The 57,671-nt window shown below is 43.1% G+C and carries 51 protein-coding genes, 4 tRNA genes and 1 other annotated feature (1 of these 56 running past the window's edge); of the genes, 49 read left to right on the top strand and 6 right to left on the bottom strand.

The window, feature by feature from the left end:
• The 14 genes from ACYVD3_RS15895 to ACYVD3_RS15830 form a co-directional block, all read left to right on the top strand.
• On the top strand, positions 1-705 hold the 3' portion of the coding sequence (locus tag ACYVD3_RS15895; RefSeq protein WP_460643457.1) for a DEAD/DEAH box helicase. Its footprint begins 2,439 nt before the window's first position; the window shows 705 of its 3,144 coding nt (coding positions 2,440-3,144); its start codon lies beyond the left edge, outside the window; the stop codon is at positions 703-705.
• Positions 706-788: 83 nt separating this feature from the next.
• A complete protein-coding gene (locus ACYVD3_RS15890; RefSeq protein ID WP_460643456.1) occupies positions 789-1,409 on the top strand; it encodes a flavodoxin family protein in 621 nt (206 codons plus the stop codon).
• A gap of 115 nt (positions 1,410-1,524) precedes the next feature.
• Positions 1,525-3,654: an anaerobic ribonucleoside-triphosphate reductase gene (nrdD, locus tag ACYVD3_RS15885; protein ID WP_460643455.1), complete on the top strand. Its 2,130-nt coding sequence runs from the start codon at positions 1,525-1,527 to the stop codon at positions 3,652-3,654.
• Positions 3,655-3,665: 11 nt separating this feature from the next.
• Positions 3,666-4,184, top strand: coding sequence for an anaerobic ribonucleoside-triphosphate reductase activating protein (gene nrdG / locus ACYVD3_RS15880; protein ID WP_460643454.1), 519 nt, complete (start codon positions 3,666-3,668; stop codon positions 4,182-4,184).
• A gap of 177 nt (positions 4,185-4,361) precedes the next feature.
• Positions 4,362-4,820 carry a LytTR family DNA-binding domain-containing protein gene (locus ACYVD3_RS15875; RefSeq protein WP_460643453.1) on the top strand — a complete coding sequence of 153 codons (459 nt, stop codon included), beginning with the start codon at positions 4,362-4,364 and terminating at the stop codon, positions 4,818-4,820.
• Complete coding sequence (locus tag ACYVD3_RS15870) at positions 4,813-5,448, top strand: DUF4318 domain-containing protein (protein WP_460643452.1); 636 nt, start codon at positions 4,813-4,815, stop codon at positions 5,446-5,448. Before ACYVD3_RS15875 ends, ACYVD3_RS15870 begins: the two co-directional genes overlap by 8 nt.
• A gap of 96 nt (positions 5,449-5,544) precedes the next feature.
• Positions 5,545-6,114: a TetR/AcrR family transcriptional regulator C-terminal domain-containing protein gene (locus tag ACYVD3_RS15865; RefSeq protein WP_460643451.1), complete on the top strand. Its 570-nt coding sequence runs from the start codon at positions 5,545-5,547 to the stop codon at positions 6,112-6,114.
• 155 nt (positions 6,115-6,269) lie between these two features.
• On the top strand, positions 6,270-7,418 hold the full coding sequence (gene fucO, locus ACYVD3_RS15860; RefSeq protein ID WP_460643450.1) for a lactaldehyde reductase: 1,149 nt from the start codon (positions 6,270-6,272) through the stop codon (positions 7,416-7,418).
• A 232-nt stretch (positions 7,419-7,650) separates the two neighbouring features.
• Positions 7,651-9,015 carry an MATE family efflux transporter gene (locus ACYVD3_RS15855; RefSeq protein WP_460643449.1) on the top strand — a complete coding sequence of 455 codons (1,365 nt, stop codon included), beginning with the start codon at positions 7,651-7,653 and terminating at the stop codon, positions 9,013-9,015.
• A gap of 12 nt (positions 9,016-9,027) precedes the next feature.
• Complete coding sequence (locus tag ACYVD3_RS15850) at positions 9,028-9,939, top strand: acetamidase/formamidase family protein (RefSeq protein ID WP_460643448.1); 912 nt, start codon at positions 9,028-9,030, stop codon at positions 9,937-9,939.
• Between the two features lie 202 nt (positions 9,940-10,141).
• Entirely contained in the window at positions 10,142-11,212 is a 1,071-nt protein-coding gene (locus ACYVD3_RS15845; RefSeq protein WP_460643447.1) for a branched-chain amino acid aminotransferase, read from the top strand.
• Positions 11,213-11,298: 86 nt separating this feature from the next.
• The gene (locus ACYVD3_RS15840) at positions 11,299-12,210 is read left to right on the top strand and encodes an AEC family transporter (RefSeq protein ID WP_460643446.1); all 912 of its coding nucleotides are present in this window, start codon (positions 11,299-11,301) and stop codon (positions 12,208-12,210) included.
• A gap of 66 nt (positions 12,211-12,276) precedes the next feature.
• Positions 12,277-12,494: a binding site (T-box leader), on the top strand.
• Positions 12,495-12,609: 115 nt separating this feature from the next.
• A complete protein-coding gene (thrS, locus tag ACYVD3_RS15835) occupies positions 12,610-14,571 on the top strand; it encodes a threonine--tRNA ligase (RefSeq protein ID WP_460643445.1) in 1,962 nt (653 codons plus the stop codon).
• Positions 14,572-14,748: 177 nt separating this feature from the next.
• Positions 14,749-15,063 (top strand): DUF1540 domain-containing protein, encoded by a 315-nt coding sequence (locus ACYVD3_RS15830; protein WP_460643444.1) that lies wholly within the window; start codon positions 14,749-14,751, stop codon positions 15,061-15,063.
• A 62-nt stretch (positions 15,064-15,125) separates the two neighbouring features.
• Here the strand turns inward: ACYVD3_RS15830 and ACYVD3_RS15825 are convergent, their stop codons facing one another.
• Positions 15,126-15,539 carry an EamA family transporter gene (locus tag ACYVD3_RS15825; protein WP_460643443.1) on the bottom strand — a complete coding sequence of 138 codons (414 nt, stop codon included), beginning with the start codon at positions 15,537-15,539 and terminating at the stop codon, positions 15,126-15,128.
• A 365-nt stretch (positions 15,540-15,904) separates the two neighbouring features.
• Here ACYVD3_RS15825 and infC point away from each other — a divergent pair, with 365 nt between their 5' ends.
• The 16 genes from infC (at position 15,905) to ACYVD3_RS15745 (ending at position 28,551) form a co-directional block, all read left to right on the top strand.
• Positions 15,905-16,402: a translation initiation factor IF-3 gene (gene infC / locus ACYVD3_RS15820; RefSeq protein WP_460643442.1), complete on the top strand. Its 498-nt coding sequence runs from the start codon at positions 15,905-15,907 to the stop codon at positions 16,400-16,402.
• A gap of 24 nt (positions 16,403-16,426) precedes the next feature.
• The gene (rpmI, locus tag ACYVD3_RS15815; RefSeq protein WP_013272956.1) at positions 16,427-16,624 is read left to right on the top strand and encodes a 50S ribosomal protein L35; all 198 of its coding nucleotides are present in this window, start codon (positions 16,427-16,429) and stop codon (positions 16,622-16,624) included.
• A gap of 29 nt (positions 16,625-16,653) precedes the next feature.
• Positions 16,654-17,010: a 50S ribosomal protein L20 gene (rplT, locus tag ACYVD3_RS15810; protein ID WP_460643441.1), complete on the top strand. Its 357-nt coding sequence runs from the start codon at positions 16,654-16,656 to the stop codon at positions 17,008-17,010.
• Between the two features lie 251 nt (positions 17,011-17,261).
• Entirely contained in the window at positions 17,262-17,792 is a 531-nt protein-coding gene (locus tag ACYVD3_RS15805) for a GNAT family N-acetyltransferase (protein WP_460643440.1), read from the top strand.
• A 912-nt stretch (positions 17,793-18,704) separates the two neighbouring features.
• Positions 18,705-18,959, top strand: coding sequence for a hypothetical protein (locus ACYVD3_RS15800; protein ID WP_460643439.1), 255 nt, complete (start codon positions 18,705-18,707; stop codon positions 18,957-18,959).
• Positions 18,960-19,406: 447 nt separating this feature from the next.
• Positions 19,407-19,577 carry a hypothetical protein gene (locus ACYVD3_RS15795; protein WP_460643554.1) on the top strand — a complete coding sequence of 57 codons (171 nt, stop codon included), beginning with the start codon at positions 19,407-19,409 and terminating at the stop codon, positions 19,575-19,577.
• A gap of 90 nt (positions 19,578-19,667) precedes the next feature.
• The gene (locus ACYVD3_RS15790; protein WP_460643438.1) at positions 19,668-21,935 is read left to right on the top strand and encodes a pyruvate formate lyase family protein; all 2,268 of its coding nucleotides are present in this window, start codon (positions 19,668-19,670) and stop codon (positions 21,933-21,935) included.
• The gene (locus tag ACYVD3_RS15785) at positions 21,928-22,830 is read left to right on the top strand and encodes a glycyl-radical enzyme activating protein (RefSeq protein ID WP_460643437.1); all 903 of its coding nucleotides are present in this window, start codon (positions 21,928-21,930) and stop codon (positions 22,828-22,830) included. The genes ACYVD3_RS15790 and ACYVD3_RS15785 overlap by 8 nt, the downstream gene beginning before the upstream one ends.
• Positions 22,831-22,996: 166 nt before the next feature.
• A complete protein-coding gene (locus ACYVD3_RS15780) occupies positions 22,997-23,758 on the top strand; it encodes a DeoR/GlpR family DNA-binding transcription regulator (protein ID WP_460643436.1) in 762 nt (253 codons plus the stop codon).
• Between the two features lie 223 nt (positions 23,759-23,981).
• Positions 23,982-24,773 carry an N-acetylmannosamine-6-phosphate 2-epimerase gene (locus ACYVD3_RS15775; protein ID WP_460643435.1) on the top strand — a complete coding sequence of 264 codons (792 nt, stop codon included), beginning with the start codon at positions 23,982-23,984 and terminating at the stop codon, positions 24,771-24,773.
• Between the two features lie 104 nt (positions 24,774-24,877).
• A complete protein-coding gene (locus ACYVD3_RS15770) occupies positions 24,878-25,330 on the top strand; it encodes a PTS sugar transporter subunit IIB (protein WP_460643434.1) in 453 nt (150 codons plus the stop codon).
• Positions 25,331-25,348: 18 nt separating this feature from the next.
• Positions 25,349-26,116: a PTS mannose/fructose/sorbose/N-acetylgalactosamine transporter subunit IIC gene (locus ACYVD3_RS15765; RefSeq protein ID WP_460643433.1), complete on the top strand. Its 768-nt coding sequence runs from the start codon at positions 25,349-25,351 to the stop codon at positions 26,114-26,116.
• Positions 26,113-26,940: a PTS system mannose/fructose/sorbose family transporter subunit IID gene (locus ACYVD3_RS15760; protein WP_460643432.1), complete on the top strand. Its 828-nt coding sequence runs from the start codon at positions 26,113-26,115 to the stop codon at positions 26,938-26,940. Before ACYVD3_RS15765 ends, ACYVD3_RS15760 begins: the two co-directional genes overlap by 4 nt.
• 9 nt (positions 26,941-26,949) lie before the next feature.
• Positions 26,950-27,357, top strand: coding sequence for a PTS sugar transporter subunit IIA (locus ACYVD3_RS15755; protein ID WP_460643431.1), 408 nt, complete (start codon positions 26,950-26,952; stop codon positions 27,355-27,357).
• Between the two features lie 194 nt (positions 27,358-27,551).
• On the top strand, positions 27,552-28,373 hold the full coding sequence (locus tag ACYVD3_RS15750) for a Cof-type HAD-IIB family hydrolase (protein WP_460643430.1): 822 nt from the start codon (positions 27,552-27,554) through the stop codon (positions 28,371-28,373).
• Between the two features lie 46 nt (positions 28,374-28,419).
• Positions 28,420-28,551, top strand: a complete 132-nt coding sequence (locus tag ACYVD3_RS15745) for a hypothetical protein (protein WP_460643429.1) — start codon at positions 28,420-28,422, stop codon at positions 28,549-28,551.
• 121 nt (positions 28,552-28,672) lie between these two features.
• Here ACYVD3_RS15745 and ACYVD3_RS15740 read toward each other — a convergent pair.
• The 4 genes from ACYVD3_RS15740 to ACYVD3_RS15725 form a co-directional block, all read right to left on the bottom strand.
• Positions 28,673-28,745, bottom strand: a tRNA-Asn gene (locus tag ACYVD3_RS15740).
• A 160-nt stretch (positions 28,746-28,905) separates the two neighbouring features.
• Positions 28,906-29,154, bottom strand: coding sequence for a DUF3990 domain-containing protein (locus tag ACYVD3_RS15735; RefSeq protein WP_460643428.1), 249 nt, complete (start codon positions 29,152-29,154; stop codon positions 28,906-28,908).
• Complete coding sequence (locus tag ACYVD3_RS15730; RefSeq protein ID WP_460643427.1) at positions 29,144-29,359, bottom strand: hypothetical protein; 216 nt, start codon at positions 29,357-29,359, stop codon at positions 29,144-29,146. Before ACYVD3_RS15730 ends, ACYVD3_RS15735 begins: the two co-directional genes overlap by 11 nt.
• Before the next feature lie 155 nt (positions 29,360-29,514).
• The gene (locus ACYVD3_RS15725) at positions 29,515-29,769 is read right to left on the bottom strand and encodes a DUF5688 family protein (protein ID WP_460643426.1); all 255 of its coding nucleotides are present in this window, start codon (positions 29,767-29,769) and stop codon (positions 29,515-29,517) included.
• Between ACYVD3_RS15725 and ACYVD3_RS15720 the strand changes: the two genes are divergently transcribed.
• Positions 29,674-29,952: a hypothetical protein gene (locus ACYVD3_RS15720; protein WP_460643553.1), complete on the top strand. Its 279-nt coding sequence runs from the start codon at positions 29,674-29,676 to the stop codon at positions 29,950-29,952. The two genes, ACYVD3_RS15725 and ACYVD3_RS15720, sit on opposite strands and share 96 nt — an antisense overlap.
• A gap of 132 nt (positions 29,953-30,084) precedes the next feature.
• Here the strand turns inward: ACYVD3_RS15720 and ACYVD3_RS15715 are convergent.
• A tRNA-Leu gene (locus tag ACYVD3_RS15715) sits at positions 30,085-30,168 on the bottom strand.
• A 158-nt stretch (positions 30,169-30,326) separates the two neighbouring features.
• On the opposite strand from ACYVD3_RS15715, the gene ACYVD3_RS15710 reads away from it, so the two are divergent.
• From ACYVD3_RS15710 to ACYVD3_RS15625, 18 genes are all read left to right on the top strand, one after another.
• Positions 30,327-30,410, top strand: a tRNA-Leu gene (locus ACYVD3_RS15710).
• A 52-nt stretch (positions 30,411-30,462) separates the two neighbouring features.
• A tRNA-Leu gene (locus tag ACYVD3_RS15705) sits at positions 30,463-30,546 on the top strand.
• Between the two features lie 127 nt (positions 30,547-30,673).
• The gene (locus tag ACYVD3_RS15700; protein WP_460643425.1) at positions 30,674-31,816 is read left to right on the top strand and encodes a hypothetical protein; all 1,143 of its coding nucleotides are present in this window, start codon (positions 30,674-30,676) and stop codon (positions 31,814-31,816) included.
• An 880-nt stretch (positions 31,817-32,696) separates the two neighbouring features.
• Positions 32,697-33,422 carry a LytR/AlgR family response regulator transcription factor gene (locus ACYVD3_RS15695; protein ID WP_460643424.1) on the top strand — a complete coding sequence of 242 codons (726 nt, stop codon included), beginning with the start codon at positions 32,697-32,699 and terminating at the stop codon, positions 33,420-33,422.
• A 175-nt stretch (positions 33,423-33,597) separates the two neighbouring features.
• Positions 33,598-34,116 carry a hypothetical protein gene (locus ACYVD3_RS15690; protein ID WP_460643423.1) on the top strand — a complete coding sequence of 173 codons (519 nt, stop codon included), beginning with the start codon at positions 33,598-33,600 and terminating at the stop codon, positions 34,114-34,116.
• 191 nt (positions 34,117-34,307) lie between these two features.
• Complete coding sequence (locus ACYVD3_RS15685) at positions 34,308-35,939, top strand: hypothetical protein (RefSeq protein WP_460643422.1); 1,632 nt, start codon at positions 34,308-34,310, stop codon at positions 35,937-35,939.
• Positions 35,940-35,996: 57 nt separating this feature from the next.
• The gene (locus tag ACYVD3_RS15680; protein ID WP_460643421.1) at positions 35,997-36,824 is read left to right on the top strand and encodes a hypothetical protein; all 828 of its coding nucleotides are present in this window, start codon (positions 35,997-35,999) and stop codon (positions 36,822-36,824) included.
• Between the two features lie 168 nt (positions 36,825-36,992).
• Positions 36,993-37,847, top strand: coding sequence for a hypothetical protein (locus ACYVD3_RS15675; RefSeq protein WP_460643420.1), 855 nt, complete (start codon positions 36,993-36,995; stop codon positions 37,845-37,847).
• 38 nt (positions 37,848-37,885) lie between these two features.
• Complete coding sequence (locus ACYVD3_RS15670; protein ID WP_460643419.1) at positions 37,886-38,431, top strand: hypothetical protein; 546 nt, start codon at positions 37,886-37,888, stop codon at positions 38,429-38,431.
• Entirely contained in the window at positions 38,428-38,985 is a 558-nt protein-coding gene (locus ACYVD3_RS15665; protein WP_460643418.1) for a hypothetical protein, read from the top strand. The genes ACYVD3_RS15670 and ACYVD3_RS15665 overlap by 4 nt, the downstream gene beginning before the upstream one ends.
• A gap of 117 nt (positions 38,986-39,102) precedes the next feature.
• The gene (locus tag ACYVD3_RS15660) at positions 39,103-39,909 is read left to right on the top strand and encodes a hypothetical protein (RefSeq protein ID WP_460643417.1); all 807 of its coding nucleotides are present in this window, start codon (positions 39,103-39,105) and stop codon (positions 39,907-39,909) included.
• 1 nt (position 39,910) lies between these two features.
• Entirely contained in the window at positions 39,911-52,510 is a 12,600-nt protein-coding gene (locus tag ACYVD3_RS15655) for a hypothetical protein (RefSeq protein ID WP_460643416.1), read from the top strand.
• Between the two features lie 26 nt (positions 52,511-52,536).
• Positions 52,537-53,142 carry a hypothetical protein gene (locus ACYVD3_RS15650; RefSeq protein ID WP_460643415.1) on the top strand — a complete coding sequence of 202 codons (606 nt, stop codon included), beginning with the start codon at positions 52,537-52,539 and terminating at the stop codon, positions 53,140-53,142.
• A 9-nt stretch (positions 53,143-53,151) separates the two neighbouring features.
• Positions 53,152-53,937 carry a class B sortase gene (gene srtB / locus ACYVD3_RS15645; protein ID WP_460643414.1) on the top strand — a complete coding sequence of 262 codons (786 nt, stop codon included), beginning with the start codon at positions 53,152-53,154 and terminating at the stop codon, positions 53,935-53,937.
• On the top strand, positions 53,927-54,814 hold the full coding sequence (locus ACYVD3_RS15640; protein WP_460643413.1) for a peptidylprolyl isomerase: 888 nt from the start codon (positions 53,927-53,929) through the stop codon (positions 54,812-54,814). The genes srtB and ACYVD3_RS15640 overlap by 11 nt, the downstream gene beginning before the upstream one ends.
• Positions 54,798-55,301, top strand: a complete 504-nt coding sequence (locus tag ACYVD3_RS15635; RefSeq protein WP_460643412.1) for a hypothetical protein — start codon at positions 54,798-54,800, stop codon at positions 55,299-55,301. The genes ACYVD3_RS15640 and ACYVD3_RS15635 overlap by 17 nt, the downstream gene beginning before the upstream one ends.
• 329 nt (positions 55,302-55,630) lie before the next feature.
• On the top strand, positions 55,631-56,050 hold the full coding sequence (locus ACYVD3_RS15630; RefSeq protein WP_460643411.1) for an RrF2 family transcriptional regulator: 420 nt from the start codon (positions 55,631-55,633) through the stop codon (positions 56,048-56,050).
• A 96-nt stretch (positions 56,051-56,146) separates the two neighbouring features.
• On the top strand, positions 56,147-57,671 hold a 1,525-nt coding region (locus ACYVD3_RS15625; protein ID WP_460643410.1), incomplete at its 3' end, for an InlB B-repeat-containing protein.

The following is a 57,671-nucleotide window of genomic DNA, read 5'->3' as shown; positions in this document are numbered from 1 at the left end:
ACCATTGTCTACTCCGCCTTTGACCAGGAACAAAAGGAACTGTATGCGGCAAATGCATTCCGCTTAAAGCAGGAGCTGCAGCATCTGGAGGACAGAAGGGGAAGGGATAACATCCAGATCCTTGCGGCCCTTACCAGGCTCCGGCAGATCTGCTGCGATCCTCATTTATGCTATGAGAATTACAAGGGAGAATCGGCAAAGCTGGAAACCTGCATGGACTTAATTCGGAACGGGGTGGAAGGCGGACATAAGATCCTGCTCTTTTCCCAGTTTACTTCCATGCTGGAGATCATTGAACAAAGGATAAAAAAAGAGGCTTTTCCCTACTACATGCTGACAGGGGCAACTCCCAAAGAAGAGCGGCTCCATATGGTGAATTCCTTTAAAGATGATGAAATTCCCCTGTTTCTCATTTCCCTGAAGGCCGGGGGCACAGGTCTTAACCTGACGGCGGCGGATGTTGTCATACACTTTGATCCATGGTGGAACGTAGCGGCTCAGAACCAGGCAACGGACCGGGCCCACCGGATCGGCCAGGAAAAGCAGGTAAGCGTATTCAAGCTGATCACAAAGGGCACCATTGAGGAAAATATTTTAAAGCTTCAGGAATCCAAGAAGGATCTGGCGGAACAGATTATAACGGAAGGAACCGTATCCTTAAGTAATCTGACCAAAGAGGATCTGCTGGGGCTTTTGGATATTTAGAGAAACTTATTTCCCTGCTGTAAAAGAGACAGCAAAAAAGAAACATCTTCAATAAGTGATTTGAATGAAAGGATGGATGAGTGATGAAAGTGTTAATGTTAAATGGAAGCCCTCATGAGAGAGGCTGTACCAACCGCGCCCTCCTTGAGGTGGAAAGGGCTTTGAATGAGGAAGGCATTGAGACAGAAATTCTTCACGTAGGGAGCCAGTCTGTCCATGGCTGTATTGCCTGTCAGAAGTGTTCAGAAACAGGAAGGTGCGTATTTACTTATGATATGGTTAATCAGGTGCTGGAGAAAATGGAAACAGCGGCAGGGCTTGTGATCGGTTCCCCTGTTTACTATGCTTCTCCCAACGGCACCGTGCTTTCTTTCCTGGACCGTTTGTTTTATGCGGGAAGAAACTTTGCCTATAAGCCGGGAGCAGCCGTTGTTTCCGCCCGGAGAGCAGGAACCACCACTTCTCTTGATGTTTTAAACAAATATTTTACCATTGCCCAGATGCCGGTGGTTTCCTCCTCTTACTGGAACATGGTTCACGGATTTACGCCTCAGGAGGTGGAACAGGATTTGGAGGGACTTCACACCATGAAAACTCTCGGAAAAAATATGGCATGGCTGTTAAAATGTCTGGAGGTGGGAAAGGCCGCAGGAATCTGCCTTCCTGCCAGGGAAGAAATTCCCAGAACTAATTTTATCCGGTAAAAGATATAAAAATCCCCTTTACTTTTTCTTTGTGTAGTGTATAATTAGAAAAGCACTAGATGTAGTGTAAATAAAACAAAAGACACAAAATATAGAAGAGGTTAAGGTGACAGGAATGATTAAGGTTCAAAAGCGGGACGGCAGGATTGTAGAGTATGACAGAGAAAAGATCGTTATGGCCATTCGGAAGGCGAATTCGGAAGTTGAAGCCTGTGAGCAGGCCGGAGAAGAAATGATCGATGGGATACTGGATTATGTGGAGAGCCGCGGGGAGGATGTGGTCAGCGTTGAGACCATCCAGGACATGATTGAGAGCGGTCTTGTGAATAAGAATAAGTATACCCTTTCCAAGAAGTATATCATATACCGTTACCAGAGGGCACTTCTCAGGAAAGCGAATACAACGGACGAGTCCATTCTAAAGCTGATCAAGAACGAGAACAAGGAATTGGCTGAGGAAAATTCCAATAAGAATACCATTCTGGCTTCCACCCAGAGGGATTACATCGCAGGAGAGGTGTCCAGGGATTTGACGAAACGGATGCTCCTTCCTGAGCGGATTTCCCTTGCCCATGAGCAGGGATCCATTCATTTCCACGATGCAGACTATTTCGTACAGCCGATTTTCAACTGCTGTCTGATCAATATCGGTGATATGCTGGATAACGGCACCGTAATGAACGAGAAAATGATCGAAAGCCCAAAAAGCTTTCAGGTGGCGTGTACCGTCATGACCCAGATCATCGCGGCTGTTGCCAGCAACCAGTACGGCGGCCAGTCTGTGGATATCCGGCATTTGGGAAAATACTTAAGAAAAAGCAACAATAAATTCCATAACCAGATCCTTGAAGAGTTCGGAAATACGGTTACTGATGAAATGGTGGAGAAGATGGCGGCCGTTCGTCTGAGGGATGAACTGAAATCCGGCGTCCAGACCATTCAGTACCAGATCAATACCTTAATGACTACCAACGGGCAGGCACCTTTTGTCACCCTGTTTTTATACCTTGATGAAAACGATGAATACATCAGGGAAAATGCCATGATCGTGGAGGAGGTCCTCCGCCAGAGACTTGAAGGGATCAAGAACGAAGCGGGCGCTTATGTTACTCCCGCATTTCCAAAGCTGATCTATGTCTTAGATGAGAATAACTGCTTAAAGGGCGGAAAATATGATTATATAACCAAACTGGCTGTGAAATGCTCCTCAAAGCGCATGTATCCGGACTACATTTCTGCCAGGAAGATGAGGGAGAACTACGAGGGAAATGTGTTCAGTTGTATGGGATGCAGAAGCTTCCTGTCTACCTGGAAGGATGAAAACGGCAATTACAAGTTTGAGGGAAGGTTCAATCAGGGGGTGGTAAGCATTAATCTGCCTCAGATCGGAATTCTGGCAAAGGGAGATGAAGATACATTCTGGAAGCTTTTGGATGAGCGTCTGGATTTGTCCTATGAAGCCCTGATGTGCAGACATAAGTCTCTGGAAGGGATCGTTTCCGATGTAAGCCCGATTCACTGGCAGTATGGGGCCATTGCAAGGCTTAAAAAAGGAGAGAAGATCGATCCCCTGCTCCGGGATGGTTATTCCACCATTTCTCTGGGATACATCGGCGTTTATGAGATGACAAAGCTCATGAAGGGCGTCAGCCATACGGCTCCGGAGGGAGAGGAGTTCGCCCTTCGCGTCATGAACCGCATGAAAAAAGCTGTGGACCAGTGGAAAAACCAGACCGGCCTTGGCTTTGGCTTATACGGGACACCGGCGGAATCTCTTTGCTACCGGTTTGCAAAAATCGACCGGGAACGTTTTGGGATCATACCGGATGTGACGGATAAGGGATATTATACCAACTCCTATCACGTAGATGTACGGGAATCCATTGATACATTCAGCAAATTCAACTTTGAAAGCAAGTTCCAGAAGATTTCCTCAGGCGGGGCCATTTCCTATGTGGAAGTTCCAAATATGCAGCACAATCTGGAGGCAATGGAGGAAGTGGTAAAGTTCATTTATGATAACATCCAGTATGCGGAGTTTAACACAAAATCAGACTATTGCCAGGAATGCGGCTTTGACGGCGAGATCATCATCAACGACGACATGGAATGGGAGTGCCCTCAGTGCCACAACAAAGATAAGAAACGGATGAATGTGACCAGAAGGACCTGCGGTTACCTGGGAGAGAATTTCTGGAACACCGGAAAGACAAAGGAAATCAAATCCAGAGTCCTTCATCTGTAGGAGGCTGTACCATGAATTATGCGACCATAAAGCCTACGGATGTAGCCAATGGCCCTGGGGTCAGGGTATCTCTGTTTGTCAGCGGGTGCACCCACCGATGCAGGGAATGCTTTAATTGGGAGGCCTGGGATTTTCATTACGGCCGGGAATATGGGCCGGAAGCCTTGTCAAAGATACTGGAATATTTAGACCATACCTACATTGCCGGTTTAAGCCTTCTGGGCGGAGAACCCATGGACCCGGCAAATCAGAAGGGGATCCTGCCTCTGGTGGAGAAGGTAAAGGAACGGTTTCCGGAAAAGACCATCTGGTGCTACACCGGCTATGATTTTGAACGGGACATCCTGGGAAACATGGCCGAAACACTGACTGAAACAAGGCGGATTCTGGCCTGCCTGGATGTTCTGGTAGACGGCAGGTTTGAAGTGGAGAAAAAGGATTTAAAGCTGAGGTTCAGAGGGTCATCCAACCAGCGGATCATTAAAGTACAGGAATCCCTGGCAGCAGGGAAGATCGTGCTGTGGGAATAAGGGAACAGGGCATTTTGCCGCCTGCCGTAAGGCGGGCAGCAAAATGCCCTGTTTTTTCGTATAGGAAAGAAGACAGGCCCAATGCTTCTTACCGTTTAAAACCGGCCACTTACCCATAAACCCTGTAAATGCTGATCCAGATGTGATATGATGAACTGGCAGTCAGGAGGAAACAGTATGAAGGTCAATATCAGAACAATCGGCCATGAGACGGAAGAATTTGCGGACCTGCACATTCAAAAGCAGGATGATGCCGTGGACCGTCTTGTGGAATATCTGGAACAGGATTTGTTCCGGTCAATCACGCTCTTGTGCCAGAGGGGAGAAAAAATCTGCCGGGTCTCAAGCTTTGAAATTTATTTTATTGAAACGGTGAAAGAAAAACAGATGGTCCATACGGGACAGGAAACCTATGAGCTGAATAAGAGGCTTTATGAGCTGGAACGGCTTCTTCCGTCGAATTTCATCCGGATATCCAAGTCTGTGATCCTTAACATAGATAAGGTAGGAACCTACACTCCCATGCTCAATGGGCTTATGAAGGTTTCTATGTTAAATTCTGAGGTAACCTATATTTCCCGGAAATATTTAAAAGAGGTAAGGGACAGGATTTTGGAGGTAAAGCATTATGATTAAAAATGAGGAAAAAAGAGAAGCTTTTTGGGAAATTCTGCTTTCTGGAGTTGATTTGGGAATAATTTTGTTTGCCGGCGCTCTCATGGGGCTTTGGCTTTTATGTGGCCGGCAGAGTCTGGATATCCTCATGGATCGCCTGGGCCTGACGTTCCTTATTTATCTTGGGGCAGGCTGCCTGCTTCAGTTCTTTAAGCGGCTGCCTGAAATGGATTTAAGCTGGCTTCGGGGCATGGCTTTTATGTACTGGTATTATATTTTCCTGTTCATTCTATTAATCCTTGCCGGATTTCTTCCGGATTATCTAAGATACATGATCTTATCGGATGCTATGGTGCTTTTCGGAAGATGGGCGCTGAATTATCTATACACAAAGCGCACTGCCAACCAACTGAATATGGCTAAGGGAGGGCATACCCTGGTCATTGACTTAAATGACAGGCCCGGCACAAAGGAAGAATTTTTCTCTGTTCTGGAAGATTACTGCATTAAAAATCATCTGTGCCTGGAATATATTGAACGGAATATTCCGGCTGTGGTTAAGCTTGACGGAGTCCTTCATGAAGTAAAGTTAAGGAGTTTTTATACTTATGGGGGAGCTGTATATACCATGGACATTTCAAAGCTTTAATTAGCCATGGCCGGGAATTATCCGGAAGATGTGTGTGTTCACAAACCTGGGAACCTGTGGTAGAATAGATGTAAACATACAGGACAGGAGCGGAACATGACTGAGAATCCAAGCAAAAGCGAAAAAACAAAATACCGTCTGGCTGATTCCATAAAGGATTGCATGAATACAAAGCCCGTGGATAAGATTACGGTCCAGAACATTGTGGACGGATGCGACATGACCAGACAAACCTTTTACCGCAATTTTAAGGATAAATACGATCTGATCAACTGGTATTTTGACAAGCTGGTGATGGAATCTTTTGCCCAGATCGGAGTGGAAAAAACCGTGGGGCAAAGCCTGAAGAAAAAGTACGAATTTATCAAAAAAGAAAAGATATTTTTTACGGAGGCGTTCCGTTCCGATGATTATAATTCTTTAAAAGAACATGATTTTGAACTGTTCATGGGTTTTTACACGGAGCTTATTACCCGGAAGAGACAGGAGCCGCTTTCCGAGGAAATCCAGTTTCTTCTTGAGCTGTATTGCAGAGGCTCTGTTTATATGACGGTGAAATGGGTGCTTTCTGGGATGAAGCAGACTCCGGGTGAGATGGCAGCAAGCCTGACGGAAGCCATGCCGCCCAGGCTTGCTGCGGTATTTTCAGAAGCCGGCTTAATCTAGGGTATGGTGGATGTGCACATGATAAAAGTTACAGTTTATGGTTTTTGTAAAATTTGTTACAAAAACTACAAACTGTAACTTTATTTTTTTCTCCTTAGTTGTTAATATTGTAACATAAGAAACATGTCCATCATTAAGGAGAAGGAGAGGTTGTCATGGCAAACAGAATCGTATTAAATGAAACATCATACCACGGCTCCGGTGCGGTTTGGGAGATTCCAGGGGAGGTAAAAAGGAGAGGATTTCAGAAGGCATTTGTTGCTTCTGATCCTGATTTGATTAAATTTAACGTGACCTCAAAGATCACAAAGATCCTGGAAGAAAACGGGATGGATTACCAGGTTTATTCGGATATCAAACCCAACCCCACCATAGAAAATGTCCAGACAGGGGTAGAGGCATTTAAAACGTCAGGGGCAGATTACATCATAGCGGTTGGCGGCGGCTCTTCCATGGATACCGCAAAAGCCATCGGCATCATCATCGCAAATCCGGAATTTGAAGATGTGAGAAGCCTGGAAGGAGTGGCTCCCACCAAGAAGCCAAGCATACCTATCATTGCTGTTCCTACTACCGCAGGTACGGCAGCGGAAGTTACCATTAACTACGTGATCACTGATGTGGAAAAGAAGCGGAAATTCGTCTGTGTGGATCCTCATGATATTCCCGTGGTTGCCATTGTGGATCCGGACATGATGTCCAGCATGCCAAAGGGTCTGACTGCCGCCACAGGCATGGATGCACTGACCCATGCCATTGAAGGCTATATCACAAAGGGTGCCAATCCCATCACAGATATGTTCAATTTAAAGGCTGTAGAATTAATAGGCAAAAGCTTAAGAGGAGCAGTGGAGAATACCGCTGAAGGCCGGGAAGGCATGGCATTGGGCCAGTATATTACAGGAATGGGATTTTCAAACTGCGGCCTTGGTATCGTGCATTCCATGGCTCATGCACTTGGTGCTGTTTATGACACGCCTCATGGGATCGCAAACGCCATTCTGCTTCCTGCCATCATGGAGTTTAATGCCGAAACAACAGGCGAAAAGTACCGTGACATAGCCAAGGCAATGGGCGTGGAAGGAACTGAGGCCATGGCGGCGGAAGAATACCGCAAAGCGGCGGTGGATGCGGTCAAAAAGCTGTCTTCTGACATCGGGATACCGGCCGATTTAACACAGATAGCAAAAGAAGAGGATGTGCAGTTCCTGGCAGAATCCGCGGCAGCAGATGCCTGTGCACCGGGAAATCCCAGGGAAGCCAGCCTGGAAGATATCATCAAACTATACCAGTCACTCATGTAAAAAAACGTTCCATAGGAAGGGGCCTCAAAGATTTATGATCTTTGAGACGCCTTCCTATTTTGCATGGATTAAAACTTAATGGATTTTGCAGTCAGGAAGTTTATGGGAAAAACCGGATGCAAAAATACCAGGAAGGTGATATGCTTAATAGGTAAGGCCAAAAGAATTCCTGCATCTAAGGCCGAGGCTCATAGGCCAAAATAATGAGAATCAGAAGAAGGGCAGCAAAGTAATGGCAGATACAAAGAATGATTTTTCAAAAGGAAATGTAGTGGAAAACATATTGAAACTGGCAGTTCCCATGACTTTGGCCCAGCTCATCAATGTGCTTTATAACATCGTAGACAGAATTTACATAGGTAGAATCCAGGAAAACGCAACCCTGGCCTTAACAGGACTTGGCCTGTGCCTTCCCATCATTTCCGTGGTCATTGCCTTTGCCAACTTGTTCGGCATGGGCGGTGCGCCTTTGTGCTCCATTGAGAGAGGGAGGGGAAATGAAAAAGAGGCGGAAGTGATCATGGGAAATTCCTTTGTCCTTCTGGTGGCCTTTGGCCTGGGGCTTACTGTTTTAGGCCTGGCCTTTAAAAAGCCCATGCTGTATTTGTTTGGCGCCAGCGACTTGACCTATCCTTATGCGGATCAGTACATCAGCATTTATCTGTTAGGCAATGTTTTTGTCATGATCGGCCTTGGAATGAACAGCTTTATCAATTCTCAGGGATTTGGGACCATGGGGATGGTAACAGTTCTTTTAGGGGCAATTGCCAATATTATTTTAGACCCCATATTTATTTTTGTTCTGGATATGGGCGTAAGGGGAGCGGCTCTTGCAACCATATTGTCGCAGTTTCTTTCTGCTCTCTGGATCGTTAAATTCCTGACAGGAAAGAAAACCATTTTAAGGCTTAAGACCTCTGGTTTTCGTTTGAGGAAGCACAGGGTAAAAGATATTATTGCCCTGGGAATGTCAGGCTTTACCATGTCCATTACCAACAGTCTGGTGCAGATTATGTATAATGCCTCCCTGCAGCATTATGGCGGCGATCTGTATGTGGGAGTTATGACCGTTATCAATTCGGTCCGGGAGGTGATTTCCATGCCTGTAAGCGGTATTACCAATGGTGCCCAGCCGGTCATGGGCTATAATTACGGGGCAGGGAAATATGGCCGGGTAAAGCGGGCAATTATTTTTACCTCGATAGTTTCCATCGCATATACCACAGTCATGTGGGGGCTGGTTCACGGCTTTCCGGAGTTTTTTATCCGGATTTTCAATCAGGAAGAGGAACTGTTGAAGGCAGGTGTTCCTGCCATGCGGATCTATTACTTCGGCTTTTTTTTCATGTCCCTGCAGTTTGCCGGACAGTCTGTGTTTGTGGCTTTGGGAAAAGCAAAGAAGGCTGTGTTTTTTTCCATTTTCCGCAAGGTTGTGATCGTGATTCCCCTGATTCTCATCCTTCCCGGCGTGATGGGAAACGGGACGGCCGGAGTTTTTATGGCGGAGCCTGTTTCCAATCTCGTGGGAGGCGGAGCCTGCTTTTTGACCATGCTGGTTACTCTATGGCCGGAGCTTAGTGAAGAAAGAAAAAAATAAAAGGAGAAACCTATGAAGACCATAACCAGGGATTATATTACAAATACACTTTCAAAGGAGGATCCGCCCTGTGACAGGATCAGGGCAGGAGAGGTCGTGGCCTTTGAGACCTATGACTGTTTCACAAACCAGTTTCTTCCCCAGGAGGCGACCTTTGAAAATGTGGTAAGGAAGCCGGGAAATCCTGCAACAGGGCCTCTCTATATTGAAGGGGCCATGCCTGGAGACATGCTTAAGATTGATATTCTGGATATTGAAATGGGCCCGGTGGGAATTGTCATGCTTGGGCCTGGCAGCGGAAGCGAAAAGGAGGAATTTCCCCGCAAGGTATTAAGGCGGGTGCCTGTAAAGGGTGGATATGCCTATTTCAATGAAAAGGTCAAAATTCCCATAAAGCCTATGATCGGCGTCATCGGCGTGGCTCCGGCAGGAGAGGGAGTTTCCACCATCACTCCCATGGACCATGGCGGAAATATGGACTGCACCCAGATAAAAAAAGGAGCATCTCTGTATCTGCCTGTATTTGTGGAAGGAGCTCTTTTGTCTATGGGAGATTTTCACGCCATTATGGGAGACGGCGAGGTGGAGGACTGCGGCCTGGAAATAGAAGGACGGGCTATCGTCCGGGTAAGCGTTGTGAGAAATAAAAACTGTGTTCCCTATCCCATGATCGAGACAGAGGATAAGCTTATTACCATCGCATCTAAGGAACAGGTGGAGGAAGCCTGGCGGGCGGCATCCAGACAGATGTATGATTTCATGAAGGAGAAGGTGGGGATGGATTATGAAGAGGCCGGTATGCTCCTTACCATGACCGGGGATCTTGCCATCTGTCAGACAGTAAATCCCATGAAAACGGTGAGAATGGAATTGCCTCGTCATATAACTCAAAGTTATGGTTTTGATTCCATTTCGGTAGAGTAAAAAAGGCTGAAATTTCTTGACAGCCAGCGTATTTTGGAAGATAATGATAGACAAATTATAAAAACTGACAGATATGCCGGTAAGGGGAACGCCCTCCGGGTATCCCTTTACACCCGGTATACCCGATGGTGTGGGGTGCGCTGAGGCGGGGTGGCCGGCCCAGACGGCGTGGGCACCTCAGGAGGAAAGGAAGAAGTATCACATGGAGACAATCAGAATCGAAAAAACAACTTGCCCGAAAGAAAAACCAGGCAAAGATAACCCGTTGACATTTGGAACCATATTTACGGATCATATGTTTGAAGTGGATTACGAAGAGGGGAAGGGCTGGTATGACCCCAGGATTGTGCCTTATCACAAGCTGGAACTGGATCCATCTTCCATGGTATTCCATTACGGACAGGAGATGTTTGAGGGCTTAAAGGCATACAAGGCAGAGGATGGCAGGGTGTTGCTGTTCCGTCCGGATAAGAATATTGAGCGTGCCAACAGGAGCAACCGCAGGCTTTGCATCCCGGAGATTCCCGAGGATTTATTTTTAGAGGGATTAAAAATGGTCGTAAGCGTGGATCAGGACTGGATTCCCACAAAGCCGGGAACCTCTCTTTATATCAGGCCCTTTGTGATTGCCACCGATCCATTCTTAGGGGTCAGGCCCTCCTATACCTATAAATTCATGATTATTTTATCTCCAGTGGGGGCTTATTACGCCAGCGGTCTTGATCCGGTTAAGATCTGGATCGAGGATGAATATGTGAGAGCGGTAAAGGGCGGCATTGGCGAGGCAAAGACCGGAGGAAATTACGTTGCTTCCCTGGCCTCCCAGGTAAAGGCCCATGACGAGGGTTACTCCCAGGTGTTATGGCTTGACGGCGTTCACAGGAAATACATCGAGGAAGTAGGAGCCATGAACATCTTCTTTAAGATCAACGGCGTGGTCATTACACCGGAGTTAAATGGAAGCATTCTTCCCGGCGTTACCAGGGATTCTGTCATTGCCCTGTGCAAAAAATGGGGTGTGGCTGTTGAAGAAAGGAAGGTCTCCGTTGAAGAGGTGGTTGCTGCGGCAAGCTCCGGAGCAATGGAAGAGTGTTTTGGAACAGGAACGGCGGCCGTTATATCCCCGGTTGGTGAACTTCGGTTTGAGGAAGACAGAATGTCTGTGGGAGGCGGAAGGATCGGGGAACTGACCCAGAAGCTTTATGATTCCATTACCGGTATCCAGCTTGGGGAGGCAGAAGGGCCAAAAGGCTGGACCGTGGAAGTAAAATAAAATCTGACAAAACCTACCCGGCGGAGCTGATGAAAAGGCGCCGCCGGAAGCTTTGAGAAAAAGCAGAAAGAAAAAGGGAGCCTGATATGACAGCGGTACTGATAAAAGCAGGTGCATTTGTATCAATTATTATTATGGGGTACCTGCTCAAACGGGCAGGTTTTTTTCAGGCAAAGGATTTTTATCTGGTTTCCAGAATCGTGATCAAGATCACTCTTCCGGCGGCCATTGTTTCTAATTTCAGCAGGATCACTATGGATTATTCCATTCTCTTCATATGCGGGATCGGTTTTTTGTGCAATTGCGTGACCGTTGCCGCCGGGTATGGGATGTATGCTGCAAGGCCAAAGGAAGAAAAGGCTTTTGCAATGCTCAACCTGTCCGGATATAATGTGGGAAACTTTACTATGCCCTTTGTTCAGAGTTTTTTAAGTCCAATGGGATTTGCGGCCACAAGCCTGTTTGATGCCGGAAATGCCGTTATGTGTACCGGAATGACCTATACACTGGCCAGCATGGTCATAGGAGAGGAAGAAAAGCCTTCCGTAAAAAAGGCGGTGCTCAAGTTGTTTTCCTCGGTACCTTTTGATGCCTATGTCATTATGACTGTTTTAGGCATATTAAATATAAAGCTGCCTTCTGTCCTGATCAGCCTTGCAGACACGGCAGGCGGAGCCAATGCGTTTCTTGCCCTTTTAATGATTGGCATCGGCTTTGAGATCCGCATGGAAAAGGAAAAGATTGGGCACATTCTCAGGATATTAGGGGCACGGTACGTTATCGCGGTTTTAATGGCAGTTGGATTTTATTGTCTCACTCCCTTTGGGCTGGAGGTGCGGCGGGCGCTGGCCATTGTGTCCCTTGGCCCTGTGTCATCGGTGGCCCCTGCCTTTACCGGAGCCTTAAAGGGAGATGTGGAGACTGCAAGCGCCATCAATTCCCTGTCAATCGTGGTCAGCATAGCTGCGATTACGGCAGCCCTGATCATCCTTTTATGAAATTTTTTTCATGACGCTTGACAAACTGCTTAACCGTGCTATAATCTAAACTTATAAAGCAATATTGAGAAAGCAATGACAAGACCAGTATCATATCAGGAAAGGCCAGAGAGAGGCGCGTTTGGTGGAAGCGTCTTACAGGAATGATATGAGAAGACCAGCTTGGAGCGTCCCTTAATGGGGAACGGTGACTCCGTTATCGTCATAAGAAGTGGTTTGGACATTTATTTTGTCCACTCAAAAAGGGTGGAACCGCGATTTTTTTGAATAGAATCGTCCCTTTCTGTATGGAAACATATGGAAAGGGGCTTTTTTTATTTCCGCGAACTATGAAGCAAAGGGAAATACCCCTTGCCAACAGAACATGACACAATAATATGTAAAGGAGATTGATGGTAAATGAAGATTACATTAAAAGACGGTTCAGTCAAGGAATATGAACATGCAATGTCAGTGATTGACATCGCTTCGGATATAAGCGAAGGCCTGGCTAGAAATGCCTGTGCAGGCGAGGTGGATGGAAAGGTTGTGGATTTAAGGACCGTTATTGACGGAGACTGCGGTTTAAGCATTCTCACTGTCAACGATCCGGCAGGTCTTTCCGCTTACCGCCATACGGCAAGCCATATCCTGGCACAGGCTGTAAAAAGGCTGTATCCTCAGGCAAAACTTGCAATCGGACCTTCCATTGAAAATGGCTTTTATTATGATTTCGATATCCCTTCCTTTTCAAGAGAAGATCTGGATAAAATCGAAGCTGAGATGAAGAAGATCATAAAGGAAGGGGCAAAAATTGAACGCTTTACCCTTCCAAGGGAAGAAGCAATTAAATTCATGGAGGAAAAGGGCGAGCCTTATAAGGTGGAGCTGATCCAGGATCTTCCGGAGGAAGCGGAGATTTCCTTCTACCGGCAGGGAGAGTTTACCGATCTTTGTGCAGGGCCACACCTGGTGAGCACAAAATCCATTAAGGCATATAAGCTCACTTCTTCCTCAGGAGCATACTGGAGGGGCAGTGAGAAAAATGCCATGCTGACCCGTGTATATGGCACTGCTTTTGCCAAGAAAGAAGAGCTGAATGAATACCTGGAATATCTGGCAAACATTAAGAACCGGGATCATAACAAGCTGGGCCGTGACTTGGAGATTTTCACTACGGTCGATGTAATCGGCCAGGGACTTCCTCTTCTGATGCCCAAGGGTGCAAAGATTGTCCAGGCCTTACAGAGATGGATTGAGGATGAGGAAGAGAAGCGGGGCTATATGAGAACAAAGACTCCTCTCATGGCAAAGAAGGATTTATACATCATTTCCGACCATTGGGATCACTATAAGGAAGGGATGTTTGTTCTGGGAAATGAGGAAACCGATGATGAGGTATTCGCCCTCCGCCCAATGACCTGCCCATTCCAGTACTATGTTTACAAACAGAGCCAGAAATCCTACCGTGACCTGCCATGCAGATACGGCGAGACTTCCACCCTGTTCCGCAATGAGGATTCCGGCGAGATGCATGGATTGACCCGTGTCCGCCAGTTTACCATTTCCGAAGGCCATTTGATCGTACGTCCTGACCAGATCGAAGAAGAGTTTAAGGGCTGCGTGGATCTGGCAAAATACTGTCTCACAACCCTTGGCCTGGAAGGCGATGTAACCTACCAGATGTCCAAGTGGGATCCCAACAAGGCAGACCACTATCTGGGTACACCGGAAATGTGGGATGAAGTGGAAGACATGATGCGCAAGATCCTGGACCACATCGGAATCCAGTATACAGAAGTTAGCGGAGAAGCGGCATTTTACGGACCAAAGCTGGATATTCAGGCAAAGAATGTATACGGCAAGGAAGACACCATGATCACTATCCAGCTTGATATGTTCCTGGCAGAGCGCTTTGATATGACCTTTGTGGATAAGGATGGAACAAAAAAACGTCCTTATATCATCCACAGAACGTCCATGGGCTGCTATGAAAGGACCCTGGCATGGCTGATTGAAAAATACGAAGGAGCATTCCCTACCTGGTTATGTCCGGAGCAGGTGCGCGTTCTTCCTATTTCTGAAAAATACCATGAATATGCGGGAAAGGTTGCGGCTCAGTTAAAGGAAAACGGCATTCTTGCAACGGTCGACGAACGTGCGGAAAAGATCGGATACAAGATCCGCGAGGCGCGTCTGTCAAAGCTTCCCTATATGCTGGTAGTAGGGCAGAAGGAGGAGGAAGATGGTGTGGTATCTGTACGCAGCCGTTTCAACGGCGACGAAGGACAGCGCCCGATTTCCGATTTCATTGATGATATCTGCCGGGAAATCCGTACAAAGGAAATCAAAAAGGTAAATGTAACAGAAGAAACAAAATAAATAGAAACTGTCATGGCTTATGAAAAAACGGAAGGAACACCCTGGGTCATACTGATACGTCTCATAAAGCATGAACCGTAAGGGAGAGGGAATGTTTGTGAGAATATTTTCCTTCCCCGGTGCGCATACTAGTCCTGGAACATCATCTTAAGTAAGAATGCCAGGAGGAAATAAGCCATGACAAAATTAGACTGTAATGTAACAAGCTGTCTTCACAATTCCGATAATTATTGTTGCAAGTCTGCCATCATCGTAGAAGGGAACCAGGCAAAGGATACCTATGATACTTGCTGCGGAAGTTTTGACGAGAACAAGGACGGTTCCTTCCGTAACTTATTCAAGACTCCGGAAAGCCGTCTGGAGGTGGACTGCGAGGCTGTCAACTGTGTTTACAATGAAGGCCGCCACTGTTCAGCAGAGCACATCGGAATCGCAGGAGACGGTGCCAGTGCATCGGAGCATACCGAATGCTCAACCTTTAAAACCAGATAAGCATGTAAAATAAAATGCGCCAGGAGAGTTCCTGACGTATTTTATTTTAGGCAGGCTGCCGGTCATAAAACCATGACAAAGGTTCCGGCTGTAATCAGAAGGATTCCTATGAGCTTTTTAATGGTAAACTGCTCGTGAAGAATGAGAAAGGCCAGAATGACGGTAAGGACAATGCTCAGCTTATCCACGGGAACTACCTTGGAAGCCTCTCCTATTTGAAGGGCTTTGTAATAGCAGATCCAGGAAAGGCCGGTAGCAAGGCCGGACAGGATGAGAAAAAGCCAGCTTTTTTTACTGATTTCCAAAAGTCCGGTATGAGCCCCTGTGAAAAAAACGATTATCCAGGCCATCAGCACCACGACAATCGTCCGGATGGCCGTGGCCAGATTGGAATTGACTCCTTCGATTCCCATTTTAGCCAGAATGGATGTGAAGGCAGCAAAAATGGAAGAAAGAAGAGCTAAAATAAACCACATAAAATGCCTCCTGCTAATTTTATTTTATTATATATTATGATTGTAGCGCTGACCATAGAAAGCTGCAAGGAAAACTTTAAACGGAAAAGTTGGAGGTGCTTTGGAAAAATATGTTGACAGACAGATAAATATATAGTATCATGATAGAAGTTGTGAAAACAGCAAACAGGAAAGTAGGTATCCGCCTCACCACGGCACGAGTAAGTGTCCCTGGTTCATAGCCTTTAGTACATAGGTGTACTGTGTAGAGACTTTGGTGGTGGATAGCGTTTGTCTATCTATTTTTTTTTATGCCTATGGGCAAGCAATGTGGATTCCGACCAACACACACAATATGATGGAGGTGCACGACAATTAGCGATTTAATGATTAATGAACAGATCAGAGATAAGGAAGTTCTGTTGATTGGTGAAAACGGAGAAAAAATGGGAATTATGTCTACCAGAGACGCTTTACAGCTTGCAAAGGAAGCAGAGCTCGACTTGGTAAAAATTGCTCCGACTGCAAAACCACCGGTTTGTAAGATTATCGATTACGGTAAATATCGTTACGAACTGGCAAGAAAAGAAAAAGAAGCTAAAAAGAAACAGAAGGTAATCGAAGTAAAAGAAGTTCGTTTATCTCCGAACATTGATACGAATGATTTAAATACAAAGATGAGCGCCGCAAGGAAGTTCCTCGAAAAGGGAGATAAAGTAAAGGTAACCTTACGTTTCAGAGGTCGTGAAATGGCGCACATGTCAAAGTCAAGATATATTCTGGATGATTTCGCTGAGAAGTTAGCCGATATCGCGACCATTGACAAGCCAGCCAAGGTGGAAGGAAGAAGCATGATTATATTTTTAAATGCAAAACGCCAGTAGAACATTATCAAGGAGGAAAATACAATGCCTAAATTAAAAACAAGCAAATCGGCTGCAAAACGTTTCAAAGTTACAGGAACAGGAAAGCTTGTAAGAAATAAAGCTTACAAATCTCACATCTTAACTAAGAAATCAACTAAGAGAAAAAGAAACCTTAGAAAAGATATTGTTACGGATGCAACCAATGCAAAAGTAATGAAGAAGATTTTACCATATTTATAGGATCTTAAGTTAAGAAGGAGGAAAAACCGATGGCAAGAATTAAAGGCGGTATGAACGCTAAGAAAAAACATAACAGAGTGTTAAAGATGGCTAAAGGCTACAGAGGCGCTCGTTCCAAACAGTATAGAGTAGCAAAGCAATCAGTAATGAGAGCATTAACAAGCTCCTATGCAGGCAGAAAAGAAAGAAAGAGACAGTTCAGACAGTTATGGATCGCACGTATCAACGCTGCAGCACGTATCAACGGCGTATCTTACAGCGTATTTATGCACGGCTTAAAGTTAGCTGGAGTTGATTTAAACAGAAAAGTTCTGGCTGACATGGCAGTGAATGACGCAGAAGGCTTCGCTAAGTTAGCAGAGCTGGCGAAAGCAAAAGTGGCTTAATCGGATATTCAAACCTCGGAAACCTTGTGTTTACGGGGTTTTTTGATGTCCGAAAATAAGGGGAAATGGGTAATTAGAAAAGTAATGATGCTATTTCTTTAAATGTTTGAAAATGATAGTGGACAAACCATTAAGGTTATTTGCAAAATAGGATTTAACGTATTAGTACACATTGGAAACTCCATATTGATCGTTGACAAAATGCGATGTATTATAAGGTGAGGATTGTTGATAGAGCGGGAGGCATAAAAATGCGAGAGTATTTTATGAAAACAAAACGAATCGGTTTTTCAAGGTGGAATGCTGCTGATCTGGATTTGGCTTTTCAGCTATGGGGAGAAAAAGAAGTCACTCAATTTATATGTGCTGCCGGAAGTCTTACAAGTCAGGATATCATCAACCGGTTAGATACAGAGATTCATAATGATAAGGTATTTCATATACAGTACTGGCCTGTTTTTGAGCTTGTTACAGATGAATTGATTGGCTGCTGCGGAATTCGGCCTTTTAAGTCCGAAACACATTCCTATGAAATTGGTTTTCATCTGCGGAAAAAATACTGGGGAATGGGATATGCCTGTGAGGCTGCGAAAGCCGTCATAGATTACAGTTTTACTATCTTAAGAGCAGGTAAGCTCTATGCAGGACATCACCCCCAAAACAAAGCATCAGAAAAGCTCTTGGTGAAACTGGGATTTCATTATATCGGAAAAAATTATTATAAACCCACAGGATTGTATCATCCGTCCTATGAGTTAATGAACCATGGATCAAGAATATGATCTTAGGAAACACAAATACATAAACTATCAACTGTCAATATGGGTTGGTAGTTTTTTGTCTGGGTAAGGAGATGGAGTAAGAAAATCAACAAGAGAACGAAGTAAGGTGCGGGACTGGAAGGTAAAAAGCAAAGCCTGACTATATTTAGTCAGGCTCTACCAAAGATTGCACGAATGTGGCTAAACATTCATATACACTATAACACATAATAATGCATATTTCAAGCATAATAATGTATTTTTATTCATTTATAAAAATGTATCAGAGAGAGCGATATAAACGAAGAGATTTTGATTAAGTATTTCGATGCCAAGGCCTGGGTGAAGTTTCTTCGGGAGCTTCTGCAAAAGAAGCGGGATCATTGGGATGGGTTGAGAGAATAAGACTGTAACTGGCGGTAAACCATGCCTTGCAAGCGATGATACAGGCTGCCGTGGAGTTCTCTGCCGTTGATATCTTTTGCGTCCGTCTCTATTCCAAATGCTCCCATACCTATCACCTGCAATATATTTTGTTTGCTCTAGTCTGCGGTCCTTTTTTCTCTGGTGCTCTGAGTCTGCTTTTATATAGTAGAAATAACCAGTTCCTTCCTATTAAAAAGCTGATTAAAATGGATATATATAAATCTGCCATATATCTGTAATATACAAAAACGGCAGGAACCCCTGTAAAATGAAGATATAAATCCAAAGTGGCTTAATCGAGTTTATATGTCCTGTAAACCTGGTGATTACAGGGTTTTTCTTTTTACTGGCCCAGGGACAGGCAGACACTTTAGTTCTATCAACCTTGAATGGCCTGCCGGTATTTAATATAAATGCCGGCACTCAGGGCGACTTCCCGGCATTCACATCTCTTCTGGCGGTCCCATATAATAAAATATAAAATCAATAAATGAGGTGTCAATATGAGTGGTTTTTGGGGCGGATGTAATAATAACTGCAGACGTAATTGTAACAATAACTGCGGCTGTAATTCTAATAATAATTGCAACAATAATTGCGGATGTGATTGCGAAGAAGAAAAAGACGAATGCGAAAAGGAAAGAAGAGAAGCTTATTGTGCAGGTTTTCGGGATGGCTGCAACAGTGCTGCCCGTTGGCGCAACGATGATGATTGCGGATGCAATTAATGCAGGAAAAGAAATAAGCATGCAGGAAACTTAAGTTTCCGTTTTGGAATATGACGCTGCTGCAGGTGTTTGAATACCATCTTAGGAAATATGAACCGTTTAATGATGTGACTGCCCACAGAAAAATATGATAAGGCCATAGAAGTTTTAACGATAGAATAGCCCCGTGACATTTGTCTGCGGGGCTATTTTATTGGGGAGAGGAGGCGATGGAAGCAAATGCGCAAGATCCTGTTCCGGGAATTTCAATAAAACCAATGATTTATCTGAAAAAATTTAGCTAACCTAAAAGATATTGACAAGCATGTGAAAAATGAATGATTTTATATATAGTGTCTTATATATGCCCGGGATAATGGCCTGAGCGTCTCTATCCTACTTCCGAAATGTCAGGGTTACAAAGATAGCGTGTTTATCTTCCTTTTAACTTCGGGAGTCATTTTTTTGCAAAAAGCTGAAATACCAAAAAAGGAGAAGGGATATGAAAAGTAACTCAGAAAACAGTGTGAACAATATTTACAAGCTGGATGGCCGTGTGCCGTTGGGGAAGGCCATACCATTTGGTTCGCACCATCACAGGAAAGATAATATCCACATTCCTGAAGATAACCGTGCCATAAGAAAGAAAAAGATAAAAAATGATAGAATATGATTGACTTTGAAAAAATAGGGTGTTATATTAAAGCCATAGAACACAAGCGGCATTTTCAAGGTCATATTAAGCAGAGAAGGAGGCGCTGGAGTGAAAAAGAAAATTAACATTGACGGTGCACAGAATGTAGAGGTATCAAAACCGATTCCCAGTGAAAAAACACCCCAGGAGCAGCTTGCTATCATGGAAGCGTATACAAAGGCACATAAGGACAGTAAGGGAATGGATAAGGCGAGAAGAGAAATTAATTGCCTAAAGACGATTTTTCCGGTACTGTTCCGCTCTATAGAATGTGATGATCTGTTGGCAGGCAGGCTTGATTTCCTGCCAATCGGCTTTGGCAGCGTTACAAGTATTGGCGGCGTTGGCCATTATTGTGTATTCCACAAGCTGAGGGCATTTAAGGAATTATTATCAATAGAAGAAAAAGAAAGAGCGGATGCTCTCTATGATTACTGGCAGGACCATGACACCAAGACAATTTACTGCCAGGATGTGCTTACAGAGGACACCATCGGAAGATTTATTGACTGTTCTTATCCCCTGATGGCGACAGCCAGATTATCAGGGATGATGCTTAACTATAAAAAGCTGATGAAGTATGGATTGGAGGGCTTAAAGGAGCTGATCCGTTCAAGAGAACAGAATGAATTTCTGGAATGCAGTTATGAAAGTATCTGTCTTTTGCAGTCGGTAATTGACCGGCAGATTGAGCTGGTGAAAGAGGCAGGAGCCAATGCAGAAACCTCCCGTTTGAAAGATCTGGAACTGATGGAGGCAGATTTATATTATATTAAAGAGAACAAACCTTCTACCTTTCATCAGGCTTTGCAGCTCTTCTGGATTTATGCTCTTTGTGCCGGAGTTATTAATTATGGGCGGCTGGATGACGTATTAGGCCCATTTTTGCAACATGATTTAGATTGCGGAACCATTGATGAGGAAGAAGCCTGCCGATACTTAAAATCCTTATGGAAAATGATTGAAAACAGGCGTACCACGGTTAATGGACGGATTATTGTAGGCGGCACAGGGCGGGAATATCCGAAAGAAGCAGACACTTTTGCCCGTATTTGTATGAGAGTATGCAAGGAGACTCGTTATGTGGAGCCTCAGTTTACCCTGCGCTTTTGCAAGGATACTCCGGAAGATATTATGGACATGGCTTATGACTGCATCGGAAGCGGTGCTACATATCCGACCTTATACAACGATGATGTGAATGTTCCCGCTGTAATATATTCCATGGGTGTGGAACGGGAAATTGCAGAACAGTACGTACCTTTTGGATGCGGTGAATTCGTTATTCAGGGAAAGAGTGTAGGAACTCCCAATATCCTGCTGAATCTTTTGAAAATCCTGAATATCACTTTAAACGGCGGACTGGATCCCATGGATGGGAAAAGGAAAAGCGGACCTGTGGAGATTCCCGACTGTTCTGAATTTAAAACCTTTGAGGAACTGTATGGAAAATACAAGGAACTGCTGGATTATTACTTTGATTTAAGCGTACAGGGCCAATGCCGTTCTTATGAAATTATGAATGAAAAAGTCTCCTTTTTGTTCACTTCCATTTTAATGGATGATTGCATCAACCGAGGGAAGGCAGTGTTGGAGGGCGGGGTGGAAATCCTTGGCGGAACCAATGAAACATACGGAAATATCAATTCCAGCGATGCGCTTTGGGCGATCAAAAAGCTGGTATATATAGATGGAAAGTACAGCCTCAGTGAACTGCACCAGGCACAGCTTGCTGATTTTGAAGGATATGAGCGGATCCGAAAAGACTTATTGGATCAGGATAAATATGGAAATGATAAGACGGAATGTGATGAACTGGCAAATGACCTGTATGAATTTGTAGCAAAAGGTGTCCGCCAGCGCGGCATCGACTGGAGCATGGGTTATTTTCTGATCGTCATTTCAAACAATCAGACAAATACGGACTGGGGACATCAGACCTTTGCCAGCCTGGATGGAAGGAAAACGGGAGTTTACTTAAATCCGGCCAATAATCCCCAGGGCGGAGCGGCAAAGAACGGGCCTACCGCCTGCCTGAATTCTCTGGCGAAATTCAAGGCAAAATATCACGGAGGAAGCGTACAGAATATGAAATTTACGCCTGGGATGTTTAATAAGGACAGAAAAAAAATAAGGATGATGTTTGATACATATTTTAAGAAAGGAGGCTGCCAGCTCATGGTGACCGTTGTGGACCGGGGCGTTCTTGAGGAGGCCCGGAAGAATCCCCAGAACTATCCGGATTTGATTGTGCGGGTGGCCGGTTACAGCGCAGTTTTTGTAAACCTGACAAAGGATATCCAGGAAGAGTTGCTGAGCAGGGCTTTGTATGATTAAGGTGACCCATATTGAACGCTTTGCGACTCACGACGGGCCGGGAATCCGCACCACTATTTTCTTAAAGGGCTGTTCCCTGTATTGCCCATGGTGTGCCAATCCTGAAACCCAGACTCTTTATCCGGAGCTGTTGTACAATAAGTCAAAGTGTATGGGATGCCGCATGTGTGAAAATGTCTGTGAGAGCAAGTCCATTTCCTTTGATGAAAATGGGAATTTTCATTATGATAGAAACTTATGCACGGATTGTCTGGCCTGTGAGAAGAGTTGCCTGTATAATGCCATTGAATTCCATGGAAAAGAGATGGAGCTGGACTTCATTATGGAAGAAGTGATGAAGGATAAGGATTATTATGATAATTCTGAAGGCGGAGGGATCACGGTCAGCGGCGGAGAACCTTTTGTACAGTTGGAGGGACTCCTTGCGATCCTCAAGGCGAGCCGGGAAAGAGGATTGAACACAGCAGTGGAAACCACTGGAAATTATCCTTTAAAGACTTTAAAAACGGCTGAACCGTATATTGACCATTTTCTATATGATTTTAAGCATTTGGATGACAAAGTGTTAAAAGAGGTCACAGGAGGAAATGGACAGCAAATAAAAGAAAATCTGAAATATCTGATAGAAAAGGATGGGGATAAGGTCAATGTGCGCATGCCCGTTATTCCAGGCTTTAACTTTGATTCAGAGCTGATAAAAAAGACTTTGAGATATCTGCAGCAATTAGGAGTAAAAAAAGTAAATCTTCTTCCTTATCATACCCTTGGAAAAGCGAAGTATGAGAAAATGGGAAGGGTTTACCCTATGGCTGAAAAAATGATCTATGAAGAAGACCTGGAAGAATATCATCAATACGCACTGAAGCTTGGATTGGAATCTAAAATCGGAGCATAGATATGGCTGGACAGGAAGGACCGGGATTTTGGGTCCTTTTTGTCTTGATGGCGGATTTTGAGACGTTTTGTTACAAAATTTAAAAATATTCGAAGAAATATGTTCAAAAAAGATATTTTATGATAAAATATTAAAAACAGGATTAAGGTATGAGGAGGTGTTACCTGTGATTGCAATAGAACGTAAACGATATATTATGCAGCAGTTAAGTGAAAAAGGCATTATTAATTTAAAAGAGATAGCAAAAGAATTAAAAATATCAGAGATTACAGCCCGCCGTGATTTTGAAAAATTAGAAGCAGAGGGCAAGCTGAAAAGGGTCCTGGGCGGAGCTACTCTGGATATTGATCAGGAAATGCCTCCGGATGGAGCAGAGCTTACAATGAAAGAAAAGAAAATGCTTCATAAAAAGGAAAAGGAACGGATTGCCGAATTTGCAGCCCAATTTGTTCAGGATGAGGACAGTGTATTCCTGGATGCAGGGACTTCCATGGTTCCTCTTATGCGGATACTTGAGAAAAGAAAAATTAAAATAGTGACATACAATGAACTACTGATCTGCGGCATTCACAATCCGGTTGCTGAGATATTCGTGGTAGGCGGGCAGCACCGCCCGTATTATAGCATGAACGTAGGCCCTGTTGCCCAGGATGTGCTAAAGCAGTTTTATTTTAACAAGGCATTTCTGGGATGCTCCGGCGTGGATTTTTCCCAGGAAATGGTATACACTACGGAGATGGAGAGTCTTCTCATGAAAAGGATTGCTTTGGAAAATGCATATGAATCCTATCTCCTGGTAGATCACAGTAAGATCGGGAGAAGAAATTATTTAAAACTGGCTGAAACATCTCTTTTTACCAGTATAATCTGTGATAAAAGTGCGGATGAGGAAGACCGTGATTATCCGGATAACGTCAGATTTGTATAAAAACTTATTAAGAAGTGTACACAATGAATGGAAAAATCATGTCAGACGATAATCATTATATATGGCATGATTTTTTTTATTATACAAATGATAAAAAATGATAAAAGAAAGATTTGTGTTGCAATAAAAGATAAAAAATGATAAAAAATGATTGAGATTGAATATGAGTTGTGTTATAATGTGTTTATCATAGAAGGAAATCAAAAAGCGAGGAGGATTCATAATGAAGACGCAGGACCCAAAGAAAAGAAAGATTCTTGAATCATTCAAAGATGGGTTAATTGTATCTTGTCAGGTACAGCACGATGATCCTATTTACAGCGATGATATTGTGGTAAAGATGGCACAAGCCGCTGAATGGGCGGGAGCAGTGGGAATCAGAGCTAATTCACCGGAACAGATCCGGGCGATCCGGGCAGCGGTGAACCTTCCTATTATCGGCCTGTATAAGATCTGGCACGATGATACGGATGTGTTTATTACACCAACCCTGGAAGCGGCAAAGGAGGTATGGGAGGCAGGGGCTGATATAATTGCCATGGATTGTACGGAACAGATCACTCACGAAAAGACGGTTGCTTTTGAGCTGCTTCCAAAGGTAAAGGAGGCAATTCCGGAAGCAATGACCTTTGCAGATATCTCTACATATGATGAGGCAAAACGCGCGGTTGAAATGGGCGCAGATATAGTGGGGCCTACGCTTTATGGATATACGGCAGCAACAAAAGATATTGAATTGCCTGATTTAAGAGAATTTGCAAGAATGTGCAGGGATTTTGGAAATGATGCGTACATGGTTATGGAAGGTCATATCTATACCCCGGAAGATGCGATGAAATGCATATTCCTGGGAGCCCACACGGTAGTGGTAGGAAGCGCCATCACCAGGCCTCATCTTACAGCAAAGCGTTTCGTGGATTTATTGGGCGGTTACCAGGATAACTGGAGGGAAGCAGAAAGAAGCAAGCATATATTGCAGCACGTTATGACAGCCGGGCTGGAATCTGTGAAATAGACACAGAAAACATAAAGCTTTGCGGCAGTGGAGATTATGGGGGAACAAATCGTTTCTTATAAAGTATTGCAACTAAAAAACATTGTAAATGTATAGGAGGGAATATGTTTTTAAGAGTAGACGACCGTTTGGTGCATGGACAGGTAGTAACAGCGTGGTTGAAGCAGCTAAAAGCAAAGGTGATTATTGCGGTTGATGATACGGCGGCAACCAATATAATTATTACAAAAGCCTTGAAAATGGCAACTCCAAGGAATGTAGAACTGGTTGTAGCAACCGTAGAGGATGGGCTGAAGGTCCTGTCAAAGTACGATGAAAATGATGTAATGGTTATCACAAAAGCGCCGGTGACTGCAAAGCGGATCATAGATGCAAATCCCGATTATAAGTGGACCTTAAATGTTGGGAATGTGGGTATGGCAGAGGGAAGAAAGAAGTTCGCCCAGACCGTTCATTTGGATGAAGAGAATTATGCAGCCATATGTGGGTTAAAGGATTACAAAAATGTGGAAATTTTCATGCAGACAGTACCCGGACAGCCGGAAAACCGGTTCTGAGGATAAGGAGGAGAGATTATGACATTATTGCAAGCAGTTCTTATTGCGCTTTTTGCCTATTTGGCCTGGATTGCGACTCCGTGGCTGGGAGGACAGGGTATTTCCTATCATGTGTTTGGGAAGCCTCTTGTGGCAGGATTGATCGTAGGCCTTATAATGGGGGATGTGAAAAACGGCATCATTATCGGAGCTACCATCAATGCATTGTATATCGGCGCCGTAACTCCGGGAGGAGCAATGGCATCTGATATCAATATTGCTGGATATGTGGGTACTGCTCTCGCCCTATCTACGGGGGTATCCGCAGAAATGGCCGTGTCCATAGCTGTTCCTCTGGGGCTGGTCGGGACATTTGTATGGCAGTTGTTTGCCACCATCAATTCCTTTCTGGTACATAAAACAGATAAATATGCGGCGGAGGGCAATGTGGCAAAGCTCACTTTCATGACTCTGGGACTGCCTCAAATGATTGCTTTTGTACTTCGTTTTGTACCGGTATTTTTAGTATTGTACTTTGGAGCCTCTGCTGCCCAGAATATTGTTCAGCTCATACCGGAGTGGCTTACAAAGGCCATCACTGTCATCGGTGGGATGCTTCCTGCATTAGGTATGGCTGTTCTTCTTAAAATGCTCCTGTCAACCCCATCCCTTCTGGGATATTTCATACTTGGTTTTATACTGATTGCAGCACTGGGACTGCCTATCTTTACAGTGGCGTTAATTGGAGCTGCCCTGGCTATGATCAGCATGTTGGGCAAGGCAAATCAAGAGGAGGTTTACAGATGAGCGGAAATCATGATAATATGGAAGTGACGAAAAAGGATATATATAAAGTAGGGATCCGGTGGCTGCTGTCCAACACATCTGCATGGAACTGGGAACGTATGCAGAATGTGGCGTTTGCCTGGAGTATGGTGCCTGTTCTGAAAAAGATATGCAAAAATAAAGAGGAACTGGGAGCCGCATTAAGCCGCCATATGTCGTTTTTTAATACGGAACCCACAATTGGTACCCCATTGATCGGTGCTGTTGCTGCTATGGAGGTTCAAAGGGCAAAGGGCGAAGATATTCCGGATGATGTCTTTAATGCGATCAAATCCGGTCTCATGGGACCGATGGCTGCATTAGGAGATTCCCTTTTTGCCAGCACGGGTAATGCGCTTTTGTTAAGCTTTGGCATGGGGCTGGCACTGGAAGGGAATGTTCTCGGCCCCATTATTTTCATGGTGCTTTGGTCGGCTGTTACGTTGGGATTTTCCATGTGGGGTGTCCAGTTCGGATTCCGGGAAGGCTTAAAAATCATGGATTCCGAGATCTTCTCCCCGGCTATGATCGCGAAAGCAACGTCGTTTCTTTCCATTCTTGGACTTACGGTAGTAGGCGGATTGTCCGCCCAATTCGTATCCCTGTCCACACCGATTTCATGGACAAATGGAGAGAGCACTACACAACTGCAGACAATTTTAAATGGTTTAATGCCTGGTCTGCTTCCCTTTATAGTAGTCATGGCTATCTGGTACTTACATGATAAAAAGAATATGTCAGTAATAAAGCTTTTGATGATTTTAATTATAATCGGAGCAGCCGGTTCGCTTCTGCACATTTTATAAGGAGGAGCTATGGTTAATATTTTAACGATGACCCATGGGGAGATGGCCGAAGGGATGTATCAGACGGTTAAAATGGTGATTGGAGAACAGGAAAATTTTTCGTACCTGCCATTCCGTCCGGACCAGTCTCTTGAAAACCTGATCGGTACGTTAAAAAGCAAGCTGGAGGAATTTAAAAATGACCTGCCATGTCTGGTGCTGGTTGACTTATTTGGCGGTTCGCCTTCCAATGCGATTGTGCATCTGATTGCGGAGGGATATGATCTGCAGGCGGTGGCCGGAGTCAATCTTCCAATGCTGATAACGGCTTTGACGGAAAGGGAGATTTATTCTTCTGTTGAAGAATTTACTGGATATATCCGGTCCGCCGGCTCGGAAGGCGTAGTAAATATTGTGGAAAAATTGATGGAAGAGTAAGCGGCAAGAGAACGGACTGCGGATTGAAATTTCGCTAGTCCGTTCTTGTAGTAAAAAATATGGGGTTGGAGCAGATTTCGTTAGTTTCAGTGTTACAATGGTCTGGGATGTCAAGGGGACTTGGAATCATATGCTCTATACCGGGAGAAAAAGCGGAATGAGCATAAGCAGATAAAAAAATGGGAGAGTCGTAGATGATAACAGAAAACAATATGCCTTGCAGAGTGAAAATGATTTTTAGTGATATAGATGGAACGTTACTTGACAGCAGCCATCAGGTAACTGATGGAACTCGCAATAAGATCATAGAGCTGGAACAAAAAGGGATACCGTTTGTTTTGGTTTCAGCAAGAATGCCGGAAGGAGTGGTGAGTATTCAGCGTCAGATCGGCAATCATAGCCCTATTATTAGCTATAGCGGGGGGTTGATCCATGATGCAAACAGAAGAATATTGTATAGCTGTCTTCTGGAGCTGGATAAGGCATTAACAATTAAAGAAGTATTGGAAAGGGAATTTCCACAGATATGCTGCAATACTTATGGCTATGAAAAATGGATTGTAGACAATGCCGGTAATCCATGGGTCCGGAGAGAGGAAAAGATCACTGGGTTGAATGCAGCAGAAGGGGATATAAAAAAAGAGTTTGTGAAGGAAAGAGGAATCCACAAGTTTCTATTGATGGGGGAGGCGGAGGAAATACATAATGTGGAAATCTGGTTAAGAAAGGATTATCCGGAATTATCGATTGCTCTGTCTAATGAAAATTATCTGGAAGTTATGCATGGAAGTGTAAAGAAATCAGCGGGAATAAGCTACTTATGCAATTATCGGGGAATTTCCCTGGAGGAAGCCATGGCATTCGGTGACGGGCATAATGATATCGACATGCTAAAGGCTGTGAAATATAGCTATGCCATGGGAAATGCGCCGAAGGAGGTAAAAGAAAGTGCAGTATTTGTAACACTGGATAATGATCACGAAGGGGTTCTTGCTGTTATAAAAGAGTTGAATTGATGCCGGTTCTGCATAACATGTCCCTTAGTTTGGGAGATCATGACGTTTGCATGGGGAACTTCTGTTAGCTGAAACTGGTTTTAATAATAAAATGGATATTAATTATGAAATCATCAATGATATGTTAAAACAGAATGAAATTCCAGATCGCCGCCGGATGGTACCGGATCAGGATTGAAAAATAAGAAAGTCTGAAATAAAAACATTTTGGATGTTGTGGAATTAATTTGAGGATATTGATTCTGCTGCATCCTTTTATATATAATTACCTATGGAATATGATTTTTGGCATAAAAAAACTCCCCGAGTAGGACTTGAACCTACGACCCAACGGTTAACAGCCGTTTGCTCTACCGACTGAGCTATCGAGGAATACATGACTTATTATACCCAAAAAGAGAAATATGTCAATAGGAAAAATGAAGAAATTAAAAAAGTGCGGGAGATGGGACTTGAACCCACACGTCTATACAGACACAAGATCCTTAGTCTTAGGAATTTATATTTCTATATGTTTTTCTTTCTTACTCATTCAACAGAATGCCCTTATACGTTTAAGTTCCTTTTTAAAATCGAATGAATAAAGATTTTTCTTAATCCAGGACAGATTGTCGGGAGATTTTCTTGATGATTCCCGATATTTTTTATTCATCATGCCAATGGCCTGCTGTTTTCCAAAAGCAAGATAAAAACCTTTCCCGAAATCTTTATATCCTCGTCCTGCTTCCAGATTTATCGTTGCTAATGTATATGGGGTGCCATGATACAATTTAATTGGCATTAATATATTCCTCCAATTCACGCTGCATTTCTTCCATAGGAAGTCCATCAAATATATCTGGGCATTCTGCTATATAATTCAGAATTTTCTTTTTATTGTTTAATTCCAGGAAATCCTGTACAGAACTGTGATGGCGTTTCATGTAGTTTTGAGTGATTGTGTGCATGAGATAGATATTATTATTAATTCTCTTATCACCGGCCATATATTGAACCCCCTTTCACTTCTTTATAAATCAAAAATCGTTTTTGTCGTTTTGTTCCATAACAGCGGGTGGATGCTTGGTTTATATTGTACATTCTACGAATATTATACATGGTTTGAAGCCATAATTCAATTCATTAAATATATATATATGTATTATATGGCTATGCGTAGCTTCTTTATACTGCGATTATATAGATATACATTGTCGGATAATCTGTCTTCAACCGCCACTTCCGCCTGGTTTACATATTTAACCAATTCCTGAAACTCCCGAAAATCTATATCATTATCAATGGGGAGCAGTAAAACTTCATGGACAGAAGATGGCAATATTATGAGATCACAATTTTCAGAAATAAAATTTTTGAAATGAATTACGCTGATAATAATTTCTATATAAGAAGACATATCATAACATCCGAAAACAAAAATCGTAACGGCAGAGTTTATTATGGAATTCAGTTAAGCGCCATAGAGGAATGTACTAATGATAAAAACGCAGGGGATAATTTGCTCTTAAATAATAATAACTTACAGATAAGAGCATTTATCGAGATATCAGATGGCCTCAGAATTCTCCAATGTGGTTGACTTTTGTTGCTGCCAAATTGCTGTCAATTTTAAATTCTGCTAAAATGTCAATCAACTTCAGGGCCCAAATTATAACAGCAAAAAAAGGCTTAACCCCTTATATAATAAAGGGTTGAGCCTTACATACATTAATGCGGGAGATGGGACTTGAACCCACACGATCATACAACCACAAGATCCTTAGTCTTGCCTGTCTGCCAATTCCAGCACTCCCGCACAACGAACCTTATTTTAGCATCCCTGGGTGAAATTGTCAATATTTTATGAAAAATATATACAAAAAAAATATTTGAAAAATCTGGAGAAATATTGTTGACAGATAGGAGCTTGTATACTATAATAACTATTGTTGTTGCGAGAGATAACAACGAAATGCAGAAGTGGCGGAATTGGCAGACGCGCACGGTTCAGGTCCGTGTGGTAGCAATACCTTGAGGGTTCAAGTCCCTTCTTCTGCATGAGCTATACAAATAGTCATAAATGTATGGTTTTTTATTTCTTATATGACATGCGGGAGTGCTGGAATTGGCAGACAGGCAAGACTAAGGATCTTGTGGTTGTATGATCGTGTGGGTTCAAGTCCCATCTCCCGCAGTAAAAAAGTTTATAAAAACAAGTCGAATTCGAAAAAATTCGACTTGTTTTTATTTATATGATATCATGTAGAAAACTTAAATTTGAAGAAGAAGCGTTGAAGAAGTTAAGGAAAAGAGGAATCAAGGTGAGTGGGAATAAACCAATGCACATTTCGTTAACAGGAGAAAAAAGTCATAAGGTAAATATCCCTACAGGACAGGGGAGCTTTTCCATTGGAACAAAAGGAATATCTAAAGGAAAATATGATGTTTGGGTAGAAAAAGACAGCCTAATTAACTGGGATGCATTCGCTGAATACCTCCCTTATGGTGATTGGCCAAGATTTTTCTATTATTCAGGCAATGATAAAGGTTTTATTGATTGGTCTTCTAAACGGCCAATTGAAGATTTTCACTGGTGGCCACAAGAAAATGCTTCTGTTGATTTGACGAAAGCAAACATTAATAAAATTTTTATTCATACAGAAAAAAACAAAATTGAAGTTTCAACAGGTGATAAAATACGATTGCTTTCTCTTTCGGGCAATCTTAAAAATATTGATATAAAAAAATGCACCACCATTCCATATTTATATTTTTCGCCTCTTTGCTCACAAGCAGAAACCCGACTCTGCCAATTGCCTGTATACAAAGCATTGGAAAAAGCGGCTTCTGTTGATATAAACAGTTCACCCATGGGGATGGCTTTCGACTGCAAAAGTTTGTTGCAATTTCAAAATCTTACAAGTCTGAATCTCACAGGAAACTTGGCTAATTTGGAATCATTAACAGAATTGAAGCACCTTGAAAGAATCGGATTAAGATTTGTTCCCAACTTAACCAATATGCCGAAACTGATGAACTGGAAAAATTTAAAAAGTTTTATCGGTTGGAATATTGAAGAAACAGCAGGAAAGGTATTGAAGGCGGAACTTAACGAATTGTTGAAAGAAAAGGAGTTGGATTATTCAAGCGTATCCAAATTACGGAAAACAATATGGTTTACTACCGAATATGGTATTCCGTTTTCGGGATGGGAAGACAAGAACGCAAAAATTGCAACAAAAGCATACAAAGCTTGTTTGAAAGAGATAAAGAAATCAAAAACAGAAAGTGAAGTCCATGAAGCAATTATTAGGTTCATAGAAGTTATCAATCAATTAACAGACATTGAAACAAGCGAAAGGGAAGATGCAGGCACTGCTGTGAGCCAATTGATAGAATCTTCTGTTTTGGGAATATCGCAGAAAACAGGGAAAAAATGGTTTGATGAGATCAGGGACTTTTGACCTAATGACACATGATATTTTGTATTTTCGTGGACATACCTTGTTTCTCGCCAGAAAACGGAAGAATTTTTGCTGAGATATGATTAACAAATAACAGAATAAAAGCAAATCCCTGATCACGTGATTTTTTAGCGGCTGCGTTCTTCGTAATTGAAGAAATACAGCCGCTTTTTCTGTTTCACAAAGATGCTTTTAAACAGGGTATGAGGGAAGGGGAATTGGCTGAAAGATGTAAAGTGATTCTGCCTTCAAGGGCATTAAGTACATCTTTGTTTTGGAAAGAATCCCATTACTTGATCCTTGCAGAGAAACTGGCCTGGGACCGCAATCGTTGATGGCGCATGTCAAACTCCGTTTTCTCATTTGAGCAATGGATAATACAGCCTTTTCATTTACAGATTTTGATGCTCTATTCTATTTGTTGCATTTCGTTTACAAAAATTGCAGCTTACTTTATATTTCAGCCACTTCGTCTGCAAAAATTGCAGCTTATTTTACATTTCAGTCCGTATTCCCAAATTATGGTTTTTTTAATCTTTGTAACTGCTAAATTTAATACATATAAACTCAAATTTAATACATGTGCTTCCAAGATAGCCAAGTTTTATATAATACTTAGCAAGAAAAGTCTAATATCTTGATTTGGAAAAAATGCGGTGAGATTTAGACAACAATGGATTATGCAATTTGGATCATCTTTTATAAAGAAGTCATACGTTCATAGAATCCAGTGGATCCAAGTCACTACCTATATGATAGAATAACTGTTGCCTTATTAAGTGTGTGTAAACGAATAAAGGCATATTTTAGACCAACAGATTGCAGGAAAACTAAATGCAAATACTATAAATTCTGCTTGACATAAAGAGGAGGATAAATCGTGATTATCGCAATTTGTGATGACAATAAACAAGAACTGGAACAATGTAAAAAGCAATTAGAACTGTTGGCGTCAATTCATCAAGTCGATGTGGGATTTTCATTATATCACAAAGGTGAAGAGCTGCTGTTCCATTTGCAGAGTCTCAAGAGTTATCCAGACATTATTTATCTGGATATGAGAATGAATGGGATGCAGGGGGATGAGGTCGCCAGAAAGCTGAGAAGCCAGGGGTGTATCAGTGAAATTGTGTTTTTTACAGTTTCTAAAGATTTTTACACTACGGCATTTGATGTTAGGGCATTGCATTATGTTGTAAAAGGCGAAACAACGATAGAAAAATTCGAAGATATTTTTATGCTGGCAGTAAAATCAGTACAAGAAAAGCAAACGGAATACATTATGTGTACAGGTGCTGGTGAATTCCGAAAGATTGAGATTAAAAAGATTCATTACTTTGAAGTCCTAAAACGGATTGTGACCGTTTATTACGGTAGTGACCAGTTTAGTTTCTATTCGACCATTGGAAAAATTGAATTAAGGTTAAAGGATTACGGTTTTGTAAGAGTTCATAAGTCTTATGTGGCGGCAATATCTCATATCAGAACTATTTCATTTAAAGAAATAATATTGGATACGGGAGAGGTGCTGCCGGTAGGGAGATACTATTACTCAGAATTGAAGCGGGAAATGGAAGCATATGCTGAAGCGGGAACAGTGGTGTAGTTTGGATCAAAAAGACTGCTGTTTATCCACGAATCAATACAAATTGGAAAAAATGGGGTAAAGTAATGTTGAAAGGAATTGTTAGTCAAAACAAAGGAAATAACCAAAATCTATATGCAGATGGAATTTTTACAACGATCAGGTTATTAAAAAGATAGGATAGGGGGGCAGGTAATTGCAATTAAGGAAAAAGCTTCTTATGTTGCTATGTACGCTGTTGTTAACTATCCTATGTTGTGGAGTTGGGAATGCTGATACGCATCCTGCCTGCACCGGCGGCAAGCAGCATGAATTTGAAAGCCATATTTTAATACTGAACTCAGAAGAGTCAGAAGGTCAAGTTGAAAATGTATGTACCTTGTGTGGATATACTTACATAGAATATCTGCCGGCGACCGGTCATCATTACGGAAACTGGAAAGTGGTAGAAGAAAGACCGGAATCAGGAATAAGAATTGAGCGGAGAGAGTGTCAGGGATGCCATCGGGATGAAGTACGGACAGTCAGAATTGATCCGCCACCTCCGAATTCTGATTCCACTCAGGAAGAGGAGCCTGGTATCAATCCCATGGATTTTGTGTTATCGGCATCCGTTGGAGGCGTCTGGGGGTGTACGATAGCAGCCCTTTGGTACAATAGTTTGGTTTTAAACTGGTACAAAAGAGAACGCGCCAAAGCACTTAAGAGGAGGTGATGACTTATAACAGTCAGTAATATTATTGAACTGATAATTTTAGCATGCAGCATTCCGGCTGCTGCATGCATCATTGCAGGCAGTAACCGAAAAGTCAAAGATCTGGACGGTTTAGGCGATGTTGTGAAAGAAGAAGGCAGAGAGGGTATCGTAGTAGCCCATTGTTAATCATGCAAAACACAGGTGAAGATATGGATAAAAACCGGAAAAGAATTGGAAAGCTTGTTAAGCTGTATGCAAGTGCGGGTTTGATAGTAACCTTAATAGCTGCTGTTTCGTTAGCCTCTTTTGCAGAGACGAGGCACATTGAAAGTTCGTTTGGTGTAAAAGCAAAGGGAGAAAGAGCCAGAACAATGGCAACGTCTTCAAAAGCGTCGAAATCATTGGCGGCGCCGTTATCTGGAGGATTATCGGACCATCTGAGTTTGCAGGAACTGCTGCAGCAGGAAGCGGACAATGAGAATGCAATTATTCCCACATGGTTTCAGGTTTCGTTAAATGGAATTGCTATTGTTGACAGTGATAATTGGAATATTACCTTAAATGAAAATCAGAAAATCAAACCGAATACTGCTGTTAAACACCAGTTAAAAGTGACCATATATCCACAAGCTTATGGATTGGGTGCCGGAGACAGTGTGACATGGAATCTGGGACGGATCGAAGGACTTTCCCTGGACAGTGAATTCTGGGAAGAGTTAGTACTAAGCGGCGGAGTCCATGTTGGAGATGCGATGCTTTGTTACACTGAGAACAGCGATGTCATCCTCTATACCGAGTTTACAGAAGAAATAAACTTGTATTCAAATATTACGATTACATATTGGTATGATTGTGGATTTGTTTCGGTAGACGAACCGACCTCCATTGTATTTGATTTACCTGGATATGAAGAACCGATTCCGGCGGTGCTTGTACCTGAGAACGAAACTACGACAGAACCGGAAGAAACGACTGCGGAGGAAAGCAGTCCGCAAGAGACAACAGAAGCAGAAACAACTGCGGAGGAAAGTAGTCCGCAAGAGACAACAGAGGCAGAAACAACTGCGAAGGAAAGTAGTCCGCAAGAGACAACAGAGGCAGAAACAACTGCGAAGGAAAGTAGTCCCCAGGAGACAACAGAGGCAGAAACAACTGTGGAGGAAAGCAGTCCCCAGGAGACAACTGCGAAGGAAACACCGCCAGAGACACATAATCCCACAAAAGATTATGGCTCAGGAGGGGATTCAAGTTCAAATAGAGGAACAACCACTTTAGCGAAAGAAACAACAACAAATCCTGAGACGATTCCGGAGAGTCCAACAGAGATTGAGACAGCAACGGATCCCCAGCCAGTAGAATCTCAGACCCAGGAACAGAATTCACAAAATGAGCAATCAGCAGGAAATGCCGGGGAATCAGATAAAGTATTGGATATCAACATTTCCTTTGGTGCAGAAGTTGCTGCCAGCCATGGAATGCAGTCCCGGGTACTTCCCGATGAGATACTTACATATAGAATGGTGCTTCGCAATGACAGTAAAGAAGAGATTAAGGATGTGCGTATCCGCGATTATCTTCCGGAGCATACCAGTTTTGTTTCTGCGGAAGACGACGGTATCTATGGTGTTGTCGATGGACGGCAGTATATAACCTGGATGCTGGAGAGTATCCTTCCGGGAGAAGAAAGAGAATTAACTTTTCAGGTAAAGGTGTTTCTTTGTACACCGCCGGATTTTTCGGTCAGGAATCAGGTTTACTGGCAGGCTGATGACAGCAGATCAATAAACAATCAGGAAAGGCCTGAGAATCAGGTGGACTTTCCAATGATCACTATTGGATAGAAAGGGTTATTGTACCTTTTATCATTAATTTTAATTATCAAAAAGGAGAGAAAAAAGATGAAAAAGAGACTCATAACAGCATTATTAGCAGGCGTGATGGTAACAAACATGGTGATACCGGCAATGGCTGATCCGGGAGGATCTGTTCCTTCATCAACCGGCACTGATGTATTGGCAGGTATTATTATCGAGGATAAGGATGCAAAGGTAAAAGTAGAAGTACCGACTCTGTTTGCATTCGTAGTAAAAGGTACTACTACGGTAAGTGATAGCAATCCTGTGACCAGTACCAACGGAGACATTTATCTTCCAAATGTAAAGGTAGACGTAACTACTCCGTCAGTAGGCGGGCAAGGTGCAGTTTATAACCTGCAAACAGAAGGAAATCTTGCCGTTGAAGGAAAACTGCCATTTACTAACTATTCTACCTTCAAGAATGCTTCAAACAAAAGAGAAGGTCTGGCAGTTAAGATTAATGGAAACATCAAGAATGAAGGGGATGACGCATCCAGAAAATACTGGACCCATACAACCAGTAACAACACCACATTAAATGATTTTAAGAAGTACAATATAAGCATTGATGGCAATAAGCTTGATACAGTGGCAAACGGTGGACTTCAGATGGCTGGTACCGGTATTAGCCTGGCAGCACCTAACACAGACCCATTAGGTGATTTAAGCTACTCTAACGTAGATAGTGATAATTATGCAATTGTAGGAGAGACTCATCATGCAAAGTTTGATGTACTTGTAGGTGGAAAAAAGGGCCAGTATACGCAGGTAGAAGAGTCTGCAAAGATTGGTAACATCGTATGGACAATCAGTACAGAGATGCAGAGTGATGTTAACACTGCACCAAACGGGACTTATCTTCAGCCTTAATAAAATTTAAGGAAAGCATATAAACGTCAATGATGATTAGTAAAAATCCCTGGAGAATCTCCGAAAAGGAGATTCTCCGGAGATTTGTTGTAAATAAACTGCAGGGGAATGCGCTGTTTACTTGCAAGAGATTTCCGGAACCAGCCAGAATGGAAAAGAGGAAAATAAATGAATCATATGGGACGATGGAAAAAATATAGAGTTAGGCTTATGGCAGTTGGATTTGTATGTATGGGCTGCCTGTGCTTTTCTGCGTCAGCAAGCGAAGGTCCGGCGTCCAACGTGTGGTTGAGTGTAACTCAGATACCATCAGAAGCAAGGGTATCGGTAACCGTACCTTTGGCGTATGGGTTTGTAGTTCGTGGAAGTGTTGATATCAGTGATACGTATCCGGTGTCATTAGAAAATGGAAACTTAATTGTGCCCAATGTAAAAGTACATGTCAGTGTACCTTCCGATTCCGGAACAGGAACAACGGCAGAGTTTGAATTGCAGACGATATCGGAACATACAATCCCAATCCTGAATTACTCAACGGATGTAAGAGAAGAGCATCTGGAAGAAGAGAATCCGCCGAGAGAGGGATTGCCGGTTGAGCTAAAGCCTTTTATTGCCGGCTATGACAGTGATGAAGGAAAGACGCATTACTGGAAGGCGGTAGGATATGATCCGACATGGGATGGAGCATCGTCACAGACTAATTTTAAAGAGTATCAGATGTTGATTGATAATGTTGCATTTTCTGATCCCGGACAGGTGACAATAAGTTATGAAGATAACAGTACGGAGCTTAAGGATGTATTTTGGTATGCAGATAAAATTGCTTTGAGCGCACCGGAAGGGGTGCTGACAAATGGATATACTGCGGCAGGAACTGCTCATACACCTTCCACAACATATGTCTCGGTAGGTGTCAAGGCAGGCGGAATGCAGAGCGAGTATAAGCAGGTAGAAGAGTCGCTAAAAGTGGGAGCGATTTTTTGGCAGGTGATACCGGGAGAACTTTCGGAAGAAACGCCGTAAGTGATTTACAAATAGAAAGAAAGTAAAGGAATGGAAAAATGGAAGTGCAAAAAGAAAAGAAAAAAAGTAAGTTGTTATGGATCATAATTTTTCTCCTGTTGCTTCTGATCGGACTTGGATCAGGTATCTATTATCAGATGACTAAAGACAATAATTTAAGCCGCTTAACAAGAGATGAGTTGGCTTTGGGTGGTATGCTTCCAGGTAAGACAGACCAGGAGATCGCGGATATATTAAGTTCCAAGGTAGCAGAAGGTATGGTGGATATCGGAATTGCGGCCGGGCCGGTATTTGAATATGGAGGAAAGAAAGGGCGGATTGCAATTGAGAATATTGCGGCAAACCATTATTCTTTCCAGGTGGATATCAGACTGGATGACACTGGAGATGTTGTTTATCAGTCGGGACTGATTGACCCGGGATTTTATATTGAATATATTGAGTTAGATAAAACACTTCAGGCAGGAGATTATCAGGCGACAGCACACTTTACCACATATTCTTTGGATGAGACTGAGGATAAGATTTCTGAAGCAAATGTAAAAATGGTACTTCATGTGATGGATGGCCTTTTCTATAAATGAAGTTAAATGACAACAAATTTCGCTATTGCTTAATGCTCATAACGGTTATCTGCTTGCTGGCCGGTTCGTTTTTTGTAGGCATGGGCTTACAGAAAATGTTCAGTAACCAGAAGACCCGTAAAGAATATGCCAAATCAGAACTTGAATGGAAACAGGAGCTGGCCGAAGGTGAAGATGATGCAATTGTAAGAGACTTGAGAAACCAGGAACTGGTCAAAAATATGAAATATGTTTCTTTGGAGCGTCAGATTTATTTTGATCATGCTGATGCAACCGGAGAAGCCAGGATTGCAAATGACAGAAAGAATGATTTTAGCTGTATGGTAAGAATTGTACGGGATGCAACCGGAGAAGTGGTTTATAAATCCGATTTGATTGAGCCTGGACATTATGTAGAAGAAATTCACTTGACCGGTGGTCTTAAACAAGGGTTTTATCCTTGTACTGCAGTCTGGAGCTTTTATACACAAGGTGAAGAATATGCAGGTGAGACAGCTTGGAAGGTAGTCGTAGTTATTAAGTCTGCCAATGAAAAGTCAAGAGAAAACGGATAAGATTTCCAAGAAAAAACAGCAGTTTAGCCTGCATAAATCCAACAGCCGCCAATGGACACGGCTGGATGTCGTGAACCTTACCCATAAATGCATTGTAGCAGAACGGAGGTGGATATTATGGGTAGAAAGAGAATCCTTTTATCATGGCTGATATGTGGCCTGTTGTTTCTGTTTCTCTCTGTTCCTGTCTGGGCCGACGACAATAGTCTGGGCGGAGGAACAGTACCAAAAAGAAATGGGCGGACCGATATTATGGCAGGTGTAGTCGTTGATTATATGGGGAAATTACGTTTTCTGGTCCTGGACAGAGACCATAATAATCCGATTGCAGGTGTGTCAGTGGAAATCTTTATCCCAAGTCTGAATCGTTATGTTTTGTTTGGTTTAACGGACAGTGACGGTATTTATGAGTTGGATGTGGCATATAACATGGCCTCTTTTGTATCGGACAGTGACCAGTTCATTAAGAACGATCAGAATTATACGTTTAATGGTACATTAGTGTATCTAAACGATAATAATATTCAGTACCGGCTTTATAAAGCTGGCTGGCTTCCCTACCCTCACAACGGAAGTTATATATTGAAGGGGGAAAAGGTTCCTGAAACAATTTCCATAAAATTGTATCAGGAGAAGAAGGGCGAAGGTGGTAATGATAAAGAAAAAATACCCGATAAAACTGTTCCCGGGGGAAGCTTTCCCGGAGGCATTCCTTTAGATAAGCTCCCTTTCGATATTCCGGATAATATGCTTCCCTTAGGCAACGGGGAAGGAACCGGAACCGGCGGAATCCCCAAAACCGGCGTGGAAGGAGCACTTCTTTATTGGGTATATGGCTTAATATTCTTTCTGCTTGCAGGAGGAGCAATCTGGAAATTGTCAAAGTTGGATAATGAGAGCAAAGAGACGAAAAGGAGAGATTAGGATGACACAATTTAAAAGATTTACGGCGTTCCTTTTGTGCTTACTTATGATCTTTCCCACTCAGGAACTTATGATTCTGGCAGAAACCACATCAATGGAAAATGAACGGATAGAGGAAATGCTTCCGTCAGAAACAATTGAAGATGGAGCAGACCCCATAGAGGAAACCCAGCCATCAGAACTGACTGAAGATGGAACAGACCTCATGGAGGAAACTCTGCCGTCAGAATCAGTTGAAGATGGAACAGACCGCATTGAGGAGACTTTGCCATTACAACCAGTTGAAGATGGAAGAGACCGCATTGAGGAGACTTTGCCATTACAACCAGTTGAAGATGGAACAGACCGCATTAAGGAAACTCTGCCATTAGAACCAATTGAGGGTGGAGCAGATCGCATTAAGGAAACTTTACCGTTAGAACCTTTGGATGATGATGCTTATGCAATTTATTGGAATCCGGGCGGTCAGTTGCCGGCAGAACTGGCAACCGTATCCAATGCCACGGCAACTGTGTCCAATGCAACTTCATCCAGGGCAAGAAAGGGGAGGGATACTGCCAATGGGCTAAGTCCGGCAAAGCCTGTAAAAACTCTTGCAAAGGCAATTGAACGCGCAAAAGAGCTGATGGAGAAAGAAGGACTGGATTCTTCGGATATTACTATTTATGCAATGAATCCGATGGAGGTAGCAGACGGGGAACTGTATGTATTAAATGCAGGGAATATTCGCATAGCATCCTGGCCGGAACGTCCTTATGAAAGTGATGCGTTGTTTTATGTGAATGGCGGACAATTGACATTGATGAATGTTTTGCTTGAAGCAGAAGATCAGGATTATGAACCGAATGAAACCGAGTTGGTTTATGTTCGGGGCGGCGTCCTTCAAATGGGACAGAATGTCAGTATTAATGGAAGAGTTATAATGGATTACCGTAGTGAGCTGGAAGACATAGGGTGGAAAGAAGATACTGCGACTCCTTCCAATGCTGTGGATACGGAGGATACGGCGGCAGAAGAAAATGGACGAATTGAGAAAGTGCTTCCGCTGCAACTGATGGTTTCAACCGCCAGTCAAGCAATAGGGAAAGGAAAAGCAACCTTTAATATTGATAATTATATATTAGATCCTGACGAAGAGAATGTTGAACTGACGGAACACAGGACCTCCTCCAGCACCTGGAGAGAGCCGATTATTGAGTTGATTGAAGGATTTAACGGAGGCAGCGGTGAATATCTTTTGGAAGTAAGAGATGATGCCAAGGCGGAATCACGTGAACTGGTGACAACCCTTTATGCGGATGATGCAACTGAGGAAGAGTTTTTGGGCCATTTTACTCTGACAGAATCCGATAACTGGAATCTGCAGGTTGAGACTGCGGCAGCAGCTCAGTTAAGAGATACTGGGGCAGTAAGTGATATCATGCCCCGGTCCTTTTCCTTTGAGGAAGAGACTCTGACCCGTAAGACTCTGATTGCAAGCCGTTCTATAGGTGAAGTAAAAGTTATTTACTGGAATCCGGGAGCTGCAATGACCGTTGACGGGGTGAGTTATCCGGCAGGAGATGATGTGAAGTTTGATGGTTCAGACCCGCGCGCTCCGCTTAAAACCTGGAGAGCGGCAACCGAGGAGGCTAGGAAAGCCAATGGTATTGTTGTAGCCATGCGATCCCTGAATTTGGGGGATGAAAACGCCGGTGAATATCTGGAGCAGCGTTCCGGCGGAGAGTTTTATCTGTCATCAGCCGACTCTTCATTGATAACGCCACTTGCCACATGGAATTCTACCGCACAGCCTGCAATCATTGTGCCGAAAAACGAGACTCTGATTATAGAAAATCTTTACCTTGGCGGAATGTATGATAACAGCAGTAATGAAACCGAGGCTCAGACCATTCTGATCAATGAGGGGGATCTTATCATTGAAAAGAATGTCAGAACAGAAGAAAAGGGATATATCCAGTTAAATGCTTTCTTTGATTTGGCGAAACACCCGATTCAGGTATGTAGTGTGAATTCTATAAATGATGGCGACCTAAGAGTATTCTTTGGTGGTATTAATAAGAATGTAGCATACCGATATGTAGATGTAATAGTACCTGGTGGGGATCTGGAATCAGCAATCACCAATGATGCGGATCCGATTGCAAAAGCAGATTCAATAGGTCAGGCACTGCTTGGCAGGATAAAGCTGCACAGCTCCAACCGACCGGTAGCAAATGGCGGCCTGTCAAGTATTGACTGGTCTCTGCGGCAGGATACAGGAGAGCAAGATGGTATTGTAAAGGCTCAGAATATTGAACTGTATGCAATTTATTACTTTGATGGTATTTATATCGACGGTGTGGGCGGCGATGACAGAAATTACGGCGCATCCTGTGACTATCCGGTGAAAACCTGGGCCAGAGCAAGAACGATCTGGCAGGAGGAGATGACCAAGAGTCTCCAGGCCAGACAATATGCAGCCGGTATGGCATTAGATAAAATTGAAGCTGACTTTCCGATGCCGGAAGTAATCTATATCTGTAATACTGTGACTGTAGATTCTGCCGGTGAACCGGAATGGAGTCTGGAAACCCGTTATGACTATGCCAGAGGTACTGATGTTAAGACAGAGGTCGTATCTCATATTGATAATATTGCAAGTCTGGGAGAGGGTAATGCAAAAGTACCGCGTCACGAAGTCCCAAAGACTTTGATCAAAGTAACAGGAAGCGGTATTTTAAACATACGTGACGTTTTTATCCGAAATATGGTGGACGATACTGACAGTGTTACCATTAAGGTGGAAGAAGGCGGGACTCTGAACTTTAGGGGAGAGACTACTCTGACAGGAACCCGTCTGAAGAGTTCCGGTTTTGAACAAAAACCACTCACCCTGGGTAACCACGTAACGGTTACCGGAGGCAGCCGCTTTGTGATGGGAGGGGACTGGACTGGTTCCATGGAGAACCGGGAGCAGGGTGTGGTTGCAGCCGGAAGCGGTACCACAGTTGAGATGAATAATGGTTTTATTCAGAAGAACAATTCTTACCGTGCAGATTATTATGCTGCCGGAATAACCACTCATAAAGCCGGAGGAGGTGTGGCTTTAAGTAATGGAGCCCAGTTTACCATGAACGGCGGTACCATTACCGGAAACCAGACATACCAATATGGCGCCGGTGTTTATCTTGTAGATGCCGGGACATCTTTTATTATGAATAAGGGTGAGATTTCTGATAACAGTATACCGGTATATCGTATTTCATATAAAAATAGTAATTTTCAATACTCACAAGGAGCCGGTATATCTGCGGGCGCAGGTACAATAGTAAAAATCGGTGATGGGACCGGTGCACCGGAAGATACGTTAATCAGCAATAATAAAGCATATCTGGCTTACGGTACAGGTATCCATGCGAATGGCAGTCTGACTATTAATAATGCGGTCATTTCTGATAACGTAGGCGGTGGGGACAGCGGCGTGAGTGACTATGTTAACTTTGGAGTGGGAGTTTATGTAGGGCGAAACGGTACGCTTTCCATGATAGACGGACTGGTTAAGGGGAATCATGGTGCGTTTACGTCATATGCCTACGTAAAAGGTGCCGGTATTTTTATTGAAGCTGGCATAAACAGCCATTCAATAACCGGAAGTATGATAACCGGGAATGAAACGGGATATGAGTTCAGGACCGACTACAGTACGTCGTATAGCCAGGGAGGCGGTATATATCTTGCCGCCGGTAATGCCCTTGCTATAACGGATACAATGATTTCTAATAACAGAGCTGGACGCGGCGGAGGAATCTATACAGCCGGAAGCTCCGGAAGAGATGTTTCTTTGACTTTAAAAGGAACCACCATAGAGGAAAATAAAGGGAAAGCTTATAATACCAGCATCTATGGTGATTCCGGAGGTATTTTCTTCTACGGTTATGGAAATCTTACTCTGGAAGATGGAACTAAGATTATTAATAACTCTGCAACACAGAATACTGGCGGACTTTACATAAGTGGAGCTTCTGCTGCGTCTGCCCATGTTTATATGATGGCAACCACACCGGGAGCAATTGAAATCAGCGGCAATAAGATCTCCAATACGGGAAGCAACGGTTCTTATGGCGGCGGGATCACTCATAACGGCGGAACCTGGCATGCTGAGAATGTACTGATCAGTAACAATGAAACGCCTACACAGGGCGGAGGAATCTATTCTGTCAGCCCATCCTCTTACTCTTATTTCAGAAATGTGGTGATCTCTGACAATCGGGCGGGGGATGGAGCTGCACTTGCAATTAATGGCGGCAGTTACTATATGCAGGATTCTTCTATTACAGACAATACCGCAACAAATATTGGGGGCGGGGTTTCTCTGTCAAGTATCAATGCTCATATGTACTTGTCAGAAACAGCTGCCGGAAAATTTGTAATAAAGGATAACCATGCCGTCTATGGCGGCGGGATTGCTATTACAATCGGCAATACGTTTATGATGGATATTGCCGGTCCCATCCAGAACAGTGCGTCTGTGCAGGGAAGCAATTTCTATTTAAGCGGATATGCAAATATTGATATTCTCAATGGATATTTTAAACAGCCGGTTACATCAAAGCAAGTGGAGGGTGTGTACAATATCTATATTAATGATACCTCAACCAGCATTTACAATAAGTATTTTGATTTCAGTAAGGTAACCGCTGAAAAGAAAGAAGGGACTGATCCTGATGTTATCTTATTAAATTCTGGTAGCTCTTTTCTGACAGTACTTGCAGCACCGCTAAAAGATAATACGGCTTATGGCGCCTTTCCCATTGACTTAAATAATGAAGTGTTTCAATCCGGAAGTATAGTGCTCAAACCGTTGGGATATTCTACGAGCCGGCCAATGATGCAGCCAAATGCCGATCTGTCTTCGTCAGTTCAGGTGAACAGGAACTATCCCGTATTTATGAGTGCAGCGGGCAATCTGGATTATTATCGGGGTGGTGAGCTGCCAAGAAGAAGTGAACTGGGGGGATTTAAAAGTGCAGTTAATTCCATGATGACAAATGTTATTATTGTTGGTCAGGGTGTGTATTTAGCCGGATATAAAAGTGATGGAACCGGCGGAAATGACAACAATGGCGGTACCTCGCCCACTGATGCGGTTGCAACTTTTAATAGAGCAAAAGAGGTTTTACAAAATAAAATTGCCGAAGCTGTTATTCATGACAGTACCCTTCCGGAGGAAGAGAAGGAAGGCTTTACACCACTTATCTATATTTGCGGCCAGGTAGATATTAATACCAATGAATACTGGGAACTTAATTATGAAGATGTGCTTTATACAGATGTAAATAAGTATTATGCGATTGCAGAAGAACGTAATGACGCTCCGGTATATGAGCCGCAGGTACGCCGGTTTGCATCCTTTGTGCAACAGCCTATGATTAAAGTTGGTAATGGCATCAATACAGTGTCATTTACTACCGGAAGGCTGGTTATTGATGGTATGGCGGATACAGTCGTTATTGCTGATCAGAGTGTATACAGCCCGGTTATATATGGTTTTGCCGGTACTCACGTGACCCTGACCGGAGATTCCATGATCAGGAATAATTACTACAGTGCACTGGACATTTACGGTGAACTGACACTTAAAGGTGAGAAAGGTGAAGTGAACAAGCAGCTATATAATAACCAGTCACTGTATGCGGTCAGGCTGTATAAATCAGCCAAAATGTCGATGCTGGGAGAGGCAAAGATTATTACGGATAATACAGTTGATAGGATTGCCAGTTTTTCAAGCTCTGGTATATGGGTTATGGGATCAGATGTTTCACTTTCTATGGAGGGAAACAGTGCTATTATACAGGGGCAGGGTTCCATGCTGCTGACTGGTTATATGATTTATTCCTATTATGCAAATACTACAGTTAAAATGAAGGGGAATGCCAGAATAGAGGTGGGTAATTCCGTAAGCGGGGGTATGTATGTTTCCGGTAATGGTTCAACAATAGATATGTCAGCAGATGCCAGCATTGAAACGATGGAAGGAGGATATTGCCCATATAGTATAAACGTGGGAACCAATACTTCCTTAACTATGTCAGACCGGTCCAATATCACATATGGAGGGAATCGCAACTGGACAATCTGCGGTGTATATCTGGCTCCAGCAACTACGGAAACAGCATCGGTAAAAATGCAGGATAATGCGGCGATTATTCTTAATAACACAGCTACAGGTTTAAACTATTGGTTTCATGGAATCTCCGTATACAATGGAACATCGCCGACGGTTGAATTATTAAACAATGCAAGGATTATCGGTAATCGGAATATTATGAATAATACCTGTGGTATTAATGCAAACAGTTCCTATGCAAAAGATGTTAAAATTTTACTGAATATGGAAGATGTTGGATCCAAAGATGAATCAGTTTCGATTACGGATATGAGTCACGGTATTTACCTGGGAGCGGCAGTAAACAGCTCTGTTTCAATGGGTAAGAAGGCTCTGATTACTGGAGGGTACTACGGAATATGTACGTCGGACCGAAGCAGCAGCACGTCAACAGCTAATATTCTAATGAAAGATTATAGCAAGATCAGCAAAACCATCTATGGTGTTTATTTTTATCTGTATAATATTGGACCAATCAACATCCGAATGAAAGACCATGCAGCGATTGAGCAGAATAATACGGGTATCTTCGAATCGACAACGACTGGAAGTACTGCCTATGGGGCATCGCAGTTGAACATAGAGATGTTTGGTGACTCCAGAATATCCGGCAATTCCGATTCGGGAATTCAATTGGTTAACGGTCAGAGCAACTGGTCAGAAGCTAATGGATATCAAAAGATCACTTTAAATGACAATGCAGTGATTGGCGGCAGTGGTTATTACAGCAGCACCGATCCTGCTTCCGGAAATCAGAGATTAGGAATTAATGCCAATGGTCCCGTTCAGGTGACAATGAACGGAACTGCAAAAATATCCGGAAATGGCACTGTCGTTAATAACGGCAGCACAGCAGGTTCGGGGATTTACCTGACACGTACAGCATATGCCAACTATCATAGGGCGGGAACAGCAAGAATTACTCTAAATGAGTTTGCTTCCATTTGTGACAACAAAGGCGGCGGTGTTTATGCAGCAACGGTCGGCGACTCCACAACAAGCTATCACAATGAAGTTATCATTGAATTAAATGGAATTAAGGATAATGGAAGCTTGTCTACACCGTCGATTCAGGGAAATACAGATGCGATATACTTAGGGACTGACGCCACCTTAAGGCTTAAGGGAGAAGCGTTGGTAAAGAACAGTGATAATCCTTATGCATCAGACTCTTATGTGGCCCGGGTAATTAATAATTATGGGAATATTGAGCTGGATGGAAGAAGTAGAGTTGAGGGTCTGATTTATATGAACAACAGTACCAGACCGATTACAATGACTCATGCTGCAACTGGCCAGGGGCCAAAATATGATTTGCATCTGGTTGAAGGTTTTGCAGGTAAAACAGTGGTTCAACCGGATATGGCAGGTATTACGGATCTTACGGGTGCGGGCAGTCAGTTGGCATATTTCAACAAGGTCAGCGCTGGCGGAATGGCAGCCAGCCGGCCGATTGTCGAGTTGTCACCAAACCTTGTGCTCCTGGGAGAAAATAATGTTTATCTGTCAGGTGACGGAAATGATAACAATACTGGCAACACTCCATCTACACCGGTCAAAACCTTTAGACGTGCAAGAGAACTGCTGCAGGGTGGCGGTTACTATACGACGGGGGCGAATATCATTATCTGTACATCAACGGTTAATATATTGGCAGGTGATGAGGACTGGTCATTTGATCCTGGCGGATTCGTAACTAATTCACTGAGCGGACATAGATGGCAGCCGCTGGTAACCCGTTATGAAGGGTATGGGGGTGTTCTGATTACGCTGTACAATTACTCCAGTACGGTTTATGCCACTAATGCTACGTTTAAAAACATCACAATTGACGGCGGTTCAGCGAATGGTATTATTTTGACAACAGCCCAGAATGATCAGTTGCTGACGGTTGGCAGCGGAAAAACCGCTGTCCTTGGTGAAGGCGCAGTATTGCAGAACAACAAGGCAGTAACGACCACCTTTAGCGATTACTCAGCATTGGGTGTGAAAGTTTATGGCGGTACTCTTGAGATAAACGGAGGAACCATTCGGAATATAGTAAGAGAAACAAGCGGTTATTTCACTAATTATTGGTTTGCCTCTACTGTAATGGTTCAGGGGATCAGTGCTGATAATCCAGGTAATTTGATTATGAAATCGGGGCAGATAATAAACAATAAACTAAATGCTCCCAATGCACAAAGTATCAATGCCCGTATCGGAACGATTCATTTAAGCGGCATTTATAGTAATATGGAGATGAGAGGCGGTCTGATTGAGAATAACAAGGTTGTTTCAAGGGATACAAATCCGGGAGCAGCGGGTGCGATTGTAAATTATGATGGTGCTGTAACGATCAGTGGTGGGATTATCCGTGGAAATGAAGGCGGATGCGGCAGTGCAATTTTCTATCAGGGTTTTAGCAGTTCTTCCCAAATGGTTTTTTCCGGAGGGCAGATCAGCAGAAATATGACAAATGCATCAGGACAGCAATCCACCAATGTATATTCGCCAATTTATGTCCAGCAGAAGGGCTTTGAACTGCGCGGCGGTGGTGCGGATATCAGTGACAGCATTTATTTATACCAACCCTTAAGTGCGATTAAAGTAAGTGATCACATTTATCAGACAGGACGTTCCTACCGTGTGTACTTAAATCAGGGAATCAGCGCCTTTAGAAAAGGCAGTGTCGTTGTAGAACCGGATGGCAGTAAAGTAACAAACGTCAACTCATATCTTCCATATTTTGATGTGAGGTCGAACCCGTATGTACTGGATCGGGGAAGAACCGGCAACCTTGCCGGAAATGTGGGCGGGGTAAAGGAAGAACAATGCTTAATCCTGATGAAGGCAGTTTATCTTGATTCGGTAAACGGTAAAGATACCAACACCGGATTAAAGCCGAGTCAGGCTGTAAAGAGCTTTACCGTAGCAAAGAGTGTGGGGGCATTAACGGCTCACGGGATTTCTGAACATTATGTGATTTATGTGTGCGGCAAGGCGATTAATACAAGCAGTGAAAGTGTCTGGACATTACCGGAGACTGCCTATATGTGCCGTTATACAGGATTTGCTGTTTATGAAAGCGATGGTAGTGAGACACCGGAGCTTGAGCGGTCATATCACGGTTGTTTGATCCAGCCGGAACATAACCTGACATTTAAAGATATCACGATTCAGGGACGAAGAAGTTCAGACAGTACGGTAAGTAATGGTGACAGTCTGGTGAATATTCTTTCAGGGATCAGTGTAACTGTAGAAGGCGGCACAGTCTTTTCGTATAACCACAACAACGGCAACTATATTGCTGAAGACGGATTTGTGGACAGTTTGGATTCGAAAGGCGGTGCTTTCCAGGTAGGCGAAGGCGGAATCCTGACAATCAATGGCGGAGAGATTAAAGGCAACGGTGCAACTTATGGGAGTGCAATTTATTTGCATGCAAGTAAAAGTAATCCATCATCCCTGGGACAGTTGTATCTGAGTGGTTCGCCGGTTATATTAGGTAAAGTATATTTAAATGGTACAGCCGATATAACTTCGGCGTATATACAGCCGGATGCTGCCTATGTACCTTCATCAGCTCTACAGATTTCTGTCAGCAATGACTACAATGGCCGTCCATTGATTAGATATAGGGACGGTACAGTTCCGGGTGAGACAGAACTGAAATATTATTCATTTGATGATGCTATCAAGGCATTGTATGATATTGTGAATAACAGTTCTAATGCTTCCATTCTAGAATTGAGTATGAGAAGGGTGCTTTATCTGGATGGGCAGAGTGGCTCAGATGATCTTAGTCACGATGGAGCAACTCCGGAGAAGGCGTTTAAGACATTAAAACGGACCTTTGAGGCGATTGGAAATAACGCAGATGCAAAAGGTGTTCTGATCTACGTTGTAGATACATTGGATGTCGCTGGTGGAACCGGCGAACCATCCGATATTAAACTGATGAATATTAAGGTTTACAATGGTGACGGAACCTCTCACTATGAAGGATACTATAAGGATCTGGGTGAAACTGTAAATATCCGGGGGCAGCTATATTTTAAACGATATTCCCAGCCAAGTGGTTATGATGCAGCAAATCCTGTTTATGATGGATACAGCAATGAAACATTACTTGACAGTCTGTTCTATGTTGGTAATGGCGGCAGTCTGACTTTAAGCGGTATTTATCTGGATGGTCATTCTATCAGCAGTGACAGCATTAATCCAACCTTAGCGGCACCGGCCGTAGTGGCTCAGTCCCCGCTGATTACCGTAAAAGAAAGCGGTGTGTTGCAATGTTATCGTGCGGAGGAGGCAAGCAATGCTGTTCCAACCGCAACGTTGTTTGTTAACAATGTGAATGAAAAAAATAAGAATGCACCGGAATATGTGGTGGGTCGCCTGAATGATTCTGATATTATGGAAGGCAGCAGTGCTGGTATTGAGCTGCTGGATGGAGGAACCTGTTTTCTTGAGTATACTGAATTTGCCAACCTTGCATTAGGCGATCATGTGATTTCCGGAGGTACGGATGTATACAGCAATGGATACCTGCATTTCAGCCGTTATACGAACTTTGGCGGAAGCGTATTCCTGGAGGGATTGGGAACCAAATATGCAAATCATGATACCAGCCGCTATTTAACCGTCGATGTATACGGTACTCCAGTACTGAATAATTTCAATGTAAGGGTGAGAGATTCGTATATTGGCAGAGATGTGGTTCATTATCAGGTTGGAATCAACGCAACAGCCAATGATGCCGGTTATTTCCTGCTGGAAGAGCGGGTAAAAGATTTCTTCTGTCTTTCAAACCGCAGCGGATATCCGAATATCTTGGAGCTGCAGGTGCCGGTAGCAATCTATATTGACGGAACAAACGGTATCGATGACCAGGGTGACCGGTTTGCCGGTTCGACTCCGAAGCTACCTGTTAAAACGTTGGCAAGAGCTTTTGAGTTATTAAAAACCCGCGGTGGAAATACGATTTATGTAGTCGGTACCATTCAAGTAAACAGTGATATCCAGATGACGGGACTGTCTTATATTGGCAGAGAAGGAACTGTTATGCTGGGAAGTACATTTAAGATTAACATTGTCCGTTATATGCAGCCGGATTTTGCTATTCAGGATCCAGTGGCTGGAGCAGCGGCGGAATATAATGTAGAAGACTTTACCGGTGCATTGCTGAATGTCAAGGCTGGCGCAACCGCCCAGTTGGGCGAAAATGTATACATTGACGGACACAGTGAGCCGAAGACCAGTATTAATCTTCCCATTGGTGCGGTTGTAAGCCGGAATGGTGAAGCAAAGGCACCGCTGATAACAGTTGAAAAAGGCGGAGTTTTGAGCCTTCTGCCCAATGTAACCCTTTATAATAATAACAATACTTATGATTTGGAAATTGATGTTATTGGCCAGCATGGCGGTGCAATCTCCAACAGCGGCACGACGACGGTCGATGGTACTTTGTTTGAGAATAACAAGGCTGCGAAAGGATCTGTGGCGTATCAGGACGGAACCTTTACAATTTTAGGTGCTCCGGAAAAACTGGCTGGTCATCAGAATACATTCTACTTAACCTCTGTGAATACCGGAACGGCAGCAAATCCGATCTGGGGAACTGACAACGTGATTCAGACAGAGGTGGCAATACCGGAAAATCAGATTTTTGAGATTGATATGGATCATGGGGTAAAAGGCAGAGATGTAGTGCGGTTTACCAGTAGTTCGGCTTATAATCCCAATGCAGATGCGGAGTATGAACATTTCCGTTTGGGAAGTACGGTACCGGAGAACTTATTCCTGGTAGAAGCTGAAATCGACACGGATGTTCTGGAATTACAGGATTGGGAAGTTTTAAAAGTTGAAGTACCGGCTGATATTTACCTGGTCGTACGTCGGAGAGGTTCTTATGACAGTACTAAAAAATTAATGAGTGTTAATGATTCTTCAACAGGTATTGATTTATTTACTGCACCGGAGTATATGATTAAAAACAAGGGCAGCAATGATGCGAAAGTTTCGATTACCGGATTTGAGAATAAGACGATAGAGGCAGGTATTACAACTGACCCGGCTTATTTAATGAATCTGACCGCCAGTGCGGCCGGAACAACCGCGGACAATGATTTGTACCTGGCAATAAAAGGCTTAGATGATACCACCGGCGGTACTGGATTTGATATCCCAGAGACCTCGTTACAGCCTTACGCAGAATTAACGGTTACTGCAGCACCGATTGAGCTGGGAACTTTGAAAACGCAGACGTCCGGTAACTTTACCTTTGTTGGAGCCGTAGGTAATGGGTTTGTGGATAAGTATATGGATGCCTCCTTCCCCATTGAAGGATCTACCAAGGCTGAAGTACAAGAATACATGGACGGAACTTCTAACTCCGGTGTAATTAATGCCAGAGCAAAATATCTGATAAAATATAAGGTGGAGATTGTTCCGCCCAGAAGGACTCCTTAACACAGTCGAAAGAGAGGATTTAAGCGTTGGAAGAAATTAATGAAACACAAATTACTCAAGAGAAAGTCTCGGAAAAAGCCCTGGCAGATGGTAATGTAAACAATGAAAATGGAGGGAAGAAGGGGAAGAAAAAAGCCCTTCTTCTGATCCTGCTATTGCTTATCTTTGCCTGTGCCGGTGGCGGATATTGGTGGTATACACAGAATCAGGTGATGGATGCGACAACCAAATACTGGTTTGACAAGTTGGCTCAGGATGGTTCTTTGGAGGGAAAGACACCTACAGAAGTTCAGGGGATTCTTAACTCTGTTGTGGAAGAAGGTATGTTTAACGTATCTATTAATGCCAAAGCTATTTTCAATGATGCAAAAAGTGAAGGTTCTATTGGTCTGGAGAATATTCCGGAAAACCGTTATTACTGTCGTGTAGCGATTCGCAGAGATGATACAAATGAAGTGCTGTATGAGAGTCAGGGGTTAAAACCGGGACAGTATATTGACAAGATAAAGTTAAAGCAAACTCTTCCGGCTGGAAACTATGATTGTACTGCCCAGGTAATTGCTACCGATCCGGAGTCTTTGGATGATATCGGGCAGGTTCAGGTAAAGATTCAGGTTATTGTACTTAATTAGGATATTAGGATGAAGAATAAACGATTATTATGTTTGGGACTGTCCTCATTATGTTTGGCAGGAGTTGTTTTTTGCGGTTGGAATTTTTATCAGGAGATGAAACCCAGGGTTCAGGCAGAGCAGGCATATGACCAGATAAGAGAGAGGGCATTCCGGAAATCCGCTGCTGTCATGGATAGTGATGAGGATATTATGGCCGTGGATACACGTACAAGGAAAAGGCCGGATTTTGAGACATTGCGGCAATGGAATCCAGATGTTATAGGATGGATCTGGTCACCGGGATCAGATATTGATTATCCGGTTGTACAGGGGGAAGATAATGATTATTATCTGAATCATACTGCTGATGGTTTGAAAAGTATCATAGGTTCCATTTTCGTGGAGAGCCAAAACCGGAAAGAGTTTCAGGATGATGTGACCATTTTGTATGGTCATCACATCAGAGGAGGGCGGATGTTCTCCTCTCTTTCTGGTTATAAGACACAAGGTTACTATGAGGAGCATCCAGTTCTGTATTTGTATACTCCGGATAAGGATTATCGGGTAGATTTATTTGCCGGAGAGATACTGGATGGTCAGATAGGATCATTTCCAATAATATTTGAAAGTGCAGATGCGCGGGAGAGATGGTTGAAAAAGCTTTTGGTTTCTTCCACATTTAAAAGTTCAGTTGAAGTAGAAGGAAATGAACGAATACTGGCACTTTGTACCTGTTCCTATGAATATAACAATGCCAGATATGTAGTATATGGAGTTTTAAGTGATATGGAGGAAGAACAGAATGAGAATTAAGAGTAAGATAATTCCACTGATATGTTTGGCGGGCCTGGCTGCTGTGTTGGTCACCGGCTGCGTAAAAAAACAGAGCTATGCAGAAATATCTCAGGATATTGCAGACAGTTTTCCCATTCAGGCAGAACCGGAAGAGAATCCACAGTTAGTAGAATCCGATGGACCTTACGCGATTCTCCATACTACGGCTGGAGATGTTACCATACTGCTGTATCCGGAACAGGCTCCCAAAGCAGTAGAGAATTTTATTGGTTTAGCAAAAGAAGGTTACTACAACGGCAGCCTATTCTATTATGCAAAACGTGGAGAACTAACCCAGGGAGGAAAACCGGGAGATCCGGAAGCAGAGGAGAAAAGTATTTGGGGGGATCCGTTTGAAGATGAGGTTGACAATGGACTGTATCATTTTAAAGGTGCGGTTGCAATGGCCGGTGACGGAGGCAATACCCGCAACATTAATTTGAGCCAGTTTTATCTTCTTGTAAGGGGGGAAATCCCGGAAGATGACCGGATTGTCCCGGCTAACTGCTATATGAATGATCTGATGAATACGCGTCTGAAAGATTTAGAAGAGCTTAGTAAGGAAAAAGAACTGAGTAAAGAGGAAATTCAAAAGTTTGAGGAAGATTTAAATGTAGAAATTCAGGCCATTGCAACCGATGGTATACCAAGTGAATATGAGGCGAAGTATGCACCTGTCGGAGCGCAGTACAGCCAGGTCGGTGGTGCCTGGGGACTGGATTATGGCCATACGGTATTTGGTCAGATTGTCCAGGGGCTGAATGTAGCAGAGGCAATTACCCAGGTAAAGGTATCGGCCGAAGAACGAAAGCCGAAGAAAGATGTGGTGATTGAGAGCGTTGAAATCATTGAGTAAAAACAGGAAAGCAATAATAGCTGGCACGATGGTTGTCATTGTTTCGCTGCTCATTACCCTTTGTTTCCAGAGTGGCAGCAAGGAGAGAGAGTATCATTTTGCAGAGGATGCAAAGGATGGAGAATATATACGCCCAACCCGTGTTCCGGAGCAGAGTGAGGATCAAAAGGAGCCTTCTTATTTTTCGATCCAGGTGAATGCCGGTCCGACGGTATCAAGTGGAGGCAATCGCTGCAATCTGATGATCGGAAATCCGGCAGACAATGAGCAGTATGTAAAGGTAAAATTAATTCTGGATGACACGGGGGAAGAATTGTTTTGCTCAGAAATACTGAAACCGGGAGAGCGAAATGCTTATGTAAAACTGGGACAGGTACCAGAAGCCGGGGAGCATAGCACAACTGCTGTATTCATGGTATATGATCCGGTGAGCATGGAGCAGATTACAGAAATTGATGCAGGTGTTTTATTAACCGTAGAGAAATAAATTTTTGTAAAGGAGAAGAGGAAATAAACGGAATATACGATGATAAGGCCATATTGGCATTTGTGCGGTTACAATACCAATATTGATAATAAAGTTCTGGAGAATGATATTTTCCTCCTTTATAAACGGCTGGAATTTGGCTGCTTTAGCTGGTCAAGGACAAAGAAAGAAGGGAGAAGATATGGCGATTACTCTGAACCAGTACCAGCTTTTTCGGTACATAAAAACTTGAATTCGGTACATATATTTCCAGAACATATAGGAATCATATTATACTTATAGCGTTAAGTATCTAATATTTAAGAAATTTCGATTTGGGAGGGAATACAGTGAGGTTTCAGATTACAACGGACTATGCGATTCGGATTATCCTTTATATGGCTCAGCAGGATATGCAAGTGACAACAGCAAAGGAAGCAGCGACAAAATTAGGGGTGACTTACAACTATTTCAACAAGGTTGCCGCAAAAATAAGGCTGGAAGGTTTTATAGAATCAGTACAGGGTCCCAAGGGGGGATACCGTTTGGCAAAAGATGCTGCAGATATTACATTATACGATATTGTTAAGGCTATGGAAGGAAATATCTGCATCAATCGGTGTTTGGAAGAAGATGGGTTTTGCAGCAGAAATGGTGTTCCAGTATGTCAGGTGCACGGAATCTTTGAATCTATCCAAACTAAAATAATTGAAACGCTGAGCGGCACTCGAATCTGTGATCTTATTCAAGAAAGGCCACTGGAAATTTAAGAGAAAGAGGATTAAATTCGAAGGCAGCGACTGTATTAGTACTCTCCTGACGCTAAAGCATGGAATCAAGGGGTGATCGAAAAAGGAGGAATGAACATGCAAAAAAGAATGCGCCGTAAAAGCGGTAGATGGATCAGCTTGCTGCTGTCAGTAGTTTTAGTCTGTAGCATGCTTCCGGTGAATGCATTTGCACAAGAAGGGGTTCCATTGTCTGATGAAGAGTCGGCTATGGAACTAAGCGGTATTGAGGAGGAAACAGAAAGCATTCTTCCAACAGAAGATGATCTGATTTTATTAGAAGAGGATGTACAAGCAGTGGACGATGAGGAAGAGGCTCCTTCTTCCTCAGAATCGACAGTTGAGGTTGCCATGCCTGAAGAAGATCTTTCTGTCACACAGGAAGAAATTACGGAAACGAATACGGAAATGGTTAAGGGGGTATTTGCGTCCCCACGGCTGACAGATGTGTCAGTATTTTTTGATCTTGATGATGGTACCAACACGGTATTTTATAAGGCAACAGTTCCGGTGGGAGGGAAAATTACCCATAGACCATCAAATCCCACAAGAGACGGTTATCTGTTTAAGGGCTGGTACAGCTATCTGGATCAAAACAATGAGCCAGTAATGTGGGATTTTGAAAATGATACCGTTATGGATAACATGTCTCTATGGGCATCCTGGGAAGAGGCATGTATTGTAGCGTTTGATCCTGATGATGGTACATATACGGATTTTTATAAGGTCACAGTGCCAGTGGGAGGAAAAATCACCCATAAGCCAGCAGACCCTACAAGAGACGGTTATCTGTTTAAGGGCTGGTACAGCTATCTGGATCAAAACAATGAGCCGGTAATGTGGGATTTTGAAAATGGTACCGTTACGGCGAGTATGACTCTATGGGCATCCTGGGAAGAGGCATGTATTGTAGCTTTTGATCCTGGGTCTGGTACATACACAGATTTTTATAAGGCAACAGTGCCTGTGGGAGAAAAAATCACCCATAAGCCAGCAGACCCTACAAGAGACGGTTATCTGTTTAAGGGCTGGTATAGTTATCTGGATCAAAACAATGAGCCGGTAATGTGGGATTTTGAAAATGATACTGTTATGCATAACATGTCCTTATGGGCGTCCTGGGAAGAAGGATGTTTTGTAGCTTTCGATTTTAATGATGGTACATCTACAGAATATTATAGTGTAACAGTGCCTGTGGGAGGAAAAATCACCAGTAAACCTGCAGACCCTACAAGAGATGGTTACCTGTTTAAGGGCTGGTACAGTTATCGTGATCAAAACCAGAAGCCAGTAATGTGGGATTTTGAAAATGATACAGTTATGCATAACATGTCCTTATGGGCGTCCTGGGAAGAAGGATGTTTTGTAGCTTTCGATTTTAATGATGGTACATCTACAGAATATTATAGTGTAACAGTGCCTGTGGGAGGAAAAATCCTGGATAAACCTGCAGATCCAACTAGAGATGGTTACCTGTTTAAGGGCTGGTACAGCTATCGGGATCAAAACCAGAAGCCAGTAATATGGGATTTTGAAAATGATACTGTTATGCATAACATGTCCTTATGGGCGGCCTGGGAAGAAGGATGTTTTGTAGCTTTCG

Source organism: Lacrimispora brassicae (genome assembly GCF_054772055.1).
This window is presented reverse-complemented; position numbering and strand designations above follow the sequence as displayed.

What these genes read in the sequence shown, in the direction of transcription:
- ACYVD3_RS15720 (WP_460643553.1), top strand. Translation starts at nt 29,674, where the DNA reads ATGGACAGAAGATGGCAATATTATGAGATCACAATTTTCAGAAATAAA.
- ACYVD3_RS15640 (WP_460643413.1), top strand. Translation starts at nt 53,927, where the DNA reads ATGAGAATTAAGAGTAAGATAATTCCACTGATATGTTTGGCGGGCCTG.
- ACYVD3_RS15765 (WP_460643433.1), top strand. Translation starts at nt 25,349, where the DNA reads ATGACATTATTGCAAGCAGTTCTTATTGCGCTTTTTGCCTATTTGGCC.
- nrdD (WP_460643455.1), top strand. Translation starts at nt 1,525, where the DNA reads ATGATTAAGGTTCAAAAGCGGGACGGCAGGATTGTAGAGTATGACAGA.
- ACYVD3_RS15830 (WP_460643444.1), top strand. Translation starts at nt 14,749, where the DNA reads ATGACAAAATTAGACTGTAATGTAACAAGCTGTCTTCACAATTCCGAT.
- nrdG (WP_460643454.1), top strand. Translation starts at nt 3,666, where the DNA reads ATGAATTATGCGACCATAAAGCCTACGGATGTAGCCAATGGCCCTGGG.
- infC (WP_460643442.1), top strand. Translation starts at nt 15,905, where the DNA reads ATGATTAATGAACAGATCAGAGATAAGGAAGTTCTGTTGATTGGTGAA.
- ACYVD3_RS15770 (WP_460643434.1), top strand. Translation starts at nt 24,878, where the DNA reads ATGTTTTTAAGAGTAGACGACCGTTTGGTGCATGGACAGGTAGTAACA.
- ACYVD3_RS15760 (WP_460643432.1), top strand. Translation starts at nt 26,113, where the DNA reads ATGAGCGGAAATCATGATAATATGGAAGTGACGAAAAAGGATATATAT.
- ACYVD3_RS15670 (WP_460643419.1), top strand. Translation starts at nt 37,886, where the DNA reads ATGGAAGTGCAAAAAGAAAAGAAAAAAAGTAAGTTGTTATGGATCATA.
- ACYVD3_RS15875 (WP_460643453.1), top strand. Translation starts at nt 4,362, where the DNA reads ATGAAGGTCAATATCAGAACAATCGGCCATGAGACGGAAGAATTTGCG.
- ACYVD3_RS15825 (WP_460643443.1), bottom strand. Translation starts at nt 15,539, where the DNA reads ATGTGGTTTATTTTAGCTCTTCTTTCTTCCATTTTTGCTGCCTTCACA.
- ACYVD3_RS15805 (WP_460643440.1), top strand. Translation starts at nt 17,262, where the DNA reads ATGCGAGAGTATTTTATGAAAACAAAACGAATCGGTTTTTCAAGGTGG.
- srtB (WP_460643414.1), top strand. Translation starts at nt 53,152, where the DNA reads ATGAAGAATAAACGATTATTATGTTTGGGACTGTCCTCATTATGTTTG.
- ACYVD3_RS15855 (WP_460643449.1), top strand. Translation starts at nt 7,651, where the DNA reads ATGGCAGATACAAAGAATGATTTTTCAAAAGGAAATGTAGTGGAAAAC.
- ACYVD3_RS15775 (WP_460643435.1), top strand. Translation starts at nt 23,982, where the DNA reads ATGAAGACGCAGGACCCAAAGAAAAGAAAGATTCTTGAATCATTCAAA.
- ACYVD3_RS15840 (WP_460643446.1), top strand. Translation starts at nt 11,299, where the DNA reads ATGACAGCGGTACTGATAAAAGCAGGTGCATTTGTATCAATTATTATT.
- ACYVD3_RS15660 (WP_460643417.1), top strand. Translation starts at nt 39,103, where the DNA reads ATGGGTAGAAAGAGAATCCTTTTATCATGGCTGATATGTGGCCTGTTG.
- ACYVD3_RS15845 (WP_460643447.1), top strand. Translation starts at nt 10,142, where the DNA reads ATGGAGACAATCAGAATCGAAAAAACAACTTGCCCGAAAGAAAAACCA.
- ACYVD3_RS15870 (WP_460643452.1), top strand. Translation starts at nt 4,813, where the DNA reads ATGATTAAAAATGAGGAAAAAAGAGAAGCTTTTTGGGAAATTCTGCTT.
- ACYVD3_RS15865 (WP_460643451.1), top strand. Translation starts at nt 5,545, where the DNA reads ATGACTGAGAATCCAAGCAAAAGCGAAAAAACAAAATACCGTCTGGCT.
- ACYVD3_RS15655 (WP_460643416.1), top strand. Translation starts at nt 39,911, where the DNA reads ATGACACAATTTAAAAGATTTACGGCGTTCCTTTTGTGCTTACTTATG.
- rplT (WP_460643441.1), top strand. Translation starts at nt 16,654, where the DNA reads ATGGCAAGAATTAAAGGCGGTATGAACGCTAAGAAAAAACATAACAGA.
- ACYVD3_RS15730 (WP_460643427.1), bottom strand. Translation starts at nt 29,359, where the DNA reads ATGGCCGGTGATAAGAGAATTAATAATAATATCTATCTCATGCACACA.
- rpmI (WP_013272956.1), top strand. Translation starts at nt 16,427, where the DNA reads ATGCCTAAATTAAAAACAAGCAAATCGGCTGCAAAACGTTTCAAAGTT.
- ACYVD3_RS15665 (WP_460643418.1), top strand. Translation starts at nt 38,428, where the DNA reads ATGAAGTTAAATGACAACAAATTTCGCTATTGCTTAATGCTCATAACG.
- ACYVD3_RS15755 (WP_460643431.1), top strand. Translation starts at nt 26,950, where the DNA reads ATGGTTAATATTTTAACGATGACCCATGGGGAGATGGCCGAAGGGATG.
- ACYVD3_RS15785 (WP_460643437.1), top strand. Translation starts at nt 21,928, where the DNA reads ATGATTAAGGTGACCCATATTGAACGCTTTGCGACTCACGACGGGCCG.
- ACYVD3_RS15675 (WP_460643420.1), top strand. Translation starts at nt 36,993, where the DNA reads ATGAATCATATGGGACGATGGAAAAAATATAGAGTTAGGCTTATGGCA.
- ACYVD3_RS15850 (WP_460643448.1), top strand. Translation starts at nt 9,028, where the DNA reads ATGAAGACCATAACCAGGGATTATATTACAAATACACTTTCAAAGGAG.
- ACYVD3_RS15750 (WP_460643430.1), top strand. Translation starts at nt 27,552, where the DNA reads ATGATAACAGAAAACAATATGCCTTGCAGAGTGAAAATGATTTTTAGT.
- ACYVD3_RS15735 (WP_460643428.1), bottom strand. Translation starts at nt 29,154, where the DNA reads ATGCCAATTAAATTGTATCATGGCACCCCATATACATTAGCAACGATA.
- thrS (WP_460643445.1), top strand. Translation starts at nt 12,610, where the DNA reads ATGAAGATTACATTAAAAGACGGTTCAGTCAAGGAATATGAACATGCA.
- ACYVD3_RS15680 (WP_460643421.1), top strand. Translation starts at nt 35,997, where the DNA reads ATGAAAAAGAGACTCATAACAGCATTATTAGCAGGCGTGATGGTAACA.
- ACYVD3_RS15725 (WP_460643426.1), bottom strand. Translation starts at nt 29,769, where the DNA reads ATGTCTTCTTATATAGAAATTATTATCAGCGTAATTCATTTCAAAAAT.
- ACYVD3_RS15795 (WP_460643554.1), top strand. Translation starts at nt 19,407, where the DNA reads ATGAAAAGTAACTCAGAAAACAGTGTGAACAATATTTACAAGCTGGAT.
- fucO (WP_460643450.1), top strand. Translation starts at nt 6,270, where the DNA reads ATGGCAAACAGAATCGTATTAAATGAAACATCATACCACGGCTCCGGT.
- ACYVD3_RS15890 (WP_460643456.1), top strand. Translation starts at nt 789, where the DNA reads ATGAAAGTGTTAATGTTAAATGGAAGCCCTCATGAGAGAGGCTGTACC.
- ACYVD3_RS15685 (WP_460643422.1), top strand. Translation starts at nt 34,308, where the DNA reads ATGGATAAAAACCGGAAAAGAATTGGAAAGCTTGTTAAGCTGTATGCA.